Here is a 57,671-nt window from a genome sequence, read left to right as displayed (position 1 = left end):
TTGGTTCAGCTTTCGCACTCAACATTTCTGCAGTGCTTTTCTTAGAATCCTTTTTAGACTGACCTTTCTTCGCCTTGTTGTCTTTTTTAGACGCTTCTTTCTTTTTCGGCTTTTCTGATTCTTCTTGCACTGGCTGATCGCACACCACTACATAGTACTCTTGGTTGAATTCAAAGAAGTCGCCATCGTACATTTTACGACGTTTACGAGTTTCTAATTCACCATTTACCGCCACATAACCTTCAGAAATGATGTGTTTAGCTTCACCGCCACCACTCACTAGGTTAGCAATTTTAAACACTTTGTAGAGTTCGATTGGCTGACTAGAAACATCAATACCAATTGCTTCAATCTCAATCTCTTCGCCTTCTTCTCCAAGCTCTTGGCCTTCGTAGTCAGCGTCTTCGTAATGTTCTTGGTCCATGGTGACCTCTACCTAAATATGTACTTCTGGAATATTGGGCGCAGTGTAATCTTAAAACAACTAAATGACCATGTTGAATTTATAGCTCGAGCCGAGGAAACGACAAGGCAAAACACGCACCATCCAAGTAACTTTCACCAACAGTGACATGTGCTTGGTGACGGTCACAGACTTGTTTGACGATTGCCAGCCCTAAGCCATGCCCCGTTTTCCCCTTGTTTCTCGCGGCATTAGCACTATAAAAAGGATCAAATAAATATGGCCAATGCTCAGCTTCAACTCCTTTACCATCGTCATGAACTTCAATAACAAATTCATTGTCGGTATACCACAGCTCAATCACTATCTTGGTGTCAGCAAACTTGAAAGCATTCCTCACGATGTTATCCACCGCCCTATTGAATAATTTTAGATCAACATGGAAAGATGCAGGGACTTTTAATGGAACCTTGATGAGGTCGAGTGTTGTCTCTTTCTCCCAGATACTAAAACGCTCGTTTAACCATTCATTGGCGTCAATAGGTTGCTTAAGTAATTCAAAGCCTCCCCTTTCTAAGCGAGCGTAATATAGTAGCTCATCAACCATGTCTTCCATTTCTTCAGTATCCGCAAGAATACGAGCTATAGCCTTAGACTGCTGCTCGGTCGGCGCTAAATCACTCAACAACTCTGCCTGCCACTGAATCCGAAATATTGGGGTTCTTAGCTCATGTGCTACCGCGTTAGTCAAAGACTTATTACTATTGATTAAATCTCTTATCTTGTCTGCCATGACATTAAAGCTGCGGTTCAACGTCCCCAATTTTATGCTGTTCTTCTCAGATGCCCGCTCTAATAAATCACCATGAGAAAAAGCCACTGTCGCCATTTCAAGATTGTTTAGTCGGCGCTTTATTCTCCAAACTAAAAACAGGCCACTAAACGCAAAACCAGTTATGGCAAAAACCCAAATAAGCCGGTTTTCAAACTTGATTTGCTTCCTCAGATAAGAATCTTTGTTCTTAGATAACTCATATAACTCATCACTTCCAACCAACCTTAACCAAAGGAAGTATTCGTCATGGTAGTAAACATTTCGGCCTTGTTGCTGAAAGGCTTTCCGCACTAATTCAGGCGCGTTATCAAAAGGTATGATTCGCAGGTTCTGCCGAGTCTTATCCGCGTAACGTTTTAAAAGTTTCTGCGTTTCAAGCAAACCTTTTTCGCGGTAAACCACATCAATCAGCTCTTGATAAGCTTCAGCTTGATGATCTCGTAGTATGTATTCGTAGTCGGTGCTTAACTTGTAAACGATAAAAGCATAAGAATATATACTCACTAAGAAGATAACGGTAAGTCCCGCTAAGTATTCAAAATAGATACGTCGCATTTAATTATTCAGCTACCGTTACCAGCGTTCAGGTACGAACAAGTAGCCTTTACCTCTTACGGTGATGATCTTTTTAGGAGGGACGGTTATGTCGTTGAGTTTTTTGCGTAAAATTACGATTTTATTGTCGATAAAACGATCAATGCCATCGTAATCGACACCTCTCAACTCTTGAGTAAGGAAGTTACGTGAAAGCACTTGCTCAGGAGAAGAAGCCAGCAACCAGAGTAGTTCAAATTCGCTTTCAGCTATGGATACATCGTGACCAGCATGTCTACAACCTTTGGTAGTACGATTTAAACTCAATTTACCAAAAACCAACTCGTTTCTACTGCTCACCTCAGAGCTTATTGAACTTTCCGGCGCACGACGTAAAAGCATCCGTACTCTCGCAAGTAAGACTCGTTGACGAACAGGCTTGCTAATAAAATCATCGGCCCCCGTTTCTAGAGCGGCAACATGATCAAAATCATCATCACTAGCCGTTAGAATGAGTATTTTTCCATTAAATTTACTCCTTACTTGCCTACAAATGGTCAGCCCATCAACTTCTGGAAGCATGAGGTCAAGCAGGACAATATCAGGCTGAATCGATAGAATTTGTTCACATGCTGATGCCCCATCAGAAATAGTGACCACTTCAAAAGATTGGCTTTCAAAGTACTCCTGTAACATCTCTCTTAAGATAGGATCGTCTTCTACGATCACTAGTTTCGGGTTGGTCATAAATCCTTCTCACCATTCCTTTGCTACCTTGCGAACCGCCTCTTTATTTCGAAATTCAGCACATTCTTATTACATAGCTTCTATTTATAAAAATAACAAAAACATCTATATAACATATAAATAAAAGACAATGCAGCTAAAAATAGACCAAAAGCTCTTAATTTTATACTCAAAAAAACCGGCCGCCTTAAGTAAGGAAGCCGGTTCAATTTATGAGTTATCCAAGCACTTTCTGTTTAGTCATCATAAACAGGGAACTGTTCAAATGCTCGGCGATAGTTTGCGTATTCATTCGAGCTCCATAACCTCAACTCTTCAGGGTCGTAGTTATACACTTCTTTATGAGCAGCATTCGTCGAACTGGTGTTGTTATCCGCTATCTGGTTACCAAAGATTTGCGCCAAATCGAATATACGGTCGTGCTCTTCATCTTCAAATTTACCAATCGAACTATTCTGTACTGTTTGCAAGCTTGACTGAGGGTTACACTTACGTTTCATATGATCTTCAGTGGATTCACCGTCTACTTTAAATCGTAAACATTTCTCACCATCTTCGTCATATTCTTCAAATTGGTTATCAAACATAGTCCAACGCGCGAATCCTGTAGTATCTCGAAGAGCGACAAGAGCCTGCTTATCACCGACAGCGATAATACGTGCCTCGTTACGATCTCGAGTATTCTTAAACACAGAAAGTGCATTACGAACTCGATATGGCAAACCATTCAATTTATCGACTCGTGCTTTTTGATCTTCTTTATACAAAGCGCGTGAAGCTAAAGCATTTGCCAACGTGTTACGTGAACTCAATGAATAGTTTGTCCCTTTCCAAGTAAAATTTATCCCATCTTTGTCAGCAAAACTACTATTCGCATAGTTGATGTGGATAGAGTCGCTAAACCCAGATACAGAGTCACTCAAACCATACTCATTTGCTCGATTGTATTTGTTTAAGTTCTTCAGAAGCGTACCGAAATACGGAACTTTAGTATCTTGTTGAGCCCCTTCAGTCCAATAAACAAACGCTTCGTTTCCTCCCATCGAGAAATAACGTTTCATTGGCCACAAATAGGAAGGGGTCGCTTCAATCGTTTCGGTAATATCTTGCTTATATTTCAGAACCGTTTCAGTGTAGTCCCCATTTCCGTTGACAAAAATAGCCTGACGAGCTTCAGCTCTACCCGTTAAATCCGATAGATAAGTATATAAATGACTAATTTTGTCTGACATATCAACCAAAGCCAAACTCGAGTTCTCGGTTGATTTAAATGGCGTATCACGTCTAACTAACATCTGCGCGGCTAACAACTTATCAGGCCACACACCCAATAAATCCACAGAAGAAGAAGATGTTTGATAAGGGTTGTTCGCTTTTAAACTAGCCCATACTTTTCCATCACGAGTTTCAGAACGAATGACAATTTCGTTCGCTTGGCTTGCAAGCATTTGAACTAATTCTTCATCAAAACAGCTGGTTGGTACATCTCGATTCTGTGACATGCCACCTTGGTAAGTTAACCAAAGATCAGACAGCTTAGCGAAACGATAGCGGTTAGGGACTCCAACAACGCCACTCAATTCTTCTAACTCACACACTTTATCTGGTGCTGTTAGCACGTCTAAGAAGAAGTCTGCTGCCAAGTTCGCTGCGTTGTAGGTATCACAAATTGGGCGAACACCCGCAGACAAATTTTCTAATGGAATTGCGTTACCTCTAAAGTCCACGCAGTTGTTTCCGGCTATTTCTTCAAAAACTTGTCCCTTGTTATTCGTCGTATTTGCGCCTAAATAACGAGCAAACATGAAATCAATTTCACCGACATTTTCGACGATATCGCGGATTTTTTGGAACTCTCCCATTCGATATAGGAAATAACTATATTGGTGAAACTGTTCAAAACGCTCACGCCCATTTCTCTGGTTAACAGTTTCGTAGCTATCTTTGTATCGCTGAATTCTAAACTCAGTGACTTCTTGAAGGCTCGTACCTTCATCGAAACGATCGCATAGCAAATTAGTGGTCGTGTGCTCATCCGTACAATAACGGTAACTAACTAATGAATCGGGGATACCACCTTGACCAACGTTAGCTCTAAGGTGAGCAATAACTCCCGTTGGATAAGCTTTATAGTCATTAGTCAGTTGACGGTCATACTCAGCCAGTGAATAAAGTTTGTGCTTTTGTGCTCCAGTAGCGTCAAGCTCAGCGATACTTTCGCCTTTGTTATTGGTGTTAACGACGAGCTCATTTGTTTCGACCTGACGAGCATAAGCAAAGCGTAAAGCTGCTTTATCGTACTTACCGAACGTCAAGAGCTCATCAAATATTGATGCGCCATAATCCATGATGGAGCTGTAGGCCGCAGGCTTATCAAGATGCCCAATTTTGCTCTGCGCCAATTCAGATGCTGTATAGAAGTGGCTCTCATCTGTTGAACCCATAAAATTATGACGTAGCCCAAGGTTATGCCCGAGTTCGTGTATCAATGTTGACTTGAACATGTGCTTGGAAATCGCTTGGCTTGCTAGCTTTTGCTGATCAATCGTCAGCTCTTCCCATACCTTGATTTTATTTTGTTCAGCGTCGGAAAAGAAACCACCTTGAGCATAATCTAGACCTTTAACCAACCCCTTTGATTGAGTACTCAACCACATCGCATCGACGCTATATACGTTCTGCTCAGAGAACCGTTTCAACATGTCTTGGCGTTTGTAGAACGACTGCAATGCGAGATCTTGATTAGAGGTGTCAAACTTAAAGTCCAAATCGGCTTTAGGAAGCGAACTGGCTAGCTTATCTTTGCTCACTAGATCAATTTCACGTTCACTCAACACGGGAACATCGACCGCAGGCCCTTGATCTTGCTCCATCATCTTGTTGAATAAATCAATCTCAGTTGGCTCTGTATTCAATTGCGAAGCATTGCTTTTCGCTGCTTCAACAACAGGCTCAACTTTAGCTATTTCTTGGCGATTATAGCGCTTGGCAAGATCATTCCATGTATGGCGACTTGCTGAGCGAATAACACCTAGGTATTGGTTAACGTGTGCATGAATAATTTCACCCGTTAATGGGTTAGTAGCAGATGGACCGTAACCAAGCAGACCATTATCGACAGGATCGGTAATGAGATTAAACACGTTGTAGCGTAGATCACCGGTCTGCACACCCGCTTTCTTGTCACTATTGACAATGTTTATGCGTGGTACACCAGTTCCTTCTAAAGACTGATTTACCTCGTCCATGGTATCAATAGTAAGCTGTAAGTACGCTTCGTTACCATCATCGAAGTAACTATCACTCAAGTAGTAGTCTATCGAGTCTAGATTTGGGTTAAATCGGTTGATATAAGAGAAACGAGAGCCTTGCACGTTACTTTCGCCAGTGTGGGTTTTAACCTCTTTACTGTCGTTAAAGAAACCAAAGTACGCGCTGTCTTGCCCTTGATAATAGACAGGTTCATAATCTTTAGTTGTTAACTTATCGAGCTTAACTAGAGAATAGAAAAAACGTGTTTTAAATGATAAGTCTTTAAGCTCTCCACCAAACTGATATTGATCTTCCGCTTCAGCAGTAAAGGTTCGCTCAACTTCAACGTTAATCACCCCGCCCTCAGGATCGTATTCATAAGAAATCAAACGTGGTTCTGCAGACTCCGTAACATTACTTGAGGTGTACCAAGCTCTGATGGTGTCTTGAGATAGTGATTTAATCTCTTCATATTTGGGCACAAAGTGTGTGGCTTGGCTCCAAGACACGTCTTCATCAGAGTTAATTTCTTCTTTGTTTGTACATTCACCATAGCCGTTTTCAGCACAGCGATACTGGCGGAATTCGCCAGGGATTTTAAGAACAGGGGCGCGGTTTATCTCTGTATCCCAGCGACTGTCATCCGTCGAATTCACTTTATCGCGATCAACTTCTTCGACATAAATACCATTAGTTTCATCAAAACGAAGCGTTACTAATTTCGGATCACCTTGGAAAAAACCGCGCTGAGTCATTGCGTAGCGAGGAGCTTCGCCAGTTGACGGCATATACATCCAAAGAGATTCAGTATCTAAAGATTGGACTGCAATCTCTTCGGTTGGTTTTTCATAAGTGTCATAGGCACGATCTTCGGCCCCACACCCACTGAGTATTGCAGTAATACTTGCTGCGATAATTGCGTGTTTAAACATAATTTACCTATATTTATAATTATATTACATTTCTTATTTCAACTATCCGAATTCAATGCGAACGGAGCAATATTAGAATTGGTAGTTAAGTACTGCGTAATAAGTTGTTTTCTTCAAATCAACTAAATCATTAAGAGGGTTTGAGCCTCTTTCTGGGTTGTAATAACTAATCCCATTAGTTAAACCAGCGGAAATAGAGACACTATTAGTTATTTGGTAACCTACTTCTTCACCATGTAATAAGGTTGGATCAAACGTGTCTCCGTTATAATCCCATGACTGTCTAGGCATTAAGAAAATGTTGAAATAAAAGTCTTCTGCAAAAACATAATCAAGAGAAAATTGGCTACTTAATTGATACTCAATAAGTTGATTTCCACCAGCTGTTTTATATTCGTGAAAGTTTTTCCTAAGCAATAATGTGTTACTTAATGAAAGCCCTTCAATCAAATTGTCGAATGGGGCGCTCCACCTAAGCTTTGCTCTTGTGCCTAACGTTAAATCATTCCTCCTTGACCATTTAGATGTCGGCAAGATGATTCGTACTTCACCACTGAGTGATGAACCATCAGTTGGCTTAAATAACCCATTACGCCCCCATGAAATGGATGTATCGTTCCAGAACTGTCCTCTTGTCCCATACTCATCACCGTCATATAAGTGATAACCTGACGCCACAACTTGGAGTCGAGATTTGTCCGAAAACGAGTATCGAACTACTCCTGTTGCAGAAGCAGAACGGTTTGCTAAAGACGCACTGTCTTCGTATCCATTTCGAGAGTAATCAGCACTAATATATCCAGACCAAGGATTTTCATTATTTTTAGACTCCCACTCATCTTGCAAATTATTTGCTAGGGCGAGCGAAGGCGCCACCAGCATAAACGCTGGCAACATAAGTAGTTTATTCATATTTTCCTTCTTGTATTACACTTCCGTATTATATCTACATTTTCTTTTTCCAGTTTTAAGCCTGTTTAGCTAACCTCGTTGTTTTTATTTTCTTCCTTTGAGATGGATGTGTTATTGGAATCGACGATAATAACGATTTTGTATATTCTTCTTTTGGATTATTATAAACATCATCTACAGTTCCAAACTCAATAATCTTTCCTTGTTTCATAACGACTACATTATCTGAAATATGTTTCACCACTGACAAATCGTGTGAAATAAAAATTATTGATAGATTCATCTCTTTTTGTATTTTCAACAACAGATTTAATATCTGAGCCTGTACAGATACATCCAATGCTGACACGGATTCATCACAAATAAGTAACTTCGGCTTTAAAGCAATTGCCCTAGCAATTCCAATTCGCTGTCTTTGTCCCCCAGAGAACTCGTGCGGGTAACGGTTTGTAGAAGAGTGAGGTAATCCAATCTTATCTAATAGTTCTAAAACCCATGCTTTTCGCTCTTTTTTCGAGCCAATACCATGAATTACATAAGGCTCTTCGAGTATCCCTCCTACTGTGTGCCTCTGGTTCAGTGACTCAAGAGGGTCCTGAAATACAATCTGCATTTCTCTACGAAGTGGACGCATTTTTTTTGGGCTGTAACGGGTAATATCTTCGCCTTCAAAAAATATTTTTCCTGCCGACGGCTCATAAAGTTTGAGTAATGTTCTGCCAAGAGTGCTTTTTCCACAGCCAGACTCACCGACCAACCCCAATGTTTCACCTTGCTTCACTGAAAATGAAACACCATCGACAGCCTTAATGACATAGCCTTTCTTAAACAGACTTTTACCTGATAAAAAGTGCTGTTCCAGTCCTTCGATTCTAATGACTTCTGACATACTCAACTCCCCTTGTATTCTGGGAATTCATTCAAATCAATTGGATTAATTTGAATGGTTTGCTTTGGCTTAACGTTAAGGTCAGGGATTAAACTCAATAACCTTTTGGTATACGGGTGCTGTGGGTGATCAAAAAGTTCGAAAATCTCTGCATGTTCAACAATACGTCCGTCATACATCACAGCAACCTCATCGCAGATCTCCGCAACCACACCTAAATCATGGGTGATAAAGATAACCGCCATCCCAGTCTCGTTTTGAAGCTCTCTGATCAGTTCTAAAATTGATGCTTGAACCGTCACATCTAATGCTGTCGTAGGTTCATCACATATTAAAATGTCAGGTTTACACGCAAGTGCTATAGCAATCATTACCCTTTGTCGCATTCCACCCGATAAACTATGTGGATACTCTTTGAAGCGCAGCTTTGGCATAGGAATTTCTACTTTTTCAAGCAAACCTACCGCATATGCGACCTTTTCAGACTTAGACATCTGGCTATGGTGCAAGTCAAGAACCTCAACAATTTGCTTCCCAATTGTCTGGACGGGGTTTAAGGCAGTCATAGGGTCTTGAAAAATAATTGAAATACGATTGCCACGCATCTTGTGCATCTCGTGTTCAGGCACGTCTGTAAGGTCCGTATCGCGATAAATTATCTGCCCAGCCGTGACCTTTCCATAAGGCTTCGGAAGTAACCCCATAATCGACATTGAAGTTACGCTCTTTCCACTTCCGGACTCCCCGACTAAACCTAAGGTTTGTCCTGATTTCACATCAAATGACACACCTTTTAGTATTTTGACGATGCCGTCATCAGTACTGAATTCAGCTTCTAGATCACGAACTTTTAGTACAACATTTTGATTCATTAATCATTCGTCCTTAGAGCTTATAACGATCATCAATAATAGTGATTGGCGGGTACGCTTTGCCTTCTTTGTAAGCCAATTGAGTCTCTTTTTTAACGTCGGTATCTATCCAAAAGTTACTGGTATCCAAGATATTAAACATCGCACCAGTCTTCTTCGTCATCGGAGTCGCAGGGAACTTGACCCAACGCCAATGAGCATCTCGCGTATAAGGCACCATATAGCCAGGCACAATCACGTAAGCATCCTTTATTTTTCTTTGAATACTCTGAGATAGCTGCTGCTTTCTTTCTACATCAAACTCCGAAATGAACGCATCGATCTCTTCGTCCAGCTCGGGTGAACTGAAGTTGGTATGGCTGTTGGTTTGAGGACGATTTGCATTGGTTGAATGAAAGTATTCTTTGTATGCTGGAATCTCCCCTCCTCCCATATTGAGGAAAGCGAGTTGATGCTTCTTCTCTAGAATAAATTTGAAGGCAGCGGAGCCATCAACAAGATTCAGGTCTAGCTCTAGACCCGCTAGCTTCGCTTGCTCTTTTAGATAGGCAATCCTTGATGTCCAGATATTGTAGCCATAGGTAATCTTGAAACTCAGGCGGACACCTTTATCATTCATGCGGATACCATCAGGACCGATGTTATCGAAACCTGCAGATTCAAAATAACCGATAGCAAGTTCAGGTCTAAACGGTGGTGGCTCTACACCTTCTAAATCGTATTTACCATGTCCGAACCCCATAGCGTGAGGCTTTCGAGAATAGTCACCCCTTAATACATTTTTGATCATGCCGTCGAAATCAGTCGCGTACGTAATGCCTTTTCGAATATTGATATTATTTAGCAATGGCATTGAAGTATTAATCCATAATCCACCAGCGCCTTGTGGTCGTTGGTTAAACCCCCAAAACTTCTGGATAAATCCGTTACTAAACGGTTCTGAATTACTTTTCTCATGCCATAGTTGAGGCTGAATCATAGCGAATGTGTCTAACTTACCTTTTTCAAAGTGCTTGCGAGCTATATCACTATCACGAATCACCTTGATACGAAGCTTCTCGACGTTAAAACGATTCTTATAATATTTGTTCCCGTAACCCCACCAGTTCGCGCCAACATGAGAAAACGTGATACTACGGCCCTTGTTTACTTTCGAGATGTAATAAGGTGACGTTGTTGGCTCTGACTTAAAATTGTATTTGCGTACAAAGTTGTCATCCATTCCGTCGTTGTTCTCATCATTGATGCCAACAAAATGATGTTGTGGTCGTGGCTGCACGCCATGGCTTGGCATATTGATAAGCGCCATCAACTCATCATTACTTTTTGGCTCTGCCATTGTGATACTGATGGTGTAGTCATCGAACTTTTTCACTGTCTCGATACTGTTACGGAAAAAATCGTTATACCAAGGGTCGATAATGTCTCTCGATCGATAATAAGTAAGCATAAACAAATAATCATCAGCAGTTACCGCCAATCCATCCGACCACTTTGCATCAGGGTTCAATTTGAAATAGACCGTCTTGTGATCGTCTCCAAATGCCCATTCATTCGCCAGCTGCGGAATCCAATTATTGGTATTTGGATGTCGCTGTGCCAATTTAGGCGTGCCATCCATTAAATAGAAACGAATACCAGAATTCGCATCAGGCCCTACTGAACGTAACGTTTGTGGGAAACTAGCCATAAAGCTACGCAAAGTGCCGCCACGCTTAGCCTCTTCAGAAGCAAAAACGGGCTCATTCCAATTGCTATGCCATTCCAAGTTGTCTGGTGTTTGCTGTGCTTGAGCTAGAAAACTCAACAACAAAGCGAATAGTCCATATTTGTACATCATCACTTCCTAGTGCTTATCTATAAACTGTGTATTTTTTGGGATCAAAGGCCGTTCTGATTGCTTCACCAATGAAAGTCACCATGACCAAAACACCGACAATTGCCGTCACAACAGAACCAACAATCCATGGGGAGTCGAGGTTTGATTTACCTTGCTGAAGAAGCTCCCCCCAACTAGGAGTCGGCGGAATGAGACCCAGACCTAAATAGTCCAGAGCTGTGAGTGCGGTGATATTTGCTGCAATAGTAAAAGGAGCCAAAGTAACGATCATTACCATGGTATTAGGCAAAATATGATGAAAGAGGATTCTTGCTGTTGATGCCCCCAAAGCCTTCGCTGCTAGCACATACTCTCGAGCCGATTCTCTGTACGTCATCGTTCGCATATACCAAGTAATGCCCATCCATCCGAAGGTCACATTGATCAACACGAATAGTATGAAAGTTGGCTGTGCTATCGAGACTAAAATCATAATCACGTAGAGGAATGGAACCATCGACCAAGTCTCAATGACTCTCTGAACAATTAAGTCAAACTTGCCACCAAAGAAACCCATCGCACACCCCACCGTTACACCAATACTGTATGCAATGACCATAGTTATCAGGGCAAATCCCATTGCTGTTCTAAACCCATAAACCAGTCGAGCTAAAATGTCCCTACCAATTACGTCCGTGCCTAAATAGTGCTTTGAGTAAGCACTCGGAGCATGCGGTGGGTATTCGCCAGAAAAATCTTGTTCGTACGGATTCCAAGGCACCACGGGTAAAATCGCAAAGTCACCATTGTTTTTATCTTGAAGCGCTAATTGAAGTAGTCGATAGTTTGCTTCTCCTGACGATTCCAAACCAAATGTTTTACCAGAGTAAACATCGGAGAGGATCGGAAAGTAATATTCCCCCTGATAACGAACCACTAAAGCCTTACTGTTAATCAACACTTCAGCAAACAGAGACAACAACAACATCACAGATAAAATGATGAGCGACCAATATCCACGCTTTATTTGTTTGAACCGCTTGATCTGTTTTAGCGTTAACGGATTTAATTTAATCATCATCAAGCTCCAAACTTCACTCTAGGGTCTACCAATGCAACGCAGACATCTGACAAGATATTGCCAAGCAGTAAGATACAAGCGTTGATTGCAACAATACCCATAACCACTGGGTAGTCTCTTTCTACAATGGATTCATAACCAAGTAGACCTATACCGTTGATATCAAAAATGACCTCAATTAAGAAAGAGCCCGTCATGAAGAAAAGAAGAGAATTACCAAAGTGACTGGCGATTGGAATTAGACTGTTGCGTAGCGCGTGTTTACGAATCGCTTCTCTGAAAGGCAAACCTTTAGCTATCGCAGTACGAATGTAATCCGATGATAAGTTTTCCATCAGATTGTTTTTCATTGTCATAGTCAGTGTTGCGAAATCCCCAATCAAATAGCACAGCAAAGGTAAGACGGCATGCCACAAAATATCGGAAATTTGCTCAGTAAACGTATTGAGATCATCGAAGTCATCATCAACAAAGCCGCCCATTGGAAACCACTCCAAGTGATAACTGAAAAACGTAATGAGGAGTACACCTACGACATATCCTGGCAAGGCATAACCGACAAAAATCATGATTGATGAGGCGGAATCAAAAACGCTGCCATGCTTCATGGCCTTAAAGTAGCCAAGCGGGATTGAGATGAAATAACTAATGAAAAAGGTCACACCGCCATACATAACGGAGACATGTAGGCGCTCAAAAATCATGTCACTGACAGGTTCGTAGTAGCGAGTCGATTCCCCTAGGTCAAAATGAACCAAACGAATCAGCCACTCAATGTACGCTTCAGTAACTGGCTTATCTAACCCATAGAATTTATTAAGATCAGCCAACTGGTCTTCAGACAGAGCTGAATTTTGGCCAACGAGACTAGACGCGCCACCACCATCCCCTTGAGGCTGCATATTAGCCAGCATCCTCTCAACAGGGCCTCCAGGGACAAAACGCGTAATCGCGAATATCAAAATCGTAATACCAAGAAACGTAGGTACAACTAAAACAAAACGTTTCAATAAATATGCAATCATTCTAACTAGCCAAATTCCATTTAAAGCAATATTTCATCAATTTAATCAATAAAATAAAGTAGTCAAATGGTTACATTTACCTACATTAGCTTACAATTAGACAACAAGATACGAATGATAAGCTCAATACAATCAATAGGTTAGATTGAAAATAATTTAAGGGTAATTATTAGGTTACATATCAATTACAAATATAAACTGTAGAAAATAAAAAAGCTCATGCGCCGTACCAACGACGCATGAGCTCAAATCAGATAAAGATCTTAGAGATTTTTTAAACCTAAAACTACGATAGTTTGATAACAGGAATAAACTTGAACATATCTTGGAAAGTACAAAACTCCACAGGACCATGCGTCAAAGAACCAAACGACTGAGCTATGCGCTCACCTATACGCTTCGTGGTCTCTTGTAATTCAACCTTATCTTGCTCTTCCAACTCTATAACGCGGTAGCTCAAAGTGATATGAAAATGATAGTCATCAAAGTCAGGCATGTTGATTCCAGTCGCAACTTTAAGTAACTCACGGCATCGTTTCAATGCAAGGCGCGACTGCTCATTAGCTGGTTTTATTCGAAGCGCACTACCACCAATGGGGCAATTGTATACATAGTCGAATTCCATTTCGAAACCGCCTTGTGCACCAATTTGGCTAGCTTCAGTGGCAAACAAATCTGTAATAGCCGACAATTCAGAATCTAGGCTCAGTTTAGACGTCCACTTTTTTGGATCTCGAATCTGGTCGCACACACCTTCAAATACCGTCATGTGCATGCTTGAAATTGGCAAGAATGAGAACTTGTTGCCACAACTCATTTCTTTTAGCTGATCTTGCGCCCAACGCAATTCATCAATCAAAGGAAGTGATTGATCTAAATGACAAATAAACGTGTTACCAGGGAATGTTCTAACACTTCCATCTTCATGGAATTTTACACCCACACTTGGTGCATACTTCATAATAATTATCCGATGTTTATATTAAATACCTAGCGTGCGAAATACTGGGAACATACATGCCCCATAGGTATTTAGCGACGGTCCAATTTTTGAAGGCGAGAACTGAGCCATAGGATAAGAACGCTCAAACTCCACCCAGCTCTTCTCTAATGCCATTTCTTCAATAAGCGCTTGGCTAATATGCTGAGGACAAGAGCCACCAATGATCACGCAGTCAGGATCAAACCAACCCAAAGTAAGAACCAACATAGGTTTGAGCTGGATAGCAGCAAAACGGACCCATTCCGCTACCACAAGGTTATCTAACCCCGGAATCGCTTCTGGTCCGTCGATTTCGAGCCCAGACTCTGCCAACTGTTCGAGCAACCCACGAATTGTTGGTTTGTTCTCTTCACCTAAAAGGTTGAAATAAGTGCCGATTTCACCCGCATTATGGCGACTACCACGATAAAGCTTGCGATTGATGATCACACCTCCACCGACACCATGACCCAATTCGAACAGCACCATGTTTTTGACTTCAGGCCAACGTCCAGAATAAAACTCACCAACGGCTGCTACATTACAGTCATTATCAATCCAAACTGGCCATTCGAAGACTTCTCCAAAAATGACGGCTAAATCCTCATTGCGCCAATGTTCCATTTGAATAATGGTACGAATGGATTTGCCATCGCCTTCAGACGGACCCGGCATAGACACACCGATACCCAAAATGCGCGCATTCTGAATTTTATGTTTGTCTACCAACGAGTCTATTTTCTGCTTGATGCTCGATAGCACTTCTGAAATTGGAGAGTCTTCTGCGTAATCCATAATTTCAGTGTCGATCACTTCCCCACAAAAGTTCGCTAATGCGACTTCTATTCGATGAATATGAAAAGCGATACCAAATGAAAACGCTGCATACGGATTAAGCTGTAATGGGATGATCGGTTGACCTCGCCCAACTTTTTCACGAGGCCCTTCTTTAATCATATTCATTGCCAGAAGTTCTTTCGAAATACTGGTAACAGAACCGCTGCGCAAACCTGTTTGCTCTACTATTTTGGCGCGCGGCACCGAGCGATGTTCACGACAAACCGCCAGTAGTTTTTTCTGCCCTGGTGTTAATTCTAGTTGTAATGGTTTTATCGGAGTTAACATGTTCGGTGCTTCTCTATTTAATGTTTCTAATGGTTTTAGTTTTACTTTTAGCTCTAGGAAATGTACGCGATTAAATCGCTTCCATACCGGCCTCTTGTACTAATTCTTTCAACATATCGATATCGTCATGGCTAATCATATCAATGAGACCAAGCCTCAACCATTGAATAATCTCGCTATGTACATCGTAACCATAATATTGGTTAAACCACTGAGTCGGCTTCATATTTTTATCTTTATTCGGTAAATACAAACGCGTAGTCAAACCTGATTTTTTGTACTCTTCCAACACCGCTTGAGTCGTATATGGGTATTCAACACAAACTGCAGACGCATTCGATTCCAGCACTGCGTTTATTTGATTTTGATAGCGCGCAAGCGTTACCACTTGTAATTGAATATTTGGCAAACTTTGTTTCACAAGGTTGACTAAGGTGTGGTCAAAACCCAGTAATTGGATATGTGTAAGAGCGTTAGGAGTTTGTTCTACCAAAGCAGTGAACTGCTCAGCAAATCGATGGTGGTTACGTCTCTGCTTGGCCTCAACAATCAACCCAAGCTGATGTTTAACCGCCCACTCAAGTACTTCACTAAATGTGGAGGTTGGCGTGTTTTCAAATGACGAGTGAAACCAACCGCCAAAATCTAAAGCTTTTAGTTCAGCCAACGTCATTTGTTCAACATAACCAGTACCATTTGAAGTTCTATCAACACTTGGATCATGAATAACGACTAGGTGTTCATCAGCTGTCATCGCAATATCAATCTCGATACAGGTTGTTCCACGCTCAACTGCACTAAGAAATGCTGGCATGGTATTTTCAGGACACGATATACAATCCCCCCGATGACTATTCACCAGGATTCGCCCTTGTTTTGCCACATCAAAAGTAAACATTGCCACCCCACCAATTAAACTACCTTAAAAAGCTTAATACAGAATACATAGCAACTCGGTTTTGTGTCAACCTAGAAATACGGACACAAACCTAAAAAATAGAACCCTTTAAAAACAATGATTTATTAAACTTTCCGTGATCAGCGAATGATTTCAGGGCGAAAAATATCGATCGTTAATAAAACTGAAATAAACTGTAAATAATCTAACTCGAAATTTAAACTTTTTAAAAAAGGTTAATCATGGCAATTTTGGAACTTCGTTCTGTGACGAAAACTTATGGTGACTTTTACGCATCTAAAGAGATCTCATTCTCTGTAGAACAAGGCGAGTTTGTCACTCTGCTTGGGCCAAGTGGTTGTGGCAAAACAACATTGCTGAAAATGATCGGTGGATTTCAAACGCCTACATCAGGTGAAATTCTGATGAACGAGCGCGTGGTAAACCAAATTCCACCAGAAAAGCGTGAAACAGCGATGTGTTTTCAGTCGTATGCTTTATTCCCGCATTTAAGTGTTTCTCACAATATTTGCTTTGGTATGGTTCAACAGAAAATCGATAAAAATGAACAAAAACGTCGGTTAGCGGAAATTTTGTCTCAGGTTGGTTTAGTTGATCACAAAGACAAATTGCCATCACAACTTTCTGGCGGTCAACAACAACGTGTAGCCCTAGCCCGTGCGATGGTAACTCGCCCTGATATCATTTTATTCGATGAGCCTCTATCAAACCTCGATGCGAAAATGCGTGAAGGCGTTCGTTTTGAAATCAAAGAACTGCAACGTCAGCACCAATTAACCTCTATATATGTTACTCATGATCAAGCTGAAGCCTTGGCAATGAGTGACAGAATTGTGGTGCTAAATGGCGGTAACATTGAACAAATCGGCACACCTGAAGATATTTATTACCGCCCAGTTAGCCGTTTTGTAGCCGACTTTATTGGCGCCGCTAATATCCACCAAGCGTATGTCGAACCAACTCAACAAGCGAACCAATACCGTGTCAGTTGTAACATGGGTGAATTTCTCGTTGAGTCTGACGAACAGCCACAAACACAAGAAATTTTCGTATGTTGGCGCCCTGAAGACGCTCAACTTTGTAAACAAGGCGAAGCTAACAGCTTTGAGGTCACGGTTGAATCATCGGCCTTCCAAGGCAATAACTTAGATGTATTCGGCTTTGTTGGCACAGACACAAAGCAAAAAATTCGACTTCAATTAGGCGGAAGAGTCTCTGCTGAACAAGGTGAAATCATTCATGTAAAACTGCCTGAATTTGGCATGCGCTTCTTAGAGGGAGTGAATAGATGAACATAAAACCCTATTTACTGCTCATTCCTGGGGTTGGCACTATCGCCTTACTCATGGGAAGTGCTTTGTACGTAGTCATCGCGCAAAGCTTTGGACTCTTTAGTGTCATGGGAGAAACCAACGGAACACTAGAATACTGGCAGACAACTCTTAGCGATCCAATTTTATGGCGTTCTGTCGCGTATTCTCTGCGTACCTCGTTACTCGGTACTATTGGAGCCGTCACACTAGCCTACCCAATTGCGCTTTGGTTACAAAAGCCCATTCCAGGTAAACCGGCCATCATCGGAGTATTGCGTGCTCCTATGTTTGTACCAGGGCTAGTGGCCGCTTTCCTAATGATGAACGTCATCGCTTACCACGGCATTTTTAATGAATCTCTATTAGCACTTGGTATCATTGATAAGCCTTTGCGTCTTTCCAACGATAAATTTGGTTGGAGCATTGTCGTCCTACAAATTTGGAAAAACTTACCTTTCGCTTTGATTCTAATCAGCGGTGCTATTGCTGGCATTCGTGGAGACTTAATGGATGCAGCTTTAGATTTAGGCGCTACGCGCTGGGCAAGATTCAGTCAGGTTATTCTTCCGTTAACTATCCCTGCGTTACAGGCTTCTTCTATTCTAATTTTCATTGGTGCACTGGGTGATTTCTCATTTGCATCTGTCGCTGGCTCACGTAGCAGTTACTCTTTAGCGATGCTGATGAACATCACAGCAACTCAATATTACGAATGGGAAAACTCCGCTGTCATTGCCATGGTTATCATGCTGCTTGCCGGCTTGTCTGCCGTTGTTCTGACTTTACTTACTCAGCCATTTGTTACACGTAAAAGCGTTGTTGTAGATATGGAGAAATCATAATGAAGCGCCTTCGCAACCTAACTAACACCCAATGGGTCATGTTGATTTCTGTTAGTTTCTTCGTTCTTGTGAATCTAGTTTGGCTTGGTGTCCCTTTCGCAATGGCGATCATTTGGTCATTGGTTGATCCTAACCACCCTTGGAGTTATCCCGACCTGCTTCCGCAAGTGTTGTCGTTCGGACGCTGGATAGAAGTATGGGAAACCACTTCTCTACCAGAAGCCCTACGTAACAGTTACTCTGTTGCTCCTGCCGTTGCTATTTTAACCATCACTCTTGCGATGCCGACCGCGTACGCGTTTGGACGCATGGAATTTCGTGGTAAAAAACTGGCCGAGATGGTCTCTCTGCTCCCTATGGTTATGCCATCAATGATCTTGGCGGTATTTTTTAGTGCAATGCTATTAGAGCTTGGATTAACCGACCCATACGTCAACATTGTCATTGCACACACGGTGCTCGCACTGCCCTACGCAATCCGTATTTTGTCTGCCGGATTTAAAGCCATCCCACAAGACTTGATCGATGCTTGTGCTGATATGGGCGCGGGTAAGTTTGGTACCTTTAAGCACGCATTCTTGCCTATGCTTAAACCAAGCCTGCTTGCATCATCAATCTTTTGTTTGGTGATCAGTATTGAGGAGTTCAACATGTCTTACGTACTGGGCGCACCTGACTTTATTACCGTTCCAACCATCTTATATTCATTTTTGGGTTACTCATTTATCAGACCTGATGCTGCCGTTGTATCACTGATTCTGGTCATTCCAAATGTACTACTAATGTTACTAATTGAACGTTTATTGAAAGGAAACTACTTGTCTCAATCGACGGGTAAAGCTTAATTTCGTGAGGATACAATGAAAAAAACTCTACTAGCAGCACTACTTAGCACCACAGCATTTTCTAGTTTTGCATACGATGTAAATACAATGACGTGGGATGAAATTGAAGCTCAGGCAAAGGAAGAAGGCTCAGTGACTTTCTCTGTTTGGTACCTACAACCTGGTTGGAGAAAGTTCGTCAAAAGCTTTGAAGCAGAAACTGGCATCAAGGTTCGTATCCCAGAAGGTACTCACGATGGCAACCGCAATAAATTGCAGGCTGAAAGCCGCCGCGACAAAGGCTCTATGGATGTCGTAGCGCTTGGTCCAACAGCATTGAACACGTTCAAATTAGAAAACACGCTGTTAAGCTTGGATAAACTTCCAGAAATGGCCAAACTGAACCAGTCAGCCGAAGGGATTAACTCTAAAGGCTATGGCGTAACGTTCTGGGGTAACCAAACGGGGCTAGCTTACGACCCTAGCCGTATTAGCGAATCTGACCTACCCCAAACATTCGAAGAGATGGAAAGCTACATCAAAGGCAATCCTATGGCATTTGGTGTCAATGATCCTAACGGTGGCGGCGCGGGTCAGCGTTTTATCGAATCCAGCATCCGTCATGTGTCGGGTGATTTTGATATGACCAACAAACTAGATAAAAAAGTCGTGAAGTCATGGGCTCAAACTTGGGATTGGTTTGAAGCTAACGAAGAAGACATGCTTATCACAGCATCCAACGCAGATAGCCTAACGCGTATTAATGACGGTGAAATAACACTGGCACCAGCATGGGAAGATCACTTAGCCGGTTTACAAAAACGCGGCGCAATCACAGATCGCATTAAGTTCTATATCCCTGAATTTGGTATGTCTGGCGGCGGTAACTTCGTCACTGTAGCGAAAAACAGCCAGCATCAAGCGGCATCACTGGTATTTATCAACTGGTTAACGTCAGCAGAGACACAAACAGCCTTGAACGCAGAGTTTGGCACGGCACCACAACACCCAGATGCCGACTCTTCTAAGGCGCTGATCTCGCAAGATATGCGAAACAACTCAACAGAACCGTTTAACTCTGAATACAGTGCTTACCTGAAGAAGCAATTCACTCGTAATGTACTGATGCGCTAAGTTAGATGTTTTGATGCAATGCTTAGCCTTCATCAATAACTAAAATCAAAAAAAGAACGATACGTTAAATATCGTTCTTTTTTTGTTCGGCATCGTAAAAATCTTGAATTAAGTCAGCTTATGTTAGATAGCGAAACTAACTGCTGCGTATATTCATGCTTGGGTTCACTAAACAAAGTCTCAGTATCCCCCTTCTCAACCACCTCACCGGCTTTCATCACTATGGTGTAGTGACACAAGGATTTCACGACATTCAAATCATGGCTAATAAACAGATAAGTCAGACCGTACTTTTCTTGAAGTGACTTCAGCAAATCCAGTACTTGAGCTTGAACGGTTCTGTCTAGTGAGGACGTAGGTTCATCTAACAAGATAAACTCTGGCTTAAGAATCAAAGCACGAGCAATAGCAATACGTTGCCTTTGACCGCCAGAAAACTCGTTCGGATAACGATGGCGAGTCTCAGGATCGAGGTCGACCTCTTTCATTACTTCACAGATGCGTTGGTCGAGTTCATTCTCATCCAATTGTTGATGCACTAGCAAGCCCTCACCAATCACCTGAGCGACTGACATTCTTGGGTTCAGCGCAGAAAACGGATCTTGAAATACAACTTGCATACGGCTTCGAAACGGTAGCATCTGTTGGCGGTTTAAGCCCTGAATTTGTTCGTTTGCGTAGGTAATCGACCCTTCGCTATCCACCAGCTTAAGTATCGCCATGCCAGTTGTCGATTTACCTGAGCCACTTTCGCCAACTAAACCGATTGAATGTCCCTTTCTCAAGGTAAACTCCATATCGGTAACGGCTTTGACGTGCGAAATCGTACGCTTGAACAAGCCGCCCGTGATCGGGAACCAAACTCGAAGTTGATCCACATCGAGTAGAGGCTTGCTATCTGGTGATACAGGAACAGGTAAGCCTTTAGGATCAGAGTTAATGAGCTTTTGAGTGTAAGGGTGAGTTGGTGCGTTGAACAATGTTTGGCAATCGTTACTTTCAATCAAACGACCATCTTTCATTACCGCGACTCTGTCGGCAATCTTACGAACGATACTCAAGTCATGAGTGATGAAAAGCATCGCCATACCCAGCTCTTGCTGCAAGTCTTTTAGAAGGTCGAGGATCTGCGCTTGTACCGATACATCCAATGCTGTGGTCGGCTCATCAGCAATAAGCAGCTCGGGTTCATTGATGAGAGCCATCGCGATCATCACGCGCTGACGTTCACCGCCAGACAACTCATGAGGGTAAGCTGAGATCTTTTGTTCCGGGTGACGAATACCAACCTTAGAAAGCCATTCAATAGCCAAGGCTTGAGCTTTATTGGTTCTCATACCTCGGTGAATAGCTAGGGTTTCAACAAGCTGTTTTCCGACTCGATGAAGCGGATTAAGCGACACCATGGGCTCTTGGAAGATCATGCCAATACGCCCGCCACGAATCCCACGCAACTGTCTTTCAGAACAACTCAGAATATCAGTGCCAGAGAAATTGATCTTACCGTTTAAGTAGTGTGACGAGCCTTTAGGCAGCAGTTTTAACACTGAATTAGCGGTAACCGATTTGCCTGAACCACTCTCGCCCACCAGCGCTAATGTCTCACCTTTGTATATTTCTAAAGAGACATCTTGCGTCACTTGTTCGATTGAGTTTTTCCGCCCGAAACCGACAGACAGTTTGTCTATCGTCAAAACCGGAGAAGCAGGAACTGTATTTGAAGTCATAACCTATCCTTACTTCTGTTGATGTGGGTCGAAGGCATCACGTACAGCTTCACCAACGAAGACAAGTAACGTAAGCATCAGTGAAAGTACAACGAAAGCAGAAATGCCAAGCCAAGGCGCTTGTAAGTTAGCTTTACCTTGCGCCAGCAGCTCCCCCAATGAAGGCGAACCCGCAGGAAGACCAAAGCCTAAGAAATCTAACGAAGTTAACGTGGTGACCGAGCCTGAAAGGATAAACGGCATCATGGTTAACGATGCAACCATCGCGTTAGGTAACATGTGACGAAGCATAATGCGTTTGTCATCAACGCCCATCGCTTGCGCGGCACGTACATAATCAAAATTTCGGCAACGTAAGAACTCTGCTCTCACAATACCAACAAGGCTCATCCAACTGAACAGCACCATAATCCCGAGCAACCACCAGAAATTAGGCTCAATAAAACTAGATAGGATAATCAGTAAAAACAGAGTCGGCATTCCAGACCAGACTTCAATAAAACGCTGCCCGAACAGATCGACCCAGCCACCGTAATAACCTTGTGTCGCACCGACTACAACGCCGACGACACTCGATACAATCGTCAAAATAAAACCAAATAGAACGGAGATACGGAACCCATAAATGATACGAGCCAATACGTCTCGCCCTTTATCATCGGTTCCGAGCCAGTTCACTGAATCAGGCTCCGAAGGCACAGCACCTGAAATATCAAAGTTTATGGTGTCGTAGCTAAACGGAATGATTGGCCACACGATGTATCCACTGTCTTCAATGAGTTCGATAACATATGGGTCTTTGTAGTCTGCTTCGGTTTCAAATTCTCCACCAAACTCCGTTTCGGCGTACTCATTGATAACGGGCACAAACCACTGATTATCATAAGAAACCAAGAGTGGTTTATCGTTAGCGATGATCTCAGCGAACAGGCTCAATCCAAACAAGATGGTAAATATCCAAAGGGAGATAAAACCACGCTTGTTTGCTTTAAAACGTAACCAACGAGCTTCAGCTAAAGGGTTGTTAAACATCTTTTATCAATACCTTGTTATTCGTTCGCCATTAACGCGCTTCAAAATCAATTCGAGGATCAACCCAGGTATAAGTCAGGTCGGAGATAATGCTCAGCACCAAGCCAAGCAAGGTCATGATATAGAGAGAACTGAACACCACGGGGTAATCTCGCTGAATGGTCGACTCAAAGCCAAGCAAACCAATACCTTCGAGCGAAAACATCACTTCAATCAACATAGAACCCGTGAAGAAAATACTAATAAATGCGCTCGGGAAACCGGCAATAATGATCAACATCGCGTTACGGAAAACGTGCTTGTAGAGAATACTGCTCTCGTCCAAACCTTTCGCTCGCGCAGTAACCACATATTGCTTGTTAATTTCATCAAGGAAGGAGTTTTTGGTTAGCATGCTGAGCGTTGCAAAGCCGCCGATGACCATAGCGAAAATAGGCAAAGCTAAGTGCCAGAAGTAGTCGCCAATTTGCTGATACCAGTTAAGCTGGTCGAAGTTACTCGACACCAGACCACGCAATGGGAACCAACTGAAATAGTTACCGCTTGCAAACAAGATAATCAGAATAATCGCAAACAAGAAGCCCGGTACCGCATAGCCGACAATCACCACCGCGCTCGACCAAATATCAAAGCGAGAGCCGTGATGTATTGCCTTCATAATACCTAGAGGTATCGAAATCACGTAGATGATTAAGGTACTCCACAACCCTAAGGAAATGGAGACGGGTAAACGCTCGATGATTAAATCAATCACGTTGCCGCCCTTAAACAGGCTTTCACCAAAGTTAAAGGTCGCGTAATTTTTCAACATATCGAAGTAGCGAACGTGAATCGGCTTATCAAAACCAAACTGTTTTTTGATCTCTTCAACCACTTCCGGATCAAGCCCGCGAGAGCCTTTATAGCCACTTGCAGATGCTTGGTCACTTTCGCTTAAATCAACTTCTTGTCCACCACCGGAAAAGCGCTCCATAATGCCGGAGTTGTGCCCTTCTAGCTGAGCCACGGCTTGCTCTACCGGACCACCTGGCGCGATCTGAATAATGAAAAAGTTGATGGTGATGATCGCCCACAGCGTGGGGATCACCAACAGTAAACGTCGAAATATATACGCGGCCATGCTAACTAACTCCTAGCGACGTTTTTCAGGAAGCAAAGCCGCCTTCTCTTCTGAAATCCACCATGTATCGATGCCTAAATCGTATTTAGGCAATACATCCGGACGCTCAAACTTGTCCCACATCGCTACGCGGTATTCGCCAACGTGCCATTGCGGGATATTGTAGAAATTCCACTGCAACACACGATCAAGAGAGCGACCTAGCGTAAGTAGCTTTTCAGGGTTCTGTTGGTTACGTGCGATTTCTTCTGTTAACGCATCAACCACAGGATCCATCACACCTGCCGTATTGTAAGTAGAATCAATGTAGTTAGAGTTCCAAACGATCATTAAGTTCGGGCTAGGATAAGGGTTTGCGGAAAATGACGACGAAACCATGTCGAAATCACGATCGCGCAAGCGCTTGATGTACTGAGTGGTATCGATGGTACGGATCTTCATCTCAATACCCATACGCTTCAGATTCTTTTGAACTGGCGTTGCAATTCGTTCCGTGGTCGGACTGTAAATCAACAACTCGAAGGACATCGGCTTACCAGTCTTTTCGTTGGTCATTACTTTGTCTTTCAATACCCAACCCGCTTCTTTCAGCAGTTTGAACGCAGTACGCATCTGGCTGCGAATACGTCCACTACCATCGGTCACTGATGGTTGGAATTCTTCAGTAAAGACTCTCGGCGGGATTTGATCTTTGTACTGAGACAACAACTCAACTTCAGCTTCACTTGGCAAGCCTTTCGCTTCATAGTCGGTGTTTTGGAAGTAACTACGAGTACGTTTGTACTGACCGTAGAACATGTTCTTGTTCATCCACTCAAAATCCATCGCGTAAGTTAACGCTTCACGAACTTTAGGATCGGAGAACACCGGAGATTGAATGTTGAAGACAAAACCTTGAGTCGTTTCAGGCTTCTCATGGTTTATTTCTTCTTTAATGATGTAGCCTTTGTCGAAGTTCGCGCCCGTGTAAGAGTTGGCCCAAAACTTAGCCGAGTTCTCAGTTCGAAGATCAAACTCCCCAGCTTTGAAGGCTTCCAGCATTACCGTGTCATCACGATAGTAATCGTATTGCACTTGCTTGAAGTTATTGCGCCCAACATTAACTGGCAGGTCTGCAGCCCAATAGTTTTCATCAAGGCCGTAAGTGACACTTTGCCCAGATTTGTAACTGATGATCTTATATGGGCCACTTCCCACAGGCGGCTCACTTAGAGGCTCCGACAGTTTTCTGTCTTTCCAATAATGCTCTGGTAATACACGGGTACTTTGGGCAAAGCTAAACAACTTCTCGCGGTTTGGTTTATCCATCTCAATGCGAACCACTAAATCAGAAACTGCGGTTACTGACTTAATTTCTTTGTAATACACACGGTACTGAGGCACACCCTCTGTTGAAAACTTATTAAAGGTAAATGCCACATCATGAGCCGTAATAGGCTCGCCATCATTGAATCTAGCTTTTGGGTTGATATCGATTTCCATCCAAGTGAAATCACTGGCGTAGCGAACCTTTGAAGCGATCAATGGATAATACGCATCAATCTCGTCGCTCGGAGAGAACATCAAGGTATCGTAAATCTCTCCGGTATAACTTGCAGCAACGCCGCGAGAACCGAATCGATTAAAGCTATCGTAAGTACCGATGCTGCCATAAGTCACTTTGCCCTGCTTTGGCGCATCAGGATTAACGTAATCAAAGTGAGTGAAGTCGGCTGGATATTTTGCTTCACCAAAACCAACCAGTTGTGTGGTTTCAATAACGGTGACAGCAGGAGTTGATTGGGTATCAGAAGCGTAAGTAACGGAGGGTTGTAAAGCAATAAGCGGCAACATGATTGCACATGACTTCAAGTTAAACCTGAAAAACTGAGTGCGTTGCGAGGCTTTGCGTCGAAAAACTGTTCCCATTTGACTCTCCCTTCAAATGTCATGAATTCTATATTCAAGTTGATTAATCGGCTTTGAATACATGCCGTAAAATCAAGTATAGGTTCAAATCTAACATCATGTAATAACTAATAAAACCATCAGCACTCTATCTCTTACGGTTTATTTACAATTACTCGCGTCTACTCAAAATAAATAAGCACGCTAGCGTCCAAGAGTCAGCCTCTAACTAACGTGCGATTGTGTTCAGACGGACTATTGAACGCGGTACTCATCGAAGATAAGTTGCCCGATTTCGTTAATCACTGCGTCACGCTCTGGAATGGTTAACTTGGTTTCCGTAAGGAAAATACTGATGATCAATGGAGCCTGAGTTTCACTCCAAACGATCGCAGTAATGGCACGTGAACCATGAGCACCCGCCCCTGACCTATCTGCAATACGCCAACCGTCAGGCAGAATTGAACGAATCATGCCATCGGATACTTTGTTATCCATCATCCATGTCTTTAACTGGGCTTTCGACTCTTCGGATAATGTATTCCCATACACCAATTGATTTAACGTCTTCACCATACTATTCGGTGTTGTGGTATCTCGTTCATCACCCGGTCGAGCATGATTCAAATCCGGCTCGATATGGTCAATACGCGTTTTACTATCTCCAATTAAGCGCAAGAACTCTGTTAAACCATTAAAGCCGCCAATACCACTTAGAACCACATTAGCGGCTGTGTTATCGCTCATTTCCATAGTTGCAGTACACGCATCTTTAAGCGAGATGTCTTTGTCTACCAATGCTTTAGTCACTGGAGACCAAACAATCAGATCCTCAGACTTAATGCTTACCTTTGATTCTAAATCTAACCCTTCATTTTCATGATCATAAAGAAGGTTGGCACAAGCCAATGTTTTAAAAGTGCTCATCATCGGGAAGCGCTCGTCTCCCTTATAGCTCCATGTCTGTTTCGCTGCCGTATCGTAAACCGCAACACCGATACGAGCCGAAACTCGCGATTCAATACCTTGAATAGATTGAGAGTCTAGGGTGTGACTGAATGATGATGTAGAGGCTAGTAAGCTAACCACCATAAGAGCGAGAGATGTGTGTTTTTTCATTTTGCAGCCATGAATAAACGATTAATTAATCGTAGATAAAAGATAAACGTTACACCTTAGGTGCAGCGAGTGAAGAAAATCTAAACAGAAAGAGAAGAACCCAAGCTAGACCAAGTAAAAATAACTGATTAAAGCCGAACAATGTATCCATAATTTAGATATCCTTAAAGGAGTGATTTCAATAGGATTCAACCTTGAACAAACCAAACCAAATAACATTCGCAACGTTCAATCTTTTGAACTATCTCGAGCCACCGAATGCTTATTATGATTTTGAGAACATCTACAGCTTCGAAGAATGGCAAAAGAAGCAACATTGGATGGCTGAAGCGATTCGTTCATTAGATTGTGATGTGATTGGCTTCCAAGAGATATTTAGCCCGCAATCTTTAGAGCAATTGATGAATGAACTTGGTTACCCTCATTTTGCTGTGGTCGATAGCGCACATGTTGAAGGTGATTACCTATACACCTCACCGGTTGTGGGTATTGCTTCCCGTTACCCGATTGAAAACGTACAACCTGTTACGCCAGATACGAAGTTACTGACAGCATTCAACCTTGGCGACAAATTCTCATTCAACAGAACGCCTGTTCACGCAACGATTACGTTACCCCATTTAGGTTCAAGCGACTGTTATGTCGTGCACTTCAAATCACAACGTCCGACAGAGCCAAAGGCCGAATCTGTCGATGCGGACAACGCACAGCAAGGTAAAAAACCACAAAGTGACACGCTCATTCGCTTCCACCAAGAACAACTTGGCTCTTGGCTATCAAGTGCCCAACGCGGTCTAGAAGCTCAGATGCTGCATCAATACATCACCAATCAACGCCATCAGACTGATCAACCAGTCGTATTGATGGGTGACTTTAATAAGCCTCTGTTTAATGATGAATTTAAAGGGCTGTTGAGTTACTCAATCAACAGAGACGAAAACAGCAAGCATTGGCTGTCCCACTTTCGCTTAAAAGACAGTTGGGATCTTTACCATCAACTGCATGAAGAGGACTTGCTTGAGCAGCGTAAACCAACCCATTATTACGGCGCTTCAGGGTCTGTACTGGACTATATTTTGATGTCGAACGAGTTCGATTGTCAGAACTCTTCAAGCCTAATGGAGATCTCTAGCTACACAGTGTTAGACCATCACCTGATTAATCCAAGCTTCGACCACGATCAATTCAGTACGGACCATGCCATCGTTGCTGTCACCGCTCATATTCGCGAAGCTTAACTGCCTGATTACGGTTCGCTTCAATCAAACATATCGCTCGCTTTCGATATAAAACGCAAGTTGTCACAGATATAAAAAAACCGCAGTTAAAAACTGCGGCTTTCTACTTTCTACTTTCAGCTAAACGAGTTGAGCCAACCACGCCCCATTTCTATATTAAACCATCCCACTCTTAAGATTTTCCCCATAGGACTTACGTAGGCTTACTTTCAAGAGCAACGTTATTTTGCATAATCCGCGCGCTTTGGTAACTGTCTCCCTGAGTTAACGACTTCGTATTGATCGTTGCCCTGCTAGTTTCAACCTCCACCATTCCAAAATAAGACGAACAACAACACGATGAACCACACAATAGACTTCAACGACTTAATCATTGATATCGACTCTCGAACGATTACCAATCAACATGGAAATAAAATCATCTTACGCCCTCACCTATTAGCACTGCTCTGCTTGCTGATAGAAAATGTGGGAAGGCCTATTTCAAGAGAGCATATTGTTGATGTGTGTTGGGGCGGGCAGCTCTCGTCACCTCATGCCCTTGCAAACGTCGTCTATAACCTTCGCAATGTCTTCGTGCGATTGAGAACACCAAATGTCCAGATAATAACCATCAGTAAGTTTGGCTATGTGCTATCAATTGAACCCATGTAGTCGAATTTATGCAATCAATGGCGTTGACTGAGATCACCAAAAAACACCCCATCGAAACGTTTCGATGATCATTATCACACTATAAAACAATCAAACGTGCAAATGATAAATCAGACACTATTATCACTATCGAAACGTTTCGATGGCTTTTTCTTGAGTTGTTCTCAACCCATTAAACGTTATTTTTCGATAGGTCGTGATATGAAAAAAAGTACTCTAATTAATTCTGAACTCTCTTACTTGGTGGCGACTCTTGGCCATACAGATGAAATCACGATTTGTGACGCGGGCTTACCGATTCCAGACCACGTAACTCGCATTGATCTTGCACTGACTCATGGTGTACCTAGCTTTCAACAAACAGTAAAAACCATGTTAGATGAATCTCAAATTGAAGGCGTTGTGATTGCAGAAGAGTTTGCGAAAGTAAGCCCAGAACATCACGCAGCACTGATTGATTTAATCAAGACAGAAGAAGTACGTTGTGGCAAATCGCTTTCGATTACTTACATCACTCATGAAGAGTTTAAGCAACGCACGCATGAAAGCCGCGCAGTGATTCGCACCGGTGAATGCACGCCATACGCAAATGTTATTTTCCAAGCTGGCGTAACGTTTTAACTCAAGCTCAGCGTTTGAACCTAAGCGTAACGACAGTCAGTGTCATCATTAGCACTGAACTAAACACAGGCACAACCAAATACAACTGGCCCCGAGTAAAGGAACCGACATGACTCAAGCCATTTTAGAACTTAGCTCAATTGAGAAAGCCTTCCCTGGTGTGAAAGCACTAGATAAGGCGAGCCTCAACGTTTACCCAGGACGCGTAATGGCGTTAATGGGTGAAAACGGTGCAGGTAAATCGACGCTCATGAAAGTGCTCACCGGCATTTACCACTTGGATGGCGGCACTATTGCCTACCAAGGTAAACCTGCGGCATTTAAAGGACCTCGTGATTCACAACAAGCCGGCATTAGTATCATTCACCAAGAATTGAACCTAATTCCAGAGCTAACCATCGCCGAGAACATCTTCTTAGGTCGTGAAATTACAGGGACTATGGGTCGCATCTTGTGGAATGAGATGTACCAAGAAGCGGACAAGCTACTTAAACGTCTTAATGTAAAACACAGTTCGAAAACACTTTTAGGTCAGTTAAGCCTTGGTGAGCAACAAATGGTAGAGATCGCGAAAGCCCTATCGTTTGAATCTAAGGTCATCATCATGGATGAGCCGACTGATGCACTAACCGATACTGAAACTGAATCGCTATTTAAGGTGATTAACGAGCTACGTTCTGAAGACTGTGGCATTGTTTACATCTCTCACCGCTTGAAAGAGATCTTTGAGATTTGTGATGACATCACGGTACTTCGTGACGGTAAGTTCATTGGCCAATGTGAAGTAAAAGACACCGACGAAGATGGCCTAATTGAGATGATGGTTGGCCGTAAGCTAGACGAGCAATATCCACGTATCGGACAGAGCCACGGTGAAACCTGCCTTGAAGTAATTGGCCTAACGGGTTCTGGTGTTCACGATGTGAGCTTTACTCTAAAGCGCGGTGAAATCTTGGGTGTATCTGGCCTAATGGGTGCAGGTCGTACTGAACTGATGAAAGTGATTTACGGTGCCCTTCCAAGTGAGCGCGGCGTTATCAACTTAGAAAACAAAACCATCAATCCTGTAAGTCCCAAAGATGGCTTGGCCAATGGCATTGCTTACATCTCTGAAGATCGTAAAGGCGATGGCTTAGTTCTCGGGCTTTCGGTGAAAGAAAACATGTCTTTATGTTCGCTTGATCTACTGACTAAAAGCGGGCAAATCCAACATAAAGATGAAGTGATGGCGGTTGACGATTTCATCAAGCTGTTCAACATCAAAACCCCGACTCGCGAACAAATCATTGGCAATCTTTCTGGTGGTAACCAACAGAAAGTGGCTATCGCTAAGGGATTGATGACCAAACCAAAAGTACTGATTCTCGACGAGCCAACGCGTGGTGTCGATGTCGGTGCTAAGAAAGAGATTTACCAACTCATTAATAAATTCAAAGCTGACGGCATGAGCATTATTTTGGTCTCATCTGAAATGCCAGAAGTGTTAGGAATGAGTGACCGCATCATGGTGATGCATGAAGGCCGTGTGAGCGGTGAATTTGATGCTAAAGAAGCAAACCAAGAATTATTACTGGCGTGTGCGGTCGGTAAAAAGATCAACGAGGACGCAGCATGAGTACTAAAACCATGAGCAAAACAACTGAAGCTCCAAAGAAAAAACCGTTAATCAGCAAAGAGTGGCTGATTGATCAAAAGTCATTGATTGCTTTGATCTTCCTGATTGTTGTCGTTTCTTTCTTAAACCCAAACTTTTTTACTGTCGATAACATCCTGAACATTCTGCGCCAAACCTCGGTTAACGCAATTATCGCTGTGGGTATGACGCTGGTTATCTTAACCGCGGGTATCGACTTGAGTGTTGGTTCTGTACTTGCACTTTGTGGCGCGTTCGCAGCCAGCATGATTGGCATGGAAATCCCAGTGATGATAGCTGTTCCAACGGCTCTAGTAGCAGGTGCTGCATTAGGTGCTATCAGTGGTGTAATTATTGCCAAGGGTAAGGTTCAAGCCTTCATCGCAACGCTTGTGACCATGACGCTACTACGCGGCGTAACCATGGTTTACACCGATGGTCGTCCTATCTCAACTGGCTTCACAGAGACAGCAGACGCATTCGCTTGGTTCGGTACAGGCTATGCAATGGGCATCCCAGTTCCAGTATGGATCATGGTCGTAGTATTCGCAGCAGTATGGTACCTACTTAACCACACACGCTTTGGTCGCTACGTATACGCTCTTGGTGGCAACGAATCAGCAACTCGCCTATCAGGCATCGACGTAGACAAAGTGAAAATCGGCGTTTACGCAATCTGTGGTCTGTTAGCTGCCGTTGCTGGCATCATCGTGGCATCTCGCTTGTCATCAGCTCAACCAACCGCAGGTATGGGCTATGAGCTAGACGCCATCGCCGCAGTTGTACTTGGCGGCACAAGCTTGGCCGGCGGTCGTGGTCGTATCATGGGCACATTGATTGGTGCATTGATTATCGGCTTCCTAAACAACGCCCTAAACCTATTAGACGTATCTTCTTACTACCAGATGATTGCAAAAGCAGTGGTTATTCTTCTGGCGGTATTGGTCGACAACAAAAACAAATAAGACTCTAGTTTGAGTCAATGCAACACCCTGCTTTTTCAAAAAAAAGCATCTATAAATAACGAACATTAAATCTATAAATAATGTAACAACGAGCTAGGACTCACCTCCTAGCTCACCCTACACAAAGGACTTACACCATGAAAAAATTAGCGACTCTTATTTCTGCTGCTCTTCTTTCTACAACGGTATCTGTGTCTGCACAGGCGCAAGATACTATGGCGATCGTTCTGTCTACATTGAACAACCCATTCTTTGTAACTATGAAAGATGGCGCAGAAGCGAAAGCTGAAGAGCTAGGCTACAAGCTTATCGTTCTTGATTCTCAAAACGACCCAAGCAAAGAGCTTTCGAACATTGAAGATCTAACCATTCGTGGTGTTAAAGCAATCCTGATTAACCCAACGGATTCAGACGCTGTGTCTAACGCTATTCGCATTGCGAATCGCTCAGACATTCCAGTACTAACACTAGACCGTGGTGCAAGCCGTGGTGACGTAGTGAGCCACATTGCTTCTGATAACGTAATCGGTGGTGAAATGGCGGGGCACTACATCATGGAAAAAGTAGGCGAAAAAGCGAAAGTTATTCAACTTGAAGGTATCGCAGGTACTTCAGCTGCTCGTGAGCGTGGTGAAGGCTTCATGAACGCGGTAAACGGCAGTGACCTTGAGCTTCTAGCAAGCCAACCTGCGGATTTCGACCGTACTAAAGGTCTAAACGTAATGGAAAACTTACTTGCTGCGAACCCAGACGTGCAAGCGGTATTTGCTCAGAACGATGAAATGGCACTAGGTGCTCTTCGCGCAGTTCAAGCTTCAGGTAAAGACGTAATGATCGTTGGCTTTGACGGCACTGAAGATGGCATCGCTGCTGTTAACCGTGGTCTACTAGGCGCAACCGTTGCACAACAGCCTGACCTAATCGGTTCTCTAGGTATCGAGATGGCAGACAAAGTACTGAAAGGCGAAACAGTAGACGAGTACGTACCAGTACCTCTAAAAATTGTCGCTAAGTAACTCTGTTTAGTCACTCAGTTTAGCGCTGGAATCTAATTAAGCAGGGAGTCCCCTTCTCCCTGCTCATTAACTGATTAACTCATTAGTTCATTAACTCAAAAACGCGACAGTGCATCGCTGTTTCTCATACGCCGCCTAGCGAGGCGAGCAATCAACGTAATGTGAATTAACGTAATGAGAAAGACCCATGCATTTTCAAATACGATATATCATAAGGCTCGTATCATGACTCAACTGATTGTTTTAGGTAGCGTTAACGCTGACCACGTACTGCAAGTTCCTTCGTTCCCTCGTCCGGGTGAAACCTTGATTGGCGGTAACTATCAGGTCATCCCTGGCGGCAAAGGCGCAAACCAAGCAGTGGCTGCTGCGCGATTAAACGCAGATATCGGCTTTATCGCTTGTGTCGGTGACGACCCATTTGGCATCAACATCCGTCAAGACTTCGCCAAAGATGGCATCAATATCGATGGTGTTATCGTTGCAGAGAACACTCCAACTGGTATCGCAATGATCCAAGTATCAGCCACAGGTGAAAACAGTATTTGTCTTTCTGCTGAAGCCAACAACAAGCTGACTTGTGCCCAAATTGAACCGCACCTAGAGAAGATTCGTAGTGCTAAATACCTGCTAACTCAACTTGAAACTCCGATTGAAGGCATTGAATACGCAGCAAAAGTAGCGAAAGAAAGTGGTACTCAAGTTATTCTGAACCCAGCCCCTGCTCGCCCACTATCGGATAGCCTATTAGCGTGTGTTGATGTGATTACGCCAAACGAAACCGAAGCGGAAGTTCTGACTGGCATTACCGTGACAGACAATGAATCGGCTCACACTGCGGCATTGGCTCTGCACGCAAAAGGTATTGAGACTGTAATGATCACACTTGGCGCTAAAGGCGTTTGGGTAAGTCATGGCGGTCAACGTAATAAAGAAGGTCAAGGCAATGAAGGCGGTAAAGGCGAGTTAATTGCAGGATTCCGCGTTGAAGCAACGGACACCACCGCAGCCGGTGACACTTTCAACGGTGCGTTGGTAACCGGTTTGCTTGAAGACATGCCATTAGAGCGCGCGATTAAGTTTGCTCATGCCGCCGCTGCAATTTCTGTGACTCGCTTTGGTGCTCAAACATCGATTCCAAGTCGCTCTGAAACCGATGCGTTTTTAGCAGAACGTTTATCGGCTTAGTCGTTAGCTTTCAAACTATAAATAAGTAAGCATAAGCCCCTGTTTTCAGGCAGAATATCGCGCAACGTGGCAAGTTACTCCCACAAGGATTTTTTATGGCAACAATGAAAGACGTCGCTCGGCTCGCAAAGGTTTCAACTTCAACCGTTAGCCATGTGATCAACAAGTCACGTTTTGTCAGTGAAGAGATAGCTGAGCGTGTTAACAGTGCGGCTAAAGAACTCAACTATGCGCCTTCTGCATTAGCTCGTAGCTTGAAAATGAAGCAAACCAAAACCTTGGGTATGCTGGTTACTACATCTACTAACCCATTCTTTGGCGAAGTGGTGAAAGGTGTTGAACGTCGTTGTTATGAGAAAGGCTACAACCTCATCTTATGTAACACCGAAGGCGACAGCGAGCGCATGAAATCATCTATCGATACTTTGCTTCAAAAGCGTGTCGATGGCTTAATGCTGATGTGTTCAACCCTTGAAGGCGAGCACATTGATGTATTTGAACGCTACCCAGAATTACCTATCGTTGTTATGGACTGGGGCCCAATGTTGTTCGCCAGCGACAAGATCCAAGATAACTCGCATCAAGGCGGCTACATGGCAACCAAACACTTGATCGATAATGGTCACTCGAACATTGGTTGTATCACGGGCCCACTTCACCGAAATCAAGCATCTTCCCGTTACTTAGGCTTCAAGCAAGCAATGGAAGAAGCAAAACTAGAAATAAACCCTAAGTGGATTGTTGAATCAAACTTCGAGTGTGATGGCGGTTTTGACTCCTACCAAGCACTAAAAGCTCGTGGTGAAATGCCATCGGCACTGTTTGTGAGTAATGACATGATGGCCATGGGTGTGATTCACGCTGCTGCGCAAGATGGCACATCGATTCCAAACGATCTTTCTATCATTGGCTACGATGACATTCATTTGTCAAAGTACATGACCCCTGCGCTAAGCACAGTCCACCAACCAAAACATCGTTTGGGCAAAGCTGCTGTAGATACTCTATTAAACCGGCTCAAAACACCTGATGCGTATCCGCAGGTTGTTGAACTGGAACCAACGTTAGTTGAACGAAGCAGCGTAAAAGCAATATAACGCTCTTTCCAACAGACCAAAGCAGTAGACTAAAACAACAAAGGGGCAAGGTTATCTAACCTTGCCCCTTTTCGATCCTACGCCATTCTAACGACTCAACACAGACGTTATCTGCTCTATTTCGTCTAACACATCAACGCCGTTATATTGAGGAGCAAGAGACAGGTCTTGAATGCTCACTGTTTCAACCGACTGTTTATCCGAACATTGAAGCACCAAGTCTCCCTTTGGTGAGTAGGTTCTGCTACCGCCACAATACGTCGCGGTAAAGGCATCAACCACATCTTGCCCTACACGGTTGCAAGTCACGATATGGCACCCTTCCTCCAAAGCCCTAGCTTGAGCGACAGCGAAGCTATGATGACCACCAAAGTTCGCAGGATGAAGGATAACATCTACCGACCGATACGCTCTCATGATCTCTGGGAACCAAATATCGAAGCAAATCGCGACACCAAACTTCAAACCTTTATAGTCGAATGTCAGTAGTTCATCCCCTCTCGAGAAATACTGTTTATCGAATTTCGTTTGGCTGATTTTTCGATACTTGTGGCGTAAGCCAGAAGCATCAACAACAACGACACTGTTGTAATACTCACCTTCATCTTTCTCGGCAACACCTGCAACAATCAAAGTTTGATATCTCTCAGCGAGCAGGGTTAACGAATCAATGGTAGAGCTGTTGTTAAAGTCTTCGCTCAGTTCATGAATTTCTGCGGCATCGTTAAAAATATATCCAGTAGAGAACAGTTCTGGAAGCAAAGTGATATCACCGACTGACGCCTCGGCTTCTAAAAGCTCAGTGACTAAAGCGACGTTCTTTTGTTTGTTTTTGTATTCAACTTTAAGCTGAACGAGAGTGACGCTGACATTATTCAAAATCGAATCCTTACTCGGTAACACTTATGCGCGACAGAGTAAGACAATCCCCTATCGCTTTCTTATTCGAAGCCCAATGGTTGAAGCAAGCGCACACTCTAGTCTGCATTGAGATTCATCTATTCTATTGCCTTCTAATTCTTTTCTAATACTGGCTTCTATTAAGCTTTGGTTCTGGCAAAACTGGCGGTGTACTATCCATGTAAGTTAAGAAGTTCCCCCACACCTCATGTGTACGTTGTTTGGTTAACTTCGTCTTGCAAGACAGCGCCATAACCCCTCGAATGGAGCCATCACGCCATTGGGTATACACCGAGTCACAATGTGCTGTCATGTAAGCTTGCCAACTGTCTTGAGCCACCCTAATTGAACTGACTAGCTCCGCATCATATGCATTGTGTTCAAAGCTCGCTTCAAGGTATTGATCAAGTTCCACTTGTGCAGTTTCCAACTCGATCGACGCACATTGATTGATCTCTATGGTATTCATCGCATTCTCACAATCGATAGCATCATCGGATGCTGATGCTGATGCTGATGCTAGCAAAGATAAACACGTTAATAACACGACCGTTAAAACCTTTTTCATTATTGTTCCCCTAATTCAAAAGCACGTGTATGCGCCCTATTAATGCCAAGCGTTGCGAATCTTAACGACATGAGACGCCAATTGTTGATAACTGCGTTTAGGGTTATGACACAAGATGACGAAAGCATATAACCACAGAACAAGAAGCATGGAAAACAAACCTGACTGGAAACCATCTAGGTACAACTCAGGTAGCAAGTCGATTACCTTTTGATAGTTCGCTATTGAAATTGTTGTTTTATTGCTAATCAACTCATACGTTACATTTATTGGGCTTACTAAGGCCCAAACTAAAAACCACGACACGCCGGCGACAGGTACTAAACTCAGTAGCGGGTTAAGTTGCTTAACCGGGAAAATGAAATACAAAAGCATAATCAAATACAGAGCGGCTAAAAATAAGCTCCATGCGTGAACACTGACTTCAAAAATCCGATAACGCTCATCGACATACATGATTAACACTACCGCCCCCAATACACCAAGCGATAGTAATTTTCCCACATACCTCGTTTTAGAAAACCTGATCAGTACATAACCAATCACAAGAAGGAAGCACGAAAGCCAAGCTAACACTTCTGGTTTGGTCTCAAAAAGACGAGGTGTTGCGGAATTAGACAAGATAAAGATCGCGTAGGTAGGACCTATCATCAAAAACGCGATGAACACACGCACCAACATCCAAATCATATTTTTTATCATTACGCTCAAATCCACCCACTCGCATTATTTCAAAAATTACAGATCTCAATTTGATGATAAAAAACCGGCAACAATCCGCTTCATCAAAAAACGCAAAAGTGCTGAACAAAAAAACGACGTTCTCAACCTTGGAAGCATATCTAACGTTCTGATTTTTATAGTAAGACGATAAAACACTCTATTTCAATCAATAACACGTGCGCACATTCACACTATTTATGCATTGCCTTGCATCGCTATCGTTAAATTTATAAATTAACTCGAATGCTCACCCAAATCGGTAACGCTTCTCCAACTATGGATATCAAGTACCAACATTTTGCCAAGACTTCGTTCTACTTTGCCATTTCTTTCTTTTTTTCTATGGCATTGCTTATCCCTTTTACACCGTCTCATTACCAGAATTTAACCGAAGACACATCGAGACTCGTCGAAACAAGGCTTGAGAGCATCCAATCAAGGTTTGACCTTTTTTTATCAGGCATCACACCGAGCCACACTTGCGACTCAATGGTTAGGCAGCTCCGCCAAACTGTTTTTGATGCCGATTGGGTAAAAGAAGCGGCGGTATTCAATAAAGACGACCGTTTTTACTGCTCGACTACCGATGGCGACGTATCGTTTCGCCTGTACAGCACCATCAGACAAAGACTCAATGACGACCCTAACTTAACAACCTTGTCGTATTCAAATTCAGCGATCACTCAAGTGCAATCCATCATGCTTATGTTCTCGAATAAGGACGATGCGGGAGTTAGCCTGATGATTCCACCACATTTCATCTATGACACAGTCGAGACGAACCTTAACAACCATGGAATTCAGGCCAAAGTTGAGGTGATCAAAAGAGATATCCACCCATCTGATATCGGCCCATCCATCGCCAAAGTGCGAATACAATCGAACATCTACCCACTCACCATCACGTCATACATTGGGTACCAGTATTATTTGAACTTCATGTTAAGTTATTTGTGGTTTGGCTTTTTGATGGCAGGAATTACCACCATTATTCTCCTTTCTATCAAACATAAAAAACAGAGCCAACGTAGCTTAGAGTACTCGCTGTCTAGCGCACTCAAAAACAAACATCTACATGTTCACATGCAACCTATCGTCAACCGAAACACAACGGAAATCGTAGGCTGTGAGTCGCTGCTCAGGTGGAACGACCCAATTGAAGGCAATGTGTCCCCTGCCATCTTCATTCCTCTGGCAGAAAGCCTGGGGTTGATTGAAGACCTGACCTACTTTGTGCTGCGTGAAGTGTTGTACACGATGAAGAATCACCGCGAGGTGTTTGAGTCAAAATACATTAGCGTCAATATCAGCCGAAACGTTGTCTCCAACAGTAACTTCGCCAACAAAGTCATTAGCATCTATAAGAAGAACCCAGATATTCTCAAACAGGTGGTTTTTGAAGTCACTGAGGATGGTGAGTGTTCTGATGCGGATATGGTCAAAATCAAAAACAACTTAACCAAGCTCGCTAACTTAGGCGTGAGAGTCGCGATTGATGACTTTGGTACTGGCTATGCGGGATTAGACTTTGTAAGACAGTTCCCGTTCAGCATTCTCAAAATCGATCGCGTTTTTGTGAAAAACATTTCGGACGAATCGAGCCTTGGTATCCCTTTACTCGAATCAATGCTTCAGTTGTCACGTACCCTAGGCATGCAGGTAATCGTTGAAGGGGTTGAGTACGAATCCCAAGTGAACATCTTATCTAAACTGGGCGTGGACTATATCCAAGGCTTCTATTTTTATAAGCCAATGCCGATAAACCTGACGATCAGCTTACTCAGACAGCAGCACATGACCACGAACCATAGCGATCAAATCTTATCCACCTCAATACCAGAATAGAAATAAGTGTAAGCAGGTTCATTGATGGCAGCCTGCGTTACACTCTTTTTACTTTGAGTTACGACGCTCACAGCGTTTCCAACGAGTATAAGCGCGTTGTTCACGCCCCTAAAATACAAAATGCGTGTTATCTAAATAACACGCATCTCTAATCTCTAATAAAGTGAGCTGGTTTTCTTCAACGCTACACTTCACTGTTTACTCATAATCAAAACATTGCTGTTTGAGCCAATGGCCTAAAGTTTTGATTTCAAACTGCTTAGCTCTCGACTTTTTGTAGACAAAGTACATATTGTCGCCAGTCGGCAAATCGTGCATTGGGATACGAACCAAGTTTTGTTGAAGATCTTGGTCGTTAAGAAAGTAATCGTTCAGGAATGCGATACCTTGATGATATTTCACGGCCTCGGCCGCCAGTACCATGTGGCTGAACTGGCTAATTTTCACATCCTTTGGCAAGCTGAAACCACCACGTTCACACCACTGAATCCAGTCTTTCGCTTCACCGCCGTCCTTGAAGATTGAACTTACTGAAAGTAACTGCTGATCCCATAGTGCCTCTGGCAAAGGTTTATCTTCGATTCTCTGCCACACCTTTTGGCTACAGAACGGATAGAGCTGCTCTTTGTATAGGAAGTCACTAACGTAGTTTTTCTTTGGCGGGTAGGCAGTAATAAAGCAGTCGGCTACTTGATCCGAGAACTCAGGCTCATCAGCTACCATACTTAACGTTAAATCGATTTCTGGATGCTGTTGGCGTAAGTTTTCGAGCCTAGGCACCAACCATTTCACCGCCAAAGAACTGTACATTGCAATCCGAATTTTCCCACTGTCACCTTCGCGGATTTGGTAGCTGGCTTGAGCGATATTCTGCAATGAATGAGACACATCTTCGTAGTAACGCTCTCCTATCGGGGTGAGCGATAAACGCCTTCCCTGACGCACAAACAAAGTTTCACCTAAGTATTCCTCTAGCAAGCGAACCTGATGACTCACCGCACTTTGAGTAACATGAAGCGCGATAGCCGCCTGAGAAAAGCTATTTAAACGAGCGACCGATTCGAAACATTGTATTGATCTCAAAGGGGGTAATTTCATTATTAGCTCAGCTCATACTAAGTGAATTTTTATCATTATATATGAAACGATTTTATGCATTAAGATTACGCCATCACATTTCTTCATTTTCTTTTAACTCACACTGAACACGTGTCAGTCAATGATAGGAGCTTCTTCATGCCTACAATGTCTGTTGGAATGGCAATGAGTTTACTCATTGTCGGCAATCTAATTGCGGTTTTCTCTGATGCCTTAATTAAAACCTTGGGTGAAGACACTGCTGTGTTTCAATTTGTCTTCTTCAGACAGCTAACTGCCGTGTTGATCCTTCTGCCTTTTTGTATTGGTGTGAGTAAAAAGAGCTTCACCGACGGGCTGAAATGGCATGCTCTGCGTGCGCATATCTGGTTGCTGGGCGCAATTTTTATGGTGTTTGCCATCAATGCCATGCCATTGGCCACCGCCAACGCGATTTTCTACGCCGCACCTTTGATGATGCTGCCTTTAGCCTTGGTATTTTTCAAAGAACAACTCAGTCGCTACTCTATTGCTGCTGGAATATTCGGCTTCATGGGCGTTCTGGTCATCATTCGTCCAACACAGATCGATTGGGCGGCCATTGCAGCGCTTATCGTGGCGTTAACTATTGCCAGTAATAACTTGTTAATTCGCAAACTTCCGAAGCACCAAACCGTGGCACAAACGTTGTTGTTAACCAATTTAGCAGGAGTTCCGGCATCACTTGGACTCGCCATTTGGGAAGGCCGTGAATGGGATTGGTCACCACTTATCACTGCTGCAGGGTCAAGCGGCTTTATCCTCATCTACGCGGCGATATGTGTAGTCACTTACCGATCGGCAGAAAGCAATAAAATCGCCAGTGCTGAATACAGCGGCTTACTCGGAGCGGTGGGAGTTGGGTTGGTCTGGTTTGGTGAAATGCCTGATATTGCAATGGCGATTGGCACTGCGATGATCATACTGCCGCTCATCTGGCTGGCTCGAAATGAAAAGAAGCAAAGCTAACGAAGTTTATTGATACCAGGCCTGAATACCAAGCGAGGTTAGTAAGGTATCACCTCAGACAAGAGCTTTAATTAATCTGAACGATGTGAAGCCGTAACGGTAAAAGCGACGGCTTCACATTTTCGTCTCTTCGTCTCTTCGTCTCTTCGTCTCTTCGTCTCTTCGAACTAAGCTTAAAGAGAAATAGAAAGTGAATAAAGGGATGAACTAGTACACCAATTAGACTAGTTCGTCGCTTTTGAATTTGATGAATTGGCCGCTTTCGTCGCTTCTTCAGCGGTTTTCTTACCAAATACCGTATCCATCATGAAACCAATACGCTTAGTTGCATTACCGAACTTGTTCGGGTTCGCCGTATATGGAACTTTAAACTCGACTTCACCGACTCTTTGCCCGTTCTGATAAGCATTGATCTCCGCTTGCTTTAAGAACAACGCTAAGTCCCAGCCCCAATGGCCTTCATACTCCAATGTTAGCTTATCAAGATCGTGCTGCGACTTATCTGGTACGACGGTGTAGGTATAATCGTTATCTTGCAGCCATGTTTCCATGGTATTTAAAAACCCTTCACGTGTTTCAGCGTCTTTAACAATCACAACATCCACTTCAGTCGTAGGTTCTGGAATCGCGCTCCCTGTGTAACGAGGGGCTCCACAACCAGCCAAAATTAAAACCGAAAGCGATAATAGTAGGTATTTTTTCACGTTATACATCCATTAACAATTAACTGCGTGAATGATACCACATCAAAAAAAACGACATATTATATAAACAAAGATTAACCAGACATTCCTTGTTACATAAGTCACTGAAAAGCCGCGAAAGAAAACACAAAAGCCATAGGTCTCCTTTGATGAATATTTAACGTCATCGTATCTTAAGTGCATAAAAGGAATATCATGGAAAAGACACTTCAAACCAAACTGGCGACAAGCCTATTACTGCTGAGAGTCGGCATTTTTATCGTCTTCTTGTTCTGGGGATTGGATAAAATTCTGGTGCCAGAACACGCGACAAAAGTACTGTCTGGTTTTTATGGCATCGACATCTCGGACAACGCGATGATGGCGCTGGGTGTCGCGCAGCTCGGCTTTTTAGGCGCATTCGTTGTGGGTATATGGAAGAAGTACACCTACGGCACGGTTTTAGTTTTGCATGCAGGGTCCACCTTCGCCTCTTTCGCTAAGTACATGGACCCGTTCAACAACCTACTATTCTTTGCCTCTTGGCCAATGCTTGCAGCTTGTGTCGCACTATTCTTACTACGCGACTACGACACTTATAGCGTTTCCAACTAACACAAAGGGCGCCATTATTGGCGCCCTGTTTGGTTTGCTTTCAATAAAACAACAAGCCCAACACTGGCATAAAGTGCCAAGTGTTAGACATCGAATTAACTGTTGTGATATGCCACTCGTTCAGCGAGCACTTCTTTGAATGCGAACATCCCATTCAACGCAGCAGGAAAGCCAGCGTAACCAGACATCTGAATGATCACCTCTTTGATCTCTTCTTCACTGCAACCCACATTAAGCGCCGCATTCAAATGCACTTTAAGTTGTGGGGCGCAGTTGCCTAATGCCGTTAACGCTGCCACCGTCGCGATCTCGCGAGATTTCAAATCCAAGCCTTTTCGCGCATAGATATCACCAAAAGGATACTCGATGGTGTACTTGGCTAAATCGGGGCTGATATCTTGTAGGCTATCAATAACATTTTGCCCTGCTTCACCATCAATCTGTTTAAGCAGCTCTAGTCCTTTCTCAAAACGTGACGTTTCCATTATGTTACTCCTATGTATTCAATAGGAGCACAGCATACAAGTTAGAGTTCACTCTAAGTCAACGCACTTTTCCATCTTTATACAGGTCAATTTTATCTTCCAGAGCGGAAAGGTGGGATTGCTGCTGCGCAATGTGCGCTTTTAAACTCTGTTGGTGCTGTTCTAGCAAGGCTTGGCGTTCAAGTACCGTTCTGCTGCCCAGCTCCCTTAGCCGAGCGTATTCCAATATCTCTTCGAGTGGCATGGCCGTTTCTTTTAAGCGAATCACAAACTCAATCCACTTTACGTCTTTCTCGGCATACACTCGGTGCCCACTGCTGTTGCGCTGAACATTTTTAAGCAAGCCGATTTTTTCATAGTACCTAAGCGTATGAGCCGACAAACCCACCAAGCTAGAAAACGCCTTCATGTTCATTGTATTACTTCCTTAGTAGCCGAATAAGCGAACACTTTATTTTAGGTAAATAATACTAACACCGAACCAGAAACCGTTGCCCTAGAAACACAAAACCCAACTGTGGAATGAAGAATGCCAAGCGTTGGGAATCACTCTTAAATGCTTTGTATGGATAATAAGCACTCCAATAGGGTAATGTGAGACCCAAGCTTTAGCTGCAACTAAAGCTTTCTATGTAGCAGTTCGTTTAAACGCTGGCTCCTCTATTGAGAGAGCGATAACAAGTACGAACGTCAGATAGAACTCCAAGCACCACACTCGAACAGTCTTGTTATGTATGAATTTTCGCCAAAAAACTGAATGGAAACTGAATGCCAAACTTCATTGACAAGTCTATGTCATTTGTTGCCTGACTCCACCTAAACTCTCGGCTCGATTTAAATACTCTTTAAGATTAAATAATGAAAAAGATAGTTGCTCTAATTCCACTTAGCTTTCTACTGACGGCATGCGCTGGTTCTCCGGCAAATCCCTATACTGCCAGTAATAGCTCAGGTCAGCCAAGTAGTGTTCTCTGTAAAAATGTTGGCTTCTTACTTTTCTATAGTAGAAACCATGATGCATACGAACTGATAAACACAATACAAGAACGAGAGGACATATCTCAGGGAGAGTGCCAAGCTTACATACGTGATGGAAATAACTACGCGCAAACTATGTATCAGCTATCTCAAAGCTCATCTTACTAGCTATAGGAGGCTTTATTGCCTCTTTTTATACATAACGCCGCGTTAAGTAGTGAGCAACGCTAACCACCTAACTTAAACCATTGCACCTTAAACACTAAAGCTGACCCAAACTGAAAATGCCGAGCGTTGGGAATCTGTCTTAAACGCTTTGTTAGGCGCAAAAAAGTTCCAGTTGCTTAAATAGTGCTTGATTAAGCCCTAGTGGAACAACCTTCTTTAGGCTATTATTGGCTGGCAACAATTCATCTTTTATTTCTGTTTGAATTGACCGCGGAATACCTACCATGCTGAAGCTAACGACTGGCATTATGTTAGCACTATCAAAACTTTCTATCTGTTCTATCGTGAATAGCCGTGCCAATGCCTGAAGTTGCTTTTCTTGTGTTGAAACATATGCAATACATACATCATGACAAGATTCAGAAAACAATACCTCCGGCATTCTGAGTAAATAAATATCCCATGCGGTAGACTTAATTATTGAAATAGCCTTTTCTTTTGGGGTGTTGGATTGTATACCTAACAATCGACCAGCATTATCACAGAAATAATGAAGAGCAAGGTGAGCCTCTCTAGCAAGCATAATACCCAAGTCTTGCTTTAAAAAGCGGATAAATTCATTATATTGCTCTACTGGAGAAGAGTTCTTCATTTCAGACTTTCGGATCAGAACCATTTTGATCAAAGCTATCTCCGTAGCTTCAATCATTGATGTTAGATTAGATTTACTATAACTATTAATAAAGCTGTCTACCCGCTTCTCTGCTACTTCATAGAGATCACTAACTCCCAAGTTACTCGTATAGTATCGAACAGCTTCTTCGTTAGGAATTACTTCTCCAGTTTGAAGGAAGTGAGGCTCATCCATTGAATGTATTTTGAGTAATGATTCTGTTCTTCGTACTGCGTTCTTTCTAAAGTCTTCTAACGATGACTTCGAGAAGTGTTCTAAATAGTAAAACATCGCACTAGAGTCCCAGCCTTTCTGAACTAAAAACTTAAGAAACTCTCTAAACCCGTCCGTAGCTTTTCCTTTGTGAACAAACCTATCGAGAAGATCCAATACATTGGAGTCAAGCAACGATGAAGGGTACATAGATATATCTATTTTCCCTTTTGTTAAAAACTCCGAGTTAAATAATGCTGGTCTCTTGCCTCCCAATTGATCAATAAGAAAAACAGGATTTTCACTACCAAATTCTATTGTTTCATTAAGAAATTCTGACTTATAAGGCGAATCAGAGACATTCCAAACATACGAATCCATTTTATCTTATCCTTTTTCACGATCTTGTGACAAACTCAGGCGCCTAACAGCTATATTAGACAGAGTAATTCTGCATTTTGTCCCTGAAACAATTCTGTCTAGTAATCTAAACCGTTCAGGCTCTGTCTAATAACCCATTTAATAACAGCACCTTACCAGCTTGCTTCTTTATCAAACATGACGAAAAGCAGAAAAATTCCATATATTCTCCGCAAAATGTAGAAAGTGGCTCAATGTGTGAGTTAGTCGTCATCTTGTTCGTTAATTTCTTCGCCGCAACCTAGGCATTTTGGTTCTAGATCTGTGGGTAGCATGATGATTAAGCCGCAGTGTGGGCACAGGTCGCCTTGGTTATACATAGTCACTCCTAAGCAGCGCTGAATTCGCCAGTGTATGAGATAAGGCCGGTTTTCTTGCCTTTGAGTAGAATGGTTACGCCATGATCGTTCATGCCTGTTATTTGCCAACCGAGCTTTTCAGCCTTGGCTAATGTGGTAAGGGCTTTGGGTTTATCTTCAAGGCTTTCCATAATCGCGGCTACGTCGGTCTCTTCGCCAATCGCTTCAATGAGTATCGGGTTGTCGTAGTCGACTTCGGCTAGCGTTTTGCCTTGCTCGTTCACTGTTAGCGATAAAATGCGAAATACGGCTTTGTCGTTATAATCTTTAATATGCGACTTACCTTCATCATCAACCTCTCCGTCAATGGCAACAATGTAGCCAGGCTTCCCTTGGGCAATGGCTTTAACGTGTTTTGCACGCTCTACGCCACCCGCTCGAGTTCTTCCATCATTGTCTGTTTCCATACCACTGTTGGCAATATCGAACTTATCGCCGATTTTTGTGCGGTTCCATGCGCGTAGGTAAATCCCTTTGGCGTTCTCACTTCCCCAAGACCACACGGTGTTGTGAAGCGGAGCCTCCAGTTTTTGTTCAAAGAATTTAGAAATGGCCAATTTAGACATCAATTTACCTCTACCTAGAAATTATGGAACACCATACCAATTCGTAAAATGATATGTGAAACTTGTTATTTAATCAATCGGTATTGCATACTTAAAAACAAAAACGCCGACGTAATTGTCGGCGCTTAACTTTAAGTATGAACAGGTTAGGGGTAGTCAGCTACTTCGCCAATGTACTCAAAAACTCGGCTTCGAACTCTTCATCGGCTTCTCGGGTTAGGCATGCCACCAGCCAATCTATGCTTTCATGGTCGAGCTTACTGTTCACTACGAACGCTTGCTTCACACCAAATTGATCCAGCTTGGCAGAGCCATAATTCTTGAACGATTTATTGCCGTGGTAATGGAGTGATTTTATTGCCTCCACGTTAGGTTCTGGCAAGGCATCAAGGGTGTTAGCAAGCTGAATCACCAACTCCATTGGGTTCTTAGATGAGGATATACGATACAGAAAACCGCCCTCCACTCTTTGGCGAACCCAATAGTCAAAGCCGCTGCAATCCATCACTTTGTCGCTGACCAACGCGGCTTCACTACGATAGCCACACGGCTCTACCACAACAGGTGTGTGTTTGAATTCTGGCTGACCAGAGGCTGCATCCGTATGAGGCAAGATCAAGTCACACGGCTTGCTATCTTTGGCGGTCGGAGCATTCCAATGAATAGGCATAAACACCTGTTCACGGCGCATCTCTTTGGTCACCACTAAGCGCGCTTGGCATTCGCCTTGTGCGCTGCGCACTTTCACCACTGGGTTTATAGTCGCGTGGTTGAAGGCATCTAAACCAAATTCATCTAAGCCGAACTCTTCTAAGCCAAGTGCAGCGACCGTATCTGGGTGCATGGCTACAAAAGGTTCCGGTGTGTGCTCACCTAAGCCAGCAGCCAAGCCAGTTCGGCTCATGGTGTGCCATTGATCTCGGATTCGCCCTGTGTTCATGATTAGCGGAAATTCGACACTGGTATCAGCGATAGGCTTATCGTGTTCAACTGCAATAAACTGCGCCTTGCCAGATTCGGTAAAGAACTCGCCATTGGTAAACATGCGCTGTTCAATGATCTCTGGTTGATATTCAAGTACCGGCCACTGCTGTGGAGTCAGCTCGCCATAGCCTTTTTCGTCCAGTGTGGTTAATCCAATTAAGCACAAATCACGCGCTTTGCCCGTTTCATTGCCGAGAGCTGTCATCTCGCAATACTCTTTGAAGATCTCACCTTCGTGGCGGAAGTCAAACTGCTCTTTGAATCCCATTTTCTGCGCGACTTCTTTTAAGATCCACCAATCCGGTTTGGCTTCTCCAGGGCTTGGTAATATACGGCGCTGACGTGAGATTCGACGCTCAGAGTTAGTCACAGTGCCGGACTTTTCACTCCAACCCTGCGCGGGTAGCACCACATCAGCCAAACGTGTGGTTTCCGTATCGGCAATGCAGTCAGACACCACCACAAACGGGCATTTCTCTAACGCGGTTTTGATTTTCTCACTGTCAGGCAAACTCACGACTGGGTTGGTTGCCATAATCCACACGGCTTTTATCTTGCCCTCATTCATGGCATCAAACAGGTCGATCGCTTTCAACCCTGCATGAGTGGCTAAGCTGTCGGTCTGCCAAAATTCGCTCACGGTTTGGTGTGATTGTGGATCACCAAATTCAAAGTGCGCCGCTAAAGTATTGGCTAAGCCGCCTACTTCACGCCCACCCATCGCGTTTGGTTGGCCTGTGACAGAGAATGGCCCCATGCCCGGCTTACCTATTTTCCCGGTCGCTAAATGACAGTTAATAATGGCGTTTACCTTGTCACACCCTTGTGTGGATTGGTTTACGCCTTGAGAGTAGATGGTAAGTACTTTCTCTTTAGATGCGAACAAATGATAGAACTGTTCGAGTTGTTGCTCGCTAAGCCCTGTCAGTTCAGGAACGCTTTTTTTGCCCCAACCTGATTCGGTATAGCGATAATCTGTAGCGGTTCGTATCGCTTCAGTAAAACCTTGGGTGTGTTTTTCGATGTAGTCTGAGTCGAGCTTGTCGTTGTCATCTAAGTAGGCTAGCAAACCATTGAACAGCGCCACGTCTGAGCCTGACTCCAATGCCAAGTGTATATCAGCAATTTCACAGGTGTCGGTGTAGCGCGGGTCAATGACGATCACTTTCATGTCTGAGTTGGCTTGTTTGGCAGCACGTAAGCGCTGAAAGAGAACAGGATGACACCAAGCGAGATTTGAGCCAGTGATGACGACCACTTCTGCTTGCTCGAGATCTTCATAGCAAACCGGTACTGTGTCTGCACCAAATGCACGCTTATGCCCAACCACAGTTGAAGCCATACAAAGGCGAGAATTACTGTCGATATTGCCGCTACCGATGAAGCCTTTCATCAGTTTATTGGCAACATAATAGTCTTCAGTAAGCAGCTGACCAGAAACATAAAACGCGACGGAATCGGCTCCAAATTCTTCGATCGTTTGATTGAATTTGTCTGCGACTAACTGAGTTGCACTGTTCCAATCCAGCTCTTGTTTTTGGTCATTCTGAAGATGAGCTGGTTGTGTAAGACGACCTAAAGGCGTGACGGTGTCGCCAAGCGCAACCCCTTTAGTACATAGCTTTCCGTAATTTGACGGGTGGTCTTTATCACCACGTACTTCTAGTTTTCCTAGCGATGTCGGTCTCGCTTCTATTCCACACCCTACACCGCAATAAGCACAGGTCGATTTTATCCAGCCGCTGTTTGAATCGGTCATCCGTTTCTCGCTCAATTATCCATAATTGTAATAACTTGAACCAAGCAAATAACACGCCACTTAACACTAATTGTTGAACTTGAAAAATTAACCATACAAAACAACAACTTAATAAACAAATAAATATCGACAATGAATCCAGAAGAACTTAATAAAAATGGAAACTTAATTTTTGCACCATCTTGTAGAAAGTTGCACCACAAACGCTCATTTATGCCAGTCTAACAAAAAACCAACTTACCACTTTAGTGGTAAGTGCGTACCGCTGTGGATTTTTAAGCTTTTGAATTTTCTGTATTAATTTTTATTTAAATGAGCAGACCACAATCTGGCATCCTCCTTGCTCAACTAAAAACCAAGACTTAGAAAAAACATTTTTGTTTTTCTTGGTGATTATGAATTGAGTGGAATCTCAACCCGGTATTCACCTGCTAACGACTAGAAATTAGATGCTAGTAATGGTGAAGCCGAGAATAAGGAATGGATTATGAGCAAGAAGAAAATCGTCGTTGTTGGTAACGGCATGGTTGGACACAAATTTATCGACAACATCCTGCAATCAGAGAGTGATGAGTTTGATGTAATTACTTTTAGCGAAGAGCCAAGGCTAGCGTACGACCGTGTTCAGCTAACCGCTTACTTTAATGGTAAAACCGCTGATGACTTGTCATTAACCAGTGAAGAGTATTACCAAAGCAACGGCGTGAACTACTTGTTGAACCAGAAGGTCGCCAAGCTAGACACAGCCAATCAACAAGTCATCACTGAGAGTGGTCATGTTGAAAGTTACGACAAGCTAATCTTGGCGACGGGCTCTTTCCCTTTTGTTCCTCCTATTCCCGGTAACGACCAAGAACACTGTCACGTTTATCGTACTATCGAAGACTTAGACGCCATCGAGCTTTCAAGCAAGAGCAGTAAATCAGGCGTGGTCATTGGTGGGGGTCTGCTTGGCTTAGAAGCCGCAAACGCAGTCAGAAACCTTGGCTTAGAAACCCATGTGGTTGAATTCGCTCCTCGCCTAATGGCCGTTCAATTAGATGACGGTGGCGGTGCCCTACTGCGCAGAAAAATTGAAGACCTTGGTGTGCAAGTTCATACTGAGAAAGCCACATCTGAAATAGTTGCAGGCGAAACCTCTCGCTACCGCATGAACTTCGCGGATGGCACCCATCTAGAAACCGATATGATCGTATTCTCTGCCGGTATTCGCCCTCAAGATGAGCTAGCAAGAAGCTCTGATGTCGAGATTGGCGAACGTGGCGGTATTGTCATCAACAATCACTGTCAGACCAACATCGATAACGTCTACGCCATTGGTGAATGTGCGCTTTGGGACAACAAGATCTTCGGCTTAGTGGCGCCTGGTTATTCCATGGCAAAAATCGCGGCTTCGCATATTGTCTCTGACGGCACTGACGAGTCTGAATTCACTGGCGCAGACATGAGCACCAAACTCAAACTGCTTGGTGTCGATGTGGCCAGTATTGGTGAAGTACACGGCAAGACGGAAGGCGCTCAGTCGTATACCTATAACGATGAAATCGAACAAGTTTATAAGCGCCTGATCATCTCAGCTGACGGTACAAAGATTGTCGGTGCAGTATTGGTTGGTGACGCAGAAGCCTATGGCTCGCTACTGCAAATCAAGCAAAACGATATGCCACTGCCAGAGAACCCATCGGTACTGATTTTACCTAACTTGGCGGATGATTCAGGCTCAGCAATGGGTGTTGAAGCTCTGCCAGACAGCGCTGTGATTTGTTCATGTTTTGATGTGACCAAAGGCGACATTAAAGACGCGGTATCTGCTGGTTGCACCACCATGGCAGCACTGAAAGAAACCACCAATGCCTCAACAGGTTGTGGCGGTTGTTCTGCTCTTGCTAAACAGGTTCTGGATAGTGAGCTAAGTAACCTAGGTGTTGAAGTCTCTAACGACATTTGTGAGCACTTTGCTTATTCTCGCCAAGAGCTCACTGACATCATCCGCGTCAACAAAATTAAGACCTTTGATGAGCTGTTAGATTCTCACGGAAACGGACTAGGTTGTACCGTATGTAAGCCAGCAGTCGGTTCAATTTTGGCTTCTTACTGGAACGATTACATCCTCGAAGATCAACATATCGAACTGCAAGACACCAACGACATCTACCTCGGTAACATGCAAAAAGATGGCACCTACTCTGTGGTACCACGTATTGCTGGCGGTGAAATCACACCAGATAAGCTAATCGTGCTTGGTGAAGTCGCTAAAGAGTTCGACCTTTATACCAAAATCACAGGCGGTCAACGTGTCGACTTGTTTGGCGCGCAGCTTAACGAACTGCCTATCATCTGGAAAAAGCTGATCGATGCAGGTTTTGAAACTGGCCACGCCTACGGCAAATCGGTTCGTACTGTGAAATCGTGTGTTGGTAGCACTTGGTGTCGATACGGTGTCGACGACAGTGTTGGCTTAGCGATTCGACTTGAGAACCGCTACAAGGGCTTACGCTCGCCACACAAGATCAAGTTTGCGGTATCTGGCTGTACTCGTGAATGTGCAGAAGCGCAATCGAAAGACATTGGTGTTATCGCAACAGACAAAGGTTGGAACCTCTACATCTGTGGTAACGGCGGTATGCGCCCTCGCCATGCAGACCTATTCGCCACTGATTTGGACGAAACCACACTGCTTCAATACATCGACCGCGTTTTGATGTTCTACACACGTACCGCAGACCGCCTACAACGAACATCGGTATGGATGGAGAACCTTGAAGGCGGCATTGAATACCTCAAGCAAGTCGTGATTGAAGACAAGCTAAATGTTGCTGAAGAACTCGAAGCGGACATCGCACTCAACATCGAGAAATACCAGTGTGAATGGAAAACCACCATTGAAAACCCAGAAAAGATGAAGCGATTCCAGCACTACATCAACAGTGAAGAAATGGACACTAGCCTGTCATTCATCAAAGAGCGAGAGCAACGTTTTCCTAAGCCGAGTTTGAGTGATTCTTCGAATGCAAAACGCGATGAAAAGTTAACTAAAGCAGACCAAATCGAAGTCACGGAAGTTTCGTAAGCCTCATGGACGTGTGAGTGAATCAGTAACAACGAAACCCAATATCGATAGTCGGCAGTGGCGCAGCCCAAGAAAACTGCTGCCGGCTATCACCCTAATTAAATTAATGATTAGTTTTATATTTAGATCAGGAGAAAGTCATGGAAAATTGGACAACCGTATGCAGCACACGCGACCTAACTCCAAACGGGGGGATCTGCGCAAAAGTAGACGACAACCAAGTGGCTATTTTTTACTGCAAACGCAGCGATACGCTTTATGGGCTCTCTAATTTCGACCCTATCGGCAAGGCGAACGTGATGTCACGTGGTATTATTGGCTCACTAAGCGGAGAGCCTTACGTGGCCTCGCCCTTATACAAGCAGCATTACCACTTAGAGACTGGCGAATGTCTTGAACAACCCGAGCTCAAGCTCGTGAAATTTGAAGTTCGCAAGCTAGGAGAACAAGTTCAAGTTCTCGCGCCGCTTGCTATCGCTAGTTAACTAAACGCCGACATCATCATGCAAACGCTTTATAGGCGTAAGCAATTTCGGCATAGGTTTTAGCCACATTAATGCGTTCGAATTTCGGAAGTAACGCAGATGCTAAAACCGGGTAATTTCCAGATTTAAAGGATTTAAACCATGGATAACACAAAATTTTCGCTGCTTTCATTTACGGGTAAGATGAAAACCTTACACCTAAGTTGGATGGCCTTTTTTATCACCTTTGTTGTGTGGTTCAACTTTGCCCCACTACTGCAAATGGTGAAAACATCACTGGGTCTTTCTACTGAAGAGATCAAAACACTCCTGATTCTCAACGTTGCATTAACCATTCCGGCGCGTGTCGCAATTGGTATGTTGACCGACAGGTACGGCCCAAGATTAGTCTACTCTTCGCTACTCGCTGTCTGTTCAATCCCTTGTTTTATGTTTGCTATGGCAGACTCTTTCATTCAAGCGGCGATTGCACGCTTCCTATTAGGTTTCATCGGTGCAGGCTTCGTTGTCGGTATTCGTCTTGTGTCTGAGTGGTTCCCACACAATGAACTGGGTACGGCAGAAGGTATTTACGGCGGCTGGGGTAACTTCGGCTCTGCAGCAGCGGCGTTTACACTTCCAACTCTAGCCCTAGCGTTTGGTGGTGAAGACGGCTGGCGTTATGCGGTCGGTATCACGGGTGTAATGAGCCTACTGTTCTCAGTGGTGTTCTACAAAAACGTATCCGACACACCAAAAGGTTCTACCTACTTCAAGCCTGCTCAAGTAACAGCGATGGAAGTGACATCAAAGGGTGACTTTTTCTTCCTACTTATTATGAAGATCCCAATGTACGCGGCACTGGCTCTGCTTGCTTGGAAACTGTCTCCATCAGGTATTGGCATGCTGTCTGACATGGCGGTTTACGCTGTATATGCAAGTTTAGCTGCACTGTATGTTTACGAAGTTTCGCAAGTTTGGAAAGTAAACAAGAACGTATTTAAAGAAGAAGTGCCTGAAATTCACCAATATAAATTCAAGCAAGTCGCAGTGTTAAACGTGTTGTATTTCGCAACCTTTGGTTCAGAACTCGCCGTCGTTTCTATGTTACCGCTATTCTTTTCGGAGACGTTTGAATTAACGCCAGTTCTTGCGGGTATGGTCGCGTCGGCTTATGCCTTCATGAACCTCATGTCTCGCCCAGGTGGCGGTTGGATCTCAGACAAATTCGGACGTAAACCAACGCTACTGATTCTAACGGCAGGTTTAGCTGTAGGTTACTTCGCAATGGGTCAGGTAGAGAGCACATGGCCAGTATGGTTAGCGGTTGTTGCGGCAATGGCATGTTCATTCTTCGTACAAGCGGGTGAAGGTGCGGTGTTTGCAACAGTGCCACTGATTAAACGTCGTATGACAGGCCAAATCGCAGGTATGACTGGCGCTTACGGTAACGTTGGCGCGGTGGTTTACCTTACCGTATTGTCATTCGTGAGCTATCAAACATTCTTCTTAGTGATTGCTGCGACAGCGGTACTTGGCTTTGTGACTCTGTTCTTTATGGAAGAACCAAACGGGCAAATTGCTGAGGTAAACGACGATGGCAGTGTCACGCTGATCAATGTTTCGAGTTAGTCCCAGCACTAACATGAAACACTGAATTATTGAATCGGGAGTGGTACTAAGGTGTGTTTCACCACTTTGGTACTGCGTTCAAAGGCTCTAGGTTCACTAGGGCTTTTGTTCTTCCTAGGATGTTCTCTCAAGGACGTGAGAGAAAACCAATTAAGAAGAAGAGCAGTTATGACAATTTCATTCAACCAAGGGCAAGTCATCACGCCAGAATCTAATAACCAGTTAACGCTCAAGTTTGGTGGTTATTCGAATAAAGGCATTCGTGATGAAAACCAAGACGCCATCATTGTAAAACACCCTAAAACTCGCACGGAGCAAGAGTTGAAAGGCAGTGTCGCCTGCATAGCAGACGGCGCGAGTTGCAGTGAACACGGCCAGAAAGCCAGCCACACCAGCGTGATGCAGTTTATCGACGACTATTACGCAACGCCACAAAGTTGGAGCATTCAGCGCTCAGCTCAGAAAGTCTTAAAGTCACTCAACTCTTGGCTCTTCAATACCTCTGTTTCTAATATTCATTCCACGCAACAAGTTAACCACAACGCTCTAGTTTCGACTTTCAGCAGCGTGATATTAAAATCAAACACCGCGCATTTATTCCATGTAGGTGACAGCCGTATCTACTTATTAAGAAATGGGGAATTGCGCCAACTGACCCGCGACCATACCCGCAAGAATATGGGTCAGAAGCATTACCTTACACGCGCCTTAGGTATGGACAACCAACTCAACGTTGACTATCAAACACTTCCCATCAAGAAAAACGACTGCTTTATCCTGACATCTGATGGCGTACACGAGTTTGTTTCTCCCAACACGTTCAAGGAACATATCGACAAACCCGGCGTTGATTTCGAACACGCTGCACAAACGATCTGTAATACCGCTTTAAGTCACAATAGTTCAGACAACGTAAGCTGCTTGATTGTGCAAGTTAACCACCTACCTAAGCCTTCGCTCATTGAATTCCATGAAAAACTGGCTAAGCGTGCCATACCACCCGCTTTAAAACTCGGGCAAAGTATCGACAACTTTATGGTACTTGAGGTGTTGTATGCAGGCACTAGAAGCCATGTGTATCGTGTAATCCAAAAAGAGACACAAACTGAGTTCGTGTTGAAAGTCCCTTCTGTTCAATATCACGATAGTCCTTCGCAACTCCGAGCGTTCTTTAATGAACAATGGGCGGGGCTATTACTGCACAACAAGAAAATCATGAAGGTTTACCCAACGCCAGAGCACTCGCAATTCTTATATCAAATCTGCGAATGGGTCGAAGGCATCACGCTAAGACAATGGATGTACGATAATCCAAAGCCGTCACTCAATGAAGTGCGCGAAATCTTAGAAAAAATCACGCAAGGCATTCGAGTATTACAACGCGCAGACATGGTGCACCGAGACTTAAAGCCCGAGAACATCATGATTCAACGTGATGGTGAGATAAAAATCATCGACCTTGGTGCGGTGTTAGTGAGGGGCCTTGAGGAGGGAGAGCTCACAGACAAGGACGACACACCATTAGGCGCGGTCAATTATATTGCACCAGAAACCATCAAGCACAATACGGCGACCACAAGTTCAGATTTGTTCTCTATCGCAGTGATCGGCTATGAGATGCTAACGAGTACATTGCCCTACTCTGAGATGACGGCACAATCGCTTAATCAATCTCGTCACCATCGATGGGAATATCAACCCATCACACAAAAGCGGTCTGACTTACCAAGTTGGGTAGATTTGGTGTTACAAAAAGCCTGTGCGGAATCGCCAAGCGAACGTCATCAAGTGTTGGGGGATTTTGTGGCAGACCTTTACACACCGAACCAAAGCTTGGTGAAAAGCAAAGCCAAGCAACCTTTGATAAACCGAAACCCAATCCAGTTTTGGAAAGTGTTGGCCTTGTTGCTCGGCATTGTTGCCATTGTAGAGTTTGGCTTATTGCTTAATTCTAACTAGACCAAAAGTTCTACCTAAACCTTAAGTTCAAACTAACCACAGGGCTCATACTCAACTTGAAGCTCTAGCAGCTAACCTCGAAGCTCTAGTTAATCTCGGAGATCAAGCTAACCGCGTTTAGCCTCGTTTTACTAAGCTTCTTGGCACTAACTCAATGCCAGCTTGATAGCGTTTAGCTGATGCGTTCAAAGCAAGTGCAAACGCACTATCGGCAATGACTTCGAATTGCTGTGGTAGCGAGTGGACTTTAAAGGGTAAGAAATCCAGTAAGCGGTTATCACCAAAGGTTGCCAGTTTTACTTGCTTGATCAGTTCAGGCTTTTCGACCATTACATCCAGTACACCTTCTAACAAGGTGTAAGACATAGTGACGATCGCATCGGGCACCGTGCCTTTGGCAATCCAATCCTCAAAAATCTCACGTCCTGATTCTCTGTCAAAGTGCTCACCATAACCCACAACCATCGGCTTGTTTTCTGTTAGCCCTGTTTGTTGAGTATGTGCTTTGTTCGCTGCTTCAAAGCCCAGGTGACGTTCACGTGAAATGTTCAGATCAGGCAGTGCGCCGATTAAACCAACACTATGAATGCTGTCATCAAGGATCGAGTGAGTCAGCTCAAATGCAGCTTCGAAATCTTCACTGATCACACACGCAAAGTGCTCATCGTCTAACGGACGGTCAATCGCGATTACGGGTGTACCTGAGTTTTGCAGCTTCAAGTAAAACTCGTTGGCGTCTGGCATTGAGCTCGCCACCAGCAAGGCATCGATACGACGGCTCACCA

48 protein-coding genes (2 of these 48 cut by a window edge) are annotated in these 57,671 nt (G+C 43.6%); 19 read left to right on the top strand and 29 right to left on the bottom strand.

Going from position 1 to position 57,671, the window contains the following annotated elements; translation table 11 throughout:
- The 13 genes from IHV80_RS20175 to IHV80_RS20115 form a co-directional block, all read right to left on the bottom strand.
- Positions 1–424: the 5' portion of an RNA-binding S4 domain-containing protein gene (locus IHV80_RS20175; RefSeq protein ID WP_192892059.1), read on the bottom strand. 110 nt of this gene lie to the left of the window's left edge; the window shows 424 of its 534 coding nt (coding positions 1–424); its start codon is at positions 422–424; the stop codon falls past the left edge of the window.
- A 79-nt stretch (positions 425–503) separates the two neighbouring features.
- Positions 504–1,793: an ATP-binding protein gene (locus tag IHV80_RS20170; protein WP_192892058.1), complete on the bottom strand. Its 1,290-nt coding sequence runs from the start codon at positions 1,791–1,793 to the stop codon at positions 504–506.
- 18 nt (positions 1,794–1,811) lie between these two features.
- Positions 1,812–2,519, bottom strand: a complete 708-nt coding sequence (locus tag IHV80_RS20165; protein ID WP_192892057.1) for a response regulator — start codon at positions 2,517–2,519, stop codon at positions 1,812–1,814.
- Positions 2,520–2,755: 236 nt separating this feature from the next.
- Positions 2,756–6,703, bottom strand: a complete 3,948-nt coding sequence (locus IHV80_RS20160) for a zinc-dependent metalloprotease (protein WP_192892056.1) — start codon at positions 6,701–6,703, stop codon at positions 2,756–2,758.
- Positions 6,704–6,775: 72 nt separating this feature from the next.
- Positions 6,776–7,615 (bottom strand): BamA/TamA family outer membrane protein, encoded by an 840-nt coding sequence (locus IHV80_RS20155; protein ID WP_192892055.1) that lies wholly within the window; start codon positions 7,613–7,615, stop codon positions 6,776–6,778.
- Positions 7,616–7,670: 55 nt separating this feature from the next.
- Positions 7,671–8,504, bottom strand: coding sequence for an ABC transporter ATP-binding protein (locus tag IHV80_RS20150; protein WP_192892054.1), 834 nt, complete (start codon positions 8,502–8,504; stop codon positions 7,671–7,673).
- A 2-nt stretch (positions 8,505–8,506) separates the two neighbouring features.
- Complete coding sequence (locus IHV80_RS20145) at positions 8,507–9,376, bottom strand: ABC transporter ATP-binding protein (RefSeq protein ID WP_192892053.1); 870 nt, start codon at positions 9,374–9,376, stop codon at positions 8,507–8,509.
- Positions 9,377–9,389: 13 nt separating this feature from the next.
- Entirely contained in the window at positions 9,390–11,213 is a 1,824-nt protein-coding gene (locus IHV80_RS20140; protein WP_192892052.1) for an extracellular solute-binding protein, read from the bottom strand.
- 16 nt (positions 11,214–11,229) lie between these two features.
- Positions 11,230–12,273: an ABC transporter permease gene (locus tag IHV80_RS20135; RefSeq protein ID WP_192892185.1), complete on the bottom strand. Its 1,044-nt coding sequence runs from the start codon at positions 12,271–12,273 to the stop codon at positions 11,230–11,232.
- Positions 12,274–12,275: 2 nt separating this feature from the next.
- Entirely contained in the window at positions 12,276–13,301 is a 1,026-nt protein-coding gene (locus IHV80_RS20130) for an ABC transporter permease subunit (protein ID WP_192892051.1), read from the bottom strand.
- Between the two features lie 286 nt (positions 13,302–13,587).
- The gene (locus IHV80_RS20125; RefSeq protein WP_192892050.1) at positions 13,588–14,262 is read right to left on the bottom strand and encodes a DUF1868 domain-containing protein; all 675 of its coding nucleotides are present in this window, start codon (positions 14,260–14,262) and stop codon (positions 13,588–13,590) included.
- A 21-nt stretch (positions 14,263–14,283) separates the two neighbouring features.
- On the bottom strand, positions 14,284–15,408 hold the full coding sequence (locus IHV80_RS20120; protein ID WP_192892049.1) for an ROK family protein: 1,125 nt from the start codon (positions 15,406–15,408) through the stop codon (positions 14,284–14,286).
- Positions 15,409–15,478: 70 nt separating this feature from the next.
- Positions 15,479–16,222: a glycerophosphodiester phosphodiesterase gene (locus tag IHV80_RS20115; protein WP_264158479.1), complete on the bottom strand. Its 744-nt coding sequence runs from the start codon at positions 16,220–16,222 to the stop codon at positions 15,479–15,481.
- Positions 16,223–16,548: 326 nt separating this feature from the next.
- Between IHV80_RS20115 and IHV80_RS20110 the strand changes: the two genes are divergently transcribed.
- Genes IHV80_RS20110 through IHV80_RS20095 form a run of 4 tightly spaced genes read left to right on the top strand, consistent with a single transcriptional unit; the run spans position 16,549 to position 20,440 of the window.
- A complete protein-coding gene (locus IHV80_RS20110) occupies positions 16,549–17,619 on the top strand; it encodes an ABC transporter ATP-binding protein (RefSeq protein ID WP_192892047.1) in 1,071 nt (356 codons plus the stop codon).
- Complete coding sequence (locus IHV80_RS20105; RefSeq protein WP_192892046.1) at positions 17,616–18,482, top strand: ABC transporter permease; 867 nt, start codon at positions 17,616–17,618, stop codon at positions 18,480–18,482. Before IHV80_RS20110 ends, IHV80_RS20105 begins: the two co-directional genes overlap by 4 nt.
- The gene (locus tag IHV80_RS20100; RefSeq protein WP_065205981.1) at positions 18,482–19,327 is read left to right on the top strand and encodes an ABC transporter permease; all 846 of its coding nucleotides are present in this window, start codon (positions 18,482–18,484) and stop codon (positions 19,325–19,327) included. Before IHV80_RS20105 ends, IHV80_RS20100 begins: the two co-directional genes overlap by 1 nt.
- Positions 19,328–19,342: 15 nt before the next feature.
- Complete coding sequence (locus IHV80_RS20095; RefSeq protein WP_192892045.1) at positions 19,343–20,440, top strand: extracellular solute-binding protein; 1,098 nt, start codon at positions 19,343–19,345, stop codon at positions 20,438–20,440.
- 113 nt (positions 20,441–20,553) lie between these two features.
- Here IHV80_RS20095 and yejF read toward each other — a convergent pair whose 3' ends face one another.
- From yejF to bla, 5 genes are all read right to left on the bottom strand, one after another.
- Complete coding sequence (gene yejF / locus IHV80_RS20090; protein ID WP_192892044.1) at positions 20,554–22,167, bottom strand: microcin C ABC transporter ATP-binding protein YejF; 1,614 nt, start codon at positions 22,165–22,167, stop codon at positions 20,554–20,556.
- 9 nt (positions 22,168–22,176) lie between these two features.
- Positions 22,177–23,199 (bottom strand): ABC transporter permease, encoded by a 1,023-nt coding sequence (locus IHV80_RS20085; RefSeq protein ID WP_004730360.1) that lies wholly within the window; start codon positions 23,197–23,199, stop codon positions 22,177–22,179.
- Between the two features lie 31 nt (positions 23,200–23,230).
- Positions 23,231–24,319, bottom strand: coding sequence for a microcin C ABC transporter permease YejB (locus IHV80_RS20080; protein WP_004730359.1), 1,089 nt, complete (start codon positions 24,317–24,319; stop codon positions 23,231–23,233).
- Positions 24,320–24,331: 12 nt separating this feature from the next.
- On the bottom strand, positions 24,332–26,227 hold the full coding sequence (locus IHV80_RS20075; RefSeq protein WP_192892043.1) for an extracellular solute-binding protein: 1,896 nt from the start codon (positions 26,225–26,227) through the stop codon (positions 24,332–24,334).
- 234 nt (positions 26,228–26,461) lie between these two features.
- On the bottom strand, positions 26,462–27,325 hold the full coding sequence (bla, locus tag IHV80_RS20070) for a class A beta-lactamase (protein WP_192892042.1): 864 nt from the start codon (positions 27,323–27,325) through the stop codon (positions 26,462–26,464).
- Positions 27,326–27,519: 194 nt separating this feature from the next.
- Here bla and IHV80_RS20065 point away from each other — a divergent pair, with 194 nt between their 5' ends.
- The 8 genes from IHV80_RS20065 to IHV80_RS20030 all read left to right on the top strand — a co-directional run bounded on the left by IHV80_RS20065 (position 27,520) and on the right by IHV80_RS20030 (position 35,737).
- Positions 27,520–28,563: an endonuclease/exonuclease/phosphatase family protein gene (locus IHV80_RS20065; RefSeq protein WP_192892041.1), complete on the top strand. Its 1,044-nt coding sequence runs from the start codon at positions 27,520–27,522 to the stop codon at positions 28,561–28,563.
- Positions 28,564–28,902: 339 nt separating this feature from the next.
- On the top strand, positions 28,903–29,217 hold the full coding sequence (locus tag IHV80_RS20060) for a winged helix-turn-helix domain-containing protein (protein ID WP_192892040.1): 315 nt from the start codon (positions 28,903–28,905) through the stop codon (positions 29,215–29,217).
- Positions 29,218–29,418: 201 nt separating this feature from the next.
- Entirely contained in the window at positions 29,419–29,838 is a 420-nt protein-coding gene (gene rbsD, locus IHV80_RS20055; RefSeq protein WP_192892039.1) for a D-ribose pyranase, read from the top strand.
- 109 nt (positions 29,839–29,947) lie between these two features.
- Positions 29,948–31,453, top strand: coding sequence for a ribose ABC transporter ATP-binding protein RbsA (rbsA, locus tag IHV80_RS20050; RefSeq protein WP_192892038.1), 1,506 nt, complete (start codon positions 29,948–29,950; stop codon positions 31,451–31,453).
- A complete protein-coding gene (gene rbsC / locus IHV80_RS20045; RefSeq protein WP_192892037.1) occupies positions 31,450–32,436 on the top strand; it encodes a ribose ABC transporter permease in 987 nt (328 codons plus the stop codon). Before rbsA ends, rbsC begins: the two co-directional genes overlap by 4 nt.
- A 137-nt stretch (positions 32,437–32,573) precedes the next feature.
- Positions 32,574–33,452: a ribose ABC transporter substrate-binding protein RbsB gene (rbsB, locus tag IHV80_RS20040; RefSeq protein ID WP_192892036.1), complete on the top strand. Its 879-nt coding sequence runs from the start codon at positions 32,574–32,576 to the stop codon at positions 33,450–33,452.
- Positions 33,453–33,677: 225 nt separating this feature from the next.
- On the top strand, positions 33,678–34,640 hold the full coding sequence (gene rbsK, locus IHV80_RS20035; RefSeq protein WP_192892035.1) for a ribokinase: 963 nt from the start codon (positions 33,678–33,680) through the stop codon (positions 34,638–34,640).
- Between the two features lie 95 nt (positions 34,641–34,735).
- Entirely contained in the window at positions 34,736–35,737 is a 1,002-nt protein-coding gene (locus IHV80_RS20030; protein WP_192892034.1) for a substrate-binding domain-containing protein, read from the top strand.
- A gap of 87 nt (positions 35,738–35,824) precedes the next feature.
- Here IHV80_RS20030 and IHV80_RS20025 read toward each other — a convergent pair whose 3' ends face one another.
- The 3 genes from IHV80_RS20025 to IHV80_RS20015 form a co-directional block, all read right to left on the bottom strand.
- A complete protein-coding gene (locus IHV80_RS20025; RefSeq protein WP_192892033.1) occupies positions 35,825–36,616 on the bottom strand; it encodes a carbon-nitrogen hydrolase family protein in 792 nt (263 codons plus the stop codon).
- A gap of 145 nt (positions 36,617–36,761) precedes the next feature.
- Positions 36,762–37,205 (bottom strand): lysozyme inhibitor LprI family protein, encoded by a 444-nt coding sequence (locus IHV80_RS20020; RefSeq protein WP_192892032.1) that lies wholly within the window; start codon positions 37,203–37,205, stop codon positions 36,762–36,764.
- A gap of 39 nt (positions 37,206–37,244) precedes the next feature.
- Positions 37,245–37,907 carry a hypothetical protein gene (locus IHV80_RS20015; RefSeq protein WP_192892031.1) on the bottom strand — a complete coding sequence of 221 codons (663 nt, stop codon included), beginning with the start codon at positions 37,905–37,907 and terminating at the stop codon, positions 37,245–37,247.
- A 297-nt stretch (positions 37,908–38,204) separates the two neighbouring features.
- Between IHV80_RS20015 and IHV80_RS20010 the strand changes: the two genes are divergently transcribed.
- The gene (locus IHV80_RS20010) at positions 38,205–39,773 is read left to right on the top strand and encodes an EAL domain-containing protein (protein ID WP_192892184.1); all 1,569 of its coding nucleotides are present in this window, start codon (positions 38,205–38,207) and stop codon (positions 39,771–39,773) included.
- Positions 39,774–39,971: 198 nt separating this feature from the next.
- Here IHV80_RS20010 and IHV80_RS20005 read toward each other — a convergent pair whose 3' ends face one another.
- A complete protein-coding gene (locus tag IHV80_RS20005) occupies positions 39,972–40,871 on the bottom strand; it encodes a LysR substrate-binding domain-containing protein (protein ID WP_017108419.1) in 900 nt (299 codons plus the stop codon).
- A 138-nt stretch (positions 40,872–41,009) separates the two neighbouring features.
- Between IHV80_RS20005 and IHV80_RS20000 the strand changes: the two genes are divergently transcribed.
- Positions 41,010–41,858, top strand: coding sequence for a DMT family transporter (locus IHV80_RS20000; protein ID WP_192892030.1), 849 nt, complete (start codon positions 41,010–41,012; stop codon positions 41,856–41,858).
- A 224-nt stretch (positions 41,859–42,082) separates the two neighbouring features.
- Here the strand turns inward: IHV80_RS20000 and IHV80_RS19995 are convergent, their stop codons facing one another.
- Positions 42,083–42,562 carry an Sbal_3080 family lipoprotein gene (locus IHV80_RS19995; RefSeq protein WP_192892029.1) on the bottom strand — a complete coding sequence of 160 codons (480 nt, stop codon included), beginning with the start codon at positions 42,560–42,562 and terminating at the stop codon, positions 42,083–42,085.
- A gap of 195 nt (positions 42,563–42,757) precedes the next feature.
- Between IHV80_RS19995 and IHV80_RS19990 the strand changes: the two genes are divergently transcribed.
- Positions 42,758–43,156, top strand: a complete 399-nt coding sequence (locus IHV80_RS19990) for a hypothetical protein (protein WP_192892028.1) — start codon at positions 42,758–42,760, stop codon at positions 43,154–43,156.
- A gap of 95 nt (positions 43,157–43,251) precedes the next feature.
- Here IHV80_RS19990 and IHV80_RS19985 read toward each other — a convergent pair whose 3' ends face one another.
- The 5 genes from IHV80_RS19985 to IHV80_RS19965 all read right to left on the bottom strand — a co-directional run bounded on the left by IHV80_RS19985 (position 43,252) and on the right by IHV80_RS19965 (position 49,776).
- A complete protein-coding gene (locus tag IHV80_RS19985) occupies positions 43,252–43,641 on the bottom strand; it encodes a carboxymuconolactone decarboxylase family protein (protein WP_192892027.1) in 390 nt (129 codons plus the stop codon).
- A gap of 58 nt (positions 43,642–43,699) precedes the next feature.
- Positions 43,700–44,056: a MerR family transcriptional regulator gene (locus IHV80_RS19980; RefSeq protein ID WP_192892026.1), complete on the bottom strand. Its 357-nt coding sequence runs from the start codon at positions 44,054–44,056 to the stop codon at positions 43,700–43,702.
- Between the two features lie 882 nt (positions 44,057–44,938).
- A complete protein-coding gene (locus IHV80_RS19975; protein ID WP_192892025.1) occupies positions 44,939–46,054 on the bottom strand; it encodes a hypothetical protein in 1,116 nt (371 codons plus the stop codon).
- Positions 46,055–46,421: 367 nt separating this feature from the next.
- On the bottom strand, positions 46,422–47,018 hold the full coding sequence (locus IHV80_RS19970) for a hypothetical protein (RefSeq protein WP_192892024.1): 597 nt from the start codon (positions 47,016–47,018) through the stop codon (positions 46,422–46,424).
- Between the two features lie 160 nt (positions 47,019–47,178).
- Positions 47,179–49,776: a molybdopterin oxidoreductase family protein gene (locus IHV80_RS19965; RefSeq protein WP_192892023.1), complete on the bottom strand. Its 2,598-nt coding sequence runs from the start codon at positions 49,774–49,776 to the stop codon at positions 47,179–47,181.
- Positions 49,777–50,248: 472 nt separating this feature from the next.
- Between IHV80_RS19965 and nirB the strand changes: the two genes are divergently transcribed.
- The 4 genes from nirB to IHV80_RS19945 all read left to right on the top strand — a co-directional run bounded on the left by nirB (position 50,249) and on the right by IHV80_RS19945 (position 56,886).
- The gene (gene nirB, locus IHV80_RS19960; RefSeq protein ID WP_192892022.1) at positions 50,249–52,831 is read left to right on the top strand and encodes a nitrite reductase large subunit NirB; all 2,583 of its coding nucleotides are present in this window, start codon (positions 50,249–50,251) and stop codon (positions 52,829–52,831) included.
- A 140-nt stretch (positions 52,832–52,971) separates the two neighbouring features.
- Positions 52,972–53,316: a nitrite reductase small subunit NirD gene (gene nirD, locus IHV80_RS19955; RefSeq protein WP_060981505.1), complete on the top strand. Its 345-nt coding sequence runs from the start codon at positions 52,972–52,974 to the stop codon at positions 53,314–53,316.
- A 141-nt stretch (positions 53,317–53,457) separates the two neighbouring features.
- Entirely contained in the window at positions 53,458–54,927 is a 1,470-nt protein-coding gene (locus tag IHV80_RS19950) for a NarK family nitrate/nitrite MFS transporter (protein ID WP_192892021.1), read from the top strand.
- Positions 54,928–55,095: 168 nt separating this feature from the next.
- Complete coding sequence (locus IHV80_RS19945; protein WP_192892020.1) at positions 55,096–56,886, top strand: bifunctional protein-serine/threonine kinase/phosphatase; 1,791 nt, start codon at positions 55,096–55,098, stop codon at positions 56,884–56,886.
- A 117-nt stretch (positions 56,887–57,003) separates the two neighbouring features.
- On the opposite strand, the gene cra is transcribed toward IHV80_RS19945, so the two are convergent.
- A protein-coding gene (gene cra, locus IHV80_RS19940) for a catabolite repressor/activator (protein WP_192892019.1) crosses the window boundary here: on the bottom strand, positions 57,004–57,671 show its 3' portion. It continues 337 nt past the right edge of the window; only the last 668 of its 1,005 coding nucleotides appear in the window; its start codon lies off the right edge, out of view; it ends in the stop codon at positions 57,004–57,006.

It is taken from the genome of Vibrio bathopelagicus (genome assembly GCF_014879975.1).
Classification (GTDB): domain Bacteria; phylum Pseudomonadota; class Gammaproteobacteria; order Enterobacterales; family Vibrionaceae; genus Vibrio; species Vibrio bathopelagicus.
Note: the sequence above shows the minus strand (reverse complement) of the source record. Positions and strands in the feature narration are given on the sequence as shown.

What these genes read in the sequence shown, in the direction of transcription:
- IHV80_RS20170 (WP_192892058.1), bottom strand. Translation starts at nt 1,793, where the DNA reads ATGCGACGTATCTATTTTGAATACTTAGCGGGACTTACCGTTATCTTC.
- IHV80_RS20165 (WP_192892057.1), bottom strand. Translation starts at nt 2,519, where the DNA reads ATGACCAACCCGAAACTAGTGATCGTAGAAGACGATCCTATCTTAAGA.
- IHV80_RS20160 (WP_192892056.1), bottom strand. Translation starts at nt 6,703, where the DNA reads ATGTTTAAACACGCAATTATCGCAGCAAGTATTACTGCAATACTCAGT.
- IHV80_RS20155 (WP_192892055.1), bottom strand. Translation starts at nt 7,615, where the DNA reads ATGAATAAACTACTTATGTTGCCAGCGTTTATGCTGGTGGCGCCTTCG.
- IHV80_RS20150 (WP_192892054.1), bottom strand. Translation starts at nt 8,504, where the DNA reads ATGTCAGAAGTCATTAGAATCGAAGGACTGGAACAGCACTTTTTATCA.
- IHV80_RS20145 (WP_192892053.1), bottom strand. Translation starts at nt 9,376, where the DNA reads ATGAATCAAAATGTTGTACTAAAAGTTCGTGATCTAGAAGCTGAATTC.
- IHV80_RS20140 (WP_192892052.1), bottom strand. Translation starts at nt 11,213, where the DNA reads ATGTACAAATATGGACTATTCGCTTTGTTGTTGAGTTTTCTAGCTCAA.
- IHV80_RS20135 (WP_192892185.1), bottom strand. Translation starts at nt 12,273, where the DNA reads ATGATTAAATTAAATCCGTTAACGCTAAAACAGATCAAGCGGTTCAAA.
- IHV80_RS20130 (WP_192892051.1), bottom strand. Translation starts at nt 13,301, where the DNA reads ATGATTGCATATTTATTGAAACGTTTTGTTTTAGTTGTACCTACGTTT.
- IHV80_RS20125 (WP_192892050.1), bottom strand. Translation starts at nt 14,262, where the DNA reads ATGAAGTATGCACCAAGTGTGGGTGTAAAATTCCATGAAGATGGAAGT.
- IHV80_RS20120 (WP_192892049.1), bottom strand. Translation starts at nt 15,408, where the DNA reads ATGTTAACTCCGATAAAACCATTACAACTAGAATTAACACCAGGGCAG.
- IHV80_RS20115 (WP_264158479.1), bottom strand. Translation starts at nt 16,222, where the DNA reads ATGCCAGCATTTCTTAGTGCAGTTGAGCGTGGAACAACCTGTATCGAG.
- IHV80_RS20110 (WP_192892047.1), top strand. Translation starts at nt 16,549, where the DNA reads ATGGCAATTTTGGAACTTCGTTCTGTGACGAAAACTTATGGTGACTTT.
- IHV80_RS20105 (WP_192892046.1), top strand. Translation starts at nt 17,616, where the DNA reads ATGAACATAAAACCCTATTTACTGCTCATTCCTGGGGTTGGCACTATC.
- IHV80_RS20100 (WP_065205981.1), top strand. Translation starts at nt 18,482, where the DNA reads ATGAAGCGCCTTCGCAACCTAACTAACACCCAATGGGTCATGTTGATT.
- IHV80_RS20095 (WP_192892045.1), top strand. Translation starts at nt 19,343, where the DNA reads ATGAAAAAAACTCTACTAGCAGCACTACTTAGCACCACAGCATTTTCT.
- yejF (WP_192892044.1), bottom strand. Translation starts at nt 22,167, where the DNA reads ATGACTTCAAATACAGTTCCTGCTTCTCCGGTTTTGACGATAGACAAA.
- IHV80_RS20085 (WP_004730360.1), bottom strand. Translation starts at nt 23,199, where the DNA reads ATGTTTAACAACCCTTTAGCTGAAGCTCGTTGGTTACGTTTTAAAGCA.
- IHV80_RS20080 (WP_004730359.1), bottom strand. Translation starts at nt 24,319, where the DNA reads ATGGCCGCGTATATATTTCGACGTTTACTGTTGGTGATCCCCACGCTG.
- IHV80_RS20075 (WP_192892043.1), bottom strand. Translation starts at nt 26,227, where the DNA reads ATGGGAACAGTTTTTCGACGCAAAGCCTCGCAACGCACTCAGTTTTTC.
- bla (WP_192892042.1), bottom strand. Translation starts at nt 27,325, where the DNA reads ATGAAAAAACACACATCTCTCGCTCTTATGGTGGTTAGCTTACTAGCC.
- IHV80_RS20060 (WP_192892040.1), top strand. Translation starts at nt 28,903, where the DNA reads ATGAACCACACAATAGACTTCAACGACTTAATCATTGATATCGACTCT.
- rbsD (WP_192892039.1), top strand. Translation starts at nt 29,419, where the DNA reads ATGAAAAAAAGTACTCTAATTAATTCTGAACTCTCTTACTTGGTGGCG.
- rbsA (WP_192892038.1), top strand. Translation starts at nt 29,948, where the DNA reads ATGACTCAAGCCATTTTAGAACTTAGCTCAATTGAGAAAGCCTTCCCT.
- rbsC (WP_192892037.1), top strand. Translation starts at nt 31,450, where the DNA reads ATGAGTACTAAAACCATGAGCAAAACAACTGAAGCTCCAAAGAAAAAA.
- rbsB (WP_192892036.1), top strand. Translation starts at nt 32,574, where the DNA reads ATGAAAAAATTAGCGACTCTTATTTCTGCTGCTCTTCTTTCTACAACG.
- rbsK (WP_192892035.1), top strand. Translation starts at nt 33,678, where the DNA reads ATGACTCAACTGATTGTTTTAGGTAGCGTTAACGCTGACCACGTACTG.
- IHV80_RS20030 (WP_192892034.1), top strand. Translation starts at nt 34,736, where the DNA reads ATGGCAACAATGAAAGACGTCGCTCGGCTCGCAAAGGTTTCAACTTCA.
- IHV80_RS20020 (WP_192892032.1), bottom strand. Translation starts at nt 37,205, where the DNA reads ATGAAAAAGGTTTTAACGGTCGTGTTATTAACGTGTTTATCTTTGCTA.
- IHV80_RS20015 (WP_192892031.1), bottom strand. Translation starts at nt 37,907, where the DNA reads ATGATAAAAAATATGATTTGGATGTTGGTGCGTGTGTTCATCGCGTTT.
- IHV80_RS20010 (WP_192892184.1), top strand. Translation starts at nt 38,205, where the DNA reads ATGGATATCAAGTACCAACATTTTGCCAAGACTTCGTTCTACTTTGCC.
- IHV80_RS20005 (WP_017108419.1), bottom strand. Translation starts at nt 40,871, where the DNA reads ATGAAATTACCCCCTTTGAGATCAATACAATGTTTCGAATCGGTCGCT.
- IHV80_RS20000 (WP_192892030.1), top strand. Translation starts at nt 41,010, where the DNA reads ATGCCTACAATGTCTGTTGGAATGGCAATGAGTTTACTCATTGTCGGC.
- IHV80_RS19990 (WP_192892028.1), top strand. Translation starts at nt 42,758, where the DNA reads ATGGAAAAGACACTTCAAACCAAACTGGCGACAAGCCTATTACTGCTG.
- IHV80_RS19985 (WP_192892027.1), bottom strand. Translation starts at nt 43,641, where the DNA reads ATGGAAACGTCACGTTTTGAGAAAGGACTAGAGCTGCTTAAACAGATT.
- IHV80_RS19980 (WP_192892026.1), bottom strand. Translation starts at nt 44,056, where the DNA reads ATGAACATGAAGGCGTTTTCTAGCTTGGTGGGTTTGTCGGCTCATACG.
- IHV80_RS19975 (WP_192892025.1), bottom strand. Translation starts at nt 46,054, where the DNA reads ATGGATTCGTATGTTTGGAATGTCTCTGATTCGCCTTATAAGTCAGAA.
- IHV80_RS19970 (WP_192892024.1), bottom strand. Translation starts at nt 47,018, where the DNA reads ATGTCTAAATTGGCCATTTCTAAATTCTTTGAACAAAAACTGGAGGCT.
- nirB (WP_192892022.1), top strand. Translation starts at nt 50,249, where the DNA reads ATGAGCAAGAAGAAAATCGTCGTTGTTGGTAACGGCATGGTTGGACAC.
- nirD (WP_060981505.1), top strand. Translation starts at nt 52,972, where the DNA reads ATGGAAAATTGGACAACCGTATGCAGCACACGCGACCTAACTCCAAAC.
- IHV80_RS19950 (WP_192892021.1), top strand. Translation starts at nt 53,458, where the DNA reads ATGGATAACACAAAATTTTCGCTGCTTTCATTTACGGGTAAGATGAAA.
- IHV80_RS19945 (WP_192892020.1), top strand. Translation starts at nt 55,096, where the DNA reads ATGACAATTTCATTCAACCAAGGGCAAGTCATCACGCCAGAATCTAAT.